Here is a 50,787-nt window from a genome sequence, read left to right as displayed (position 1 = left end):
TGTGGTGGTACAGCACGAAAGTGGGGGTGATCGACCTGAAGAAAAAGTCGATCACCATGGGTAAAGGATGTTAAAAAGTGTTCACCATGTCCCCGAACACCTGTCTACCATGTCCCCGGACTGTACATGGGGAGAGGGCTAGGGTGAGGGGCAAATTACGACTTCTTACCCACCGCCCTTCTGCGCTTATCCAAATCTTTAATCAGCCTGTTCACCCCGTCATCGGCAAACATCGTCTCAAGCGTTGTGGACAGCTTGCGGCGCCAGTTCTTGTACTGATAGCTGGTGCCCGGAACGTTCACCGGCTCCGCCATATCAATCCAGTCTTCCGGCTGCAGGCCGAGCAAAGCGCTGTTGCTGTCGGCAATATAGCGCTGCAGGCCACGGTTGAGCGTTGGGGTCATTGCCATCAGCGACGCCTTATGTCCGGCACGCTTCGGCAGACAGCCATGCTTGTGCAGCGCGTCCAGCAGCCCCTGCTTCGCCAGCTCGCGGTCCTGATACAGTCCGCGCAGAACCTCTTCATCTGGATAGAGGCCCAGCGTTTTGCCGAGGGTCAGATCGCCGCTTTCCCAGTAGCCTCTGAGCGTAGGAAGATCATGCGTCGTCGCGACTGCCATTGACTGTTCAGGGTACGCTTTCGGCGCGCGGAAGGTTTTCTCATGGTCGTTTTCAAAATAGAGCACTTTGTAGGAATAAACCCCGCTGTCGCGGAGCTTGCTGACAATTTCCACCGGTACGGTACCGAGATCTTCACCGATCACCATGCACTGATGACGTTTACTCTCCAGGGCCAGGATCGACAGCAGATCGTCCACCGGATACTGCACGTACGCCCCGTGATCGGCCGTTTCACCGTACGGGATCCACCACAGGCGCAGCACGGACATCACGTGGTCAATGCGCAGCGCCCCGCAGTTCTGCATGTTCGCGCGCAGCAGGTCGATAAACGGCTCGTAGGCACGCGCCGCCATCACGTGCGGATCCATCGGCGGCAGGCCCCAGTTCTGACCGAGCGGGCCGAGGATATCCGGCGGCGCGCCGACGGATGCTTTCAGGCAGTAAAGCTCACGGTCACACCAGGTTTCCGCGCCGCCTTCCGCCACGCCCACGGCCAGATCGCGATACAGGCCGATCGGCATCTTATAGCCCTGGCTCACCTGCCAGCAGGCGGCAAACTGGCTGTACGCCAGCCACTGCAGCCACAGGTAGAAGTCCACCTCGTCGGCATGATTTTTACAGAAGGCTTTGACTTCAGGGGTATCCACGGTCTGATACGCTTCCGGCCAGACCGGCCAGCCCCAGCGCATTTCGTCCTCTTTCACCTGATACGCGTGCAGCGCGTCAAATGCCGCCTGCCAGTAGAGGCTTTCACCTTCCTGCATCACGAACTGGCGGAAGGCCGCCATCTGCTCATCGTCGCGCTTCGCAAAGCCTTTCCACGCCAGGCGCAGAGCCGCCATTTTCAGCGCGGTCACGGAGGCATAATCTACCCAGTCCGCATCGCGGGCCTGCTTCAGCAACTGCTGGGTGGTCTCAAGCTTCCACCACGCCTGCGCCTCTTTGCTGTTTTTGAAATCGTCTAACGCGTTAACGTCGATGTAAATCACGTTCAGCCAGCGTCGGGAAGACGGGCTGTACGGGCTCGCGCTTTCCGGGTTGGCCGGATAGAGCGCGTGGATCGGGTTGAGGCCGATAAACGCGCCGCCGCGCTCGCCCACGGATGCCAGCATCTTTTTCAGATCGCCAAAATCGCCGATGCCCCAGTTGCTGTCGGAACGCAGCGTATAGAGCTGCACGCAGGCGCCCCACAGCTTTTTGCCTTCGAGCAGCGCCTGCGGCTCATAGCAGCGTTTTGGCGCGACGATCACCCGGCAGTGAAAACGCTGTTCGTCCTGGGTGAGCGTCAGGCTGTGGTAGCCCTCCGGCAGCTTTGCCGGAAGGTTTAACGTTTTGCCGCCGGTGGCGTGGCCTTTGTGCTGATGCCCCTCTTCGGTGGTGAGCAGCCAGCTAAACTCGCCACGTCCCTCCACCGCCAGCGGCATCTTTTTGCCTGCGGTAAAGACCTTCACGTTTGGCACCGGAGCAGCCGACGCGTTCGCGTCGGTTTTGTGCATGGCATCCAGCAAACGTCTTTTGGTGTCCGCACCAATAGACTGCGGTTTGCCGTGCGCATTGATGTAACTGAGGCTAATTCCCGCCGCCTGCGCGGCACTGTCCAGACGTTTACTCTCCATCGCGCTTCCTTAGCGTTTTGCCTGCCAGATACGGGCCTGATAATCACGGATTGAGCGGTCAGAGCTGAACATGCCGCAGCGCGCGGTGTTCAGAATGCACGCCCGGGTCCACGCCTCCTGGTCGAGGTACAGCACGTCGACCTGTTTCTGCGCTTCAACGTAGGCCGTGAAGTCCGCCATCACCAGGTACGGGTCGCCACCGTGTTTGTCCATGCTGTGCAGCATCTGGTCAAACGCGTGCTTGTCGCCATCGCTGTATTTGCCGCTTTCCAGCTCCTTCAGCACCGCATCCAGCACTTTGTCTTTTTTACGCCATTTCACCGGGTCGTAGCCTTTGGCCTTGATGGCTTTCACTTCTTCAACAGTATGGCCGAAGATAAAGATGTTCTCTTCACCGACCTTCTCGGCGATTTCGACGTTCGCACCGTCCAGCGTGCCGACGGTCAGCGCGCCGTTGAGCGCCAGCTTCATGTTGCCGGTACCGGACGCTTCTTTCCCTGCGGTCGAGATCTGCTCGGAGATATCCGCCGCCGGGATCAGCATTTCCGCCGCCGAGACGCAGTAATCCGGCAGGAACACGACCTTCAGCTTGTCGCCCACTTTCGGATCGCTGTTGATCGCCGCCGCCACTTTATTGATGGCGAGGATAATGTTTTTCGCCAGGTAGTAGCCCGGCGCCGCCTTCGCACCGAACAGGAACACGCGCGGCACGCGGTCGGCCTGCGGGTTCTCGCGGATCTCTTTGTACAGCGCCAGAATATGCAGCAGGTTCAGGTGCTGACGCTTGTACTCGTGCAGGCGTTTGATCTGAATATCGAAAATCGCGTTCGGGTTGATCTCAATCCCGGTACGCATTTTCACAAACTCCGCCAGGCGAACCTTGTTCTCCAGCTTGATCGCGCGGTACTGCTCGCGGAATTTCGCATCGTCGGCGTATTTTTCCAGGTTAATCAACTGGTCCAGATCGTTGGCCCACTCTTTCTTCAGGGTCTTATCCAGCAGGCCGGCCAGCAGCGGATTGCACTGCTTGATCCAGCGACGCGGCGTAATGCCGTTGGTCACGTTGTGGAACTTGGTCGGCCACAGCTGGTGATATTCCGGGAACAGATCTTTCACCACCAGATCGGAGTGCAGCGCCGCCACGCCGTTAACGGCAAAGCCGCTCACCACGCACATGTTCGCCATACGCACCTGTTTGTCGTGCACCACCGCCAGCTTCGCCCAGACGGCTTTGTCGCCCGGCCAGGTTTTCTCCACCAGCGCTTTAAACTGGTCGTTAATCTTGTTGATGATCTGCATGTGGCGCGGCAGCAGCGTTTTCACCAGCTTCTCATCCCAGCACTCCAGCGCTTCCGGCATCAGGGTGTGGTTGGTATAGGCGAAGGTGCGGCTGGTGATGGCCCAGGCGTCGTCCCAGCTCAGCTGATGCTCGTCAATCAGCACGCGCAGCAGTTCCGGGATGGCAATAGTCGGGTGCGTATCGTTAAGCTGAATGACTTCGAAGTCCGGCAGTTGCGCCAGCTTGCGGCCCGCCAGGTGATGGCGACGCAGAATGTCCGCCACGGAGCAGGCGCACTGGAAGTACTGCTGCATCAGGCGCAGCTTTTTACCCGCCAGGTGGTTATCGTTCGGATAGAGGACTTTGGTCAGCTTCTCGGCGTCGATGCCCTGCTGCTCGGCACGCAGGAAATCGCCGTCGTTGAATTTGGTCAGGTTGAACGGATGCGCGTGCTTCGCCTGCCACAGACGCAGCGGCTGCGCCACGCCGTTACGGTAGCCGAGCACCGGCAGGTCCCAGGCTTCGCCGGTAATAATGAACGCCGGTTCCCAGAGCCCCTGCTTCGTCACTTTCCCGCCGATGCCGACCTGCACGTCCAGCTGCGCGTTGTGGCGGAACCACGGGTAGGTATTGCGATGCCAGTCGTCCGGCGCTTCCATCTGGTGGCCGTCGGCAAACGACTGACGGAACAGGCCGTACTGGTAGTTCAGGCCATAGCCAATCGCCGACTGGCCGACCGTTGCCATAGAGTCAAGGAAACAGGCCGCCAGACGCCCCAGTCCGCCGTTGCCCAGCGCCGGGTCGATCTCTTCTTCCAGCAGGTCGGTCAGGTTAATGTCGTGCTCTTTCAGCACATCACCCACCTCCTGATACCAGCCAAGGTTCAGCAGGTTGTTGCCGGTCAGGCGGCCAATCAGGAACTCCATCGAGATATAGTTAACGTGACGCTGGCCTTTGACGGGCTTCGCCACGGGCTGAGCATCCAGCTGCTCTGCGAGCGCCCCGCTCACCGCCTGCCACCACTGGTGAGGCGTCATCTCGTTTGCAGCATGAAGGCCAAAACGCTGCCACTGACGCGTCAGGGCAGCCTGGAATTGAGCTTTGTTGAAGGTAGGCTGTGACATAGGGGATCGGCATCCTTTAGAAAGAAAACACAAGTTGGCGCTAGTGTGCCTGGCTCATTTCACCTCTTCCTCCTCCCGTGGGGGATTAGACAGGGAGGAGTAGCGGGGATGAGCGTAAAAGTGTGATCGAGGCCACTCTGAGAGCATAGCCGGAGTGTGCCCGGAAGATAAAAAAGTAACCGGGGAGAATGTCAAAGAAATGAAATGCGGTTTTGGATGAAATTAATCCACGCGGAAATGATTGCTTACGGAGAATAATATTTCAGCAATCGGGTCCTGCCTAAGGAGATTATTAATCTCACTCAACTTTACCCGAAGTTTATTAAATTCGACGTCATTATACCTTTCTGAAACCAGTTTCAGCCCAGCCTCGTGACATCCATACAAGCCAGCATTGACGCGGCATCAAAGCCTTTTCAAAAAAGTTCCAGTACTGGCCGGAATGTTTTGTGACAGAGTGCAAATTCAGAGCCACAAAAGCCAGACATAACTTGCAATAGTTCTCTTTCTGACCGACCTTATAGCTATTAATTACGAAGCGCAAAAAAAATAAATTCTCTCGTTCCCCACAGTGAAGTGAAACCTATGTTGATTCCGTCAAAATTAAGTCGCCCGGTTCGTCTTGACCATACAGTGGTCCGCGAGCGTCTGCTGGCTAAACTTTCCGGCGCGCATAATTTCCGACTGGCGCTGGTTACGAGTCCTGCAGGTTATGGAAAAACAACGCTCATTTCACAATGGGCCGCAGGTAAAAGCGATCTTGGCTGGTACTCTCTGGACGAGGGCGATAACCAGCAAGAGCGTTTTGCCAGCTATCTGATTGCCGCTATTCAACAGGCAACCAACGGACACTGCGTCGCCAGCGAGGCAATGGTGCAAAAGCGCCAGTACGCCAGCCTGTCCTCCCTTTTCTCTCAGCTGTTTATCGAACTGGCCGAATGGCATCGCCCGCTGTACGTGGTGATTGATGACTATCATCTGATCACGAACCCGGTTATCCATGAGTCGATGCGCTTCTTCCTGCGCCACCAGCCGGAAAACCTGACCCTGGTCGTGCTGTCACGCAACCTGCCGCAGCTCGGTATTGCCAACCTGCGCGTGCGCGATCAGCTTCTGGAAGTGGGCAGCCAGCAGCTGGCCTTTACCCACCAGGAAGCGAAACAGTTCTTTGACTGCCGCCTGACCTCACCCATTGAGGCCTCCGAAAGCAGCCGCCTGTGTGATGATGTCGCGGGCTGGGCCACGGCGCTACAGCTGATTGCCCTTTCTGCCCGGCAAAACAACAGCCCGACGCACCAGTCTGCGCGCCGTCTGGCCGGTATCAACGCCAGCCATCTTTCGGATTACCTGGTGGATGAGGTGCTGAACAGCGTCGATCCCTCCACCCGCAATTTCCTGCTGAAAAGCTCCCTGCTGCGCTCCATGAACGACGCGCTGATTGTGCGCGTAACAGGCTGTGAGAACGGTCAGCTGCAGCTGGAAGAGATTGAACGTCAGGGCCTGTTCCTGACGCGCATGGACGACCCCGGCGAGTGGTTCAGCTATCACCCGCTGTTTGGCAGCTTCCTGCGCCAGCGCTGCCAGTGGGAGCTGGCAACGGAATTGCCGGAAATCCACCGCGCCGCCGCTGAAAGCTGGATGGCGCAAGGCTTCCCGAGCGAGGCCATTCACCACGCGCTTGCCGCCGGTGACGCCAGCATGCTGCGCGATATCCTGCTTAACCACGCGTGGGGGCTGTTTAACCACAGCGAACTGACGCTGCTGGAAGAGTCGTTGAAAGCCTTGCCGTGGGAGAGCCTGCTGGAGAACCCGCGCCTGGTGCTGCTCCAGGCCTGGCTGATGCAGAGCCAGCATCGCTACAGCGAAGTGAATACCCTGCTGGCGCGCGCCGAGCAGGAGATGGAAAGCGAAATGGATATCACCCTGCACGGCGAATTTAACGCCCTGCGGGCGCAGGTCGCGATTAACGACGGCGATGCGGATGAAGCGGAACGGCTGGCGATGGTCGCGCTGGATGAACTGCCGCTGGCGAATTTCTACAGCCGGATTGTGGCTACCTCGGTGCACGGCGAAGTGCTGCACTGCAAGGGCGAACTGACGCGCTCCCTTTCGCTGATGCAGCAAACCGAGCAGATGGCGCGCCGCCATGATGTGTGGCACTACGCCCTGTGGAGCCTGATCCAGCAAAGCGAGATTTTATTCGCACAGGGGTTCCTGCAGGCCGCCTGGGAAAATCAGGAAAAAGCGTTCCAGCTGATTCGTGAACAGCACCTGGAACAGCTGCCGATGCACGAGTTCCTGTTGCGTATTCGCGCTCAACTGCTGTGGGCATGGTCGCGTCTGGATGAAGCAGAAAGCTGCGCCCGTCAGGGTGTGAACGTGCTCTCCGGCTTCCAGCCTCAGCAGCAATTGCAGTGTCTGGCCCTGCTGGTGCAGTGCTCGCTGGCGCGTGGCGATCTGGATAACGCCCGCAATCACCTTAACCGTCTGGAAAACCTGCTCGGCAACGGTCAGTACCACAGCGACTGGGTATCGAACGCCGACAAGGTTCGGGTGATTTACTGGCAGATGACGGGGGACAAAAAATCCGCCGCCAACTGGCTGCGCCAGACGCCTAAACCGGAATTTGCCAATAACCACTTCCTGCAAAGCCAGTGGCGCAACATCGCCCGCGTGCAGATCCTGCTGGGTGACTTTGAGCCTGCCGAAATTGTGCTGGAAGAGTTAAACGAAAATGCCCGCAACCTGCGTCTGATGAGCGACCTGAACCGCAACCTGCTGCTGCTCAACCAGCTTTACTGGCAGGCGGGCCGCAAAAATGATGCCCAGCGCGTGCTGCTGGAAGCCTTGCAGCTGGCGAACCGCACCGGGTTTATTAGCCACTTCGTGATTGAAGGTGAAGTGATGGCGCAGCAGCTGCGCCAGCTGATTCAGCTCAACACGCTGCCGGAGCTGGATCAGCATCGCGCCCAGCGAATCCTGCGCGAGATTAATCAGCACCATCGCCACAAGTTTGCGCATTTTGACGAGAACTTTGTTGAACGCCTGCTGAACCACCCGGAAGTGCCGGAGCTTATTCGCACCAGCCCGCTCACCCAGCGCGAATGGCAGGTGCTGGGACTGATCTATTCCGGATACAGTAACGAGCAGATTGCCGGTGAGCTGGCGGTGGCGGCAACCACCATCAAAACGCACATTCGCAATCTGTATCAGAAGCTGGGCGTGGCGCACCGTCAGGACGCGGTGCAGCATGCGCAGCAGCTGTTGAAGATGATGGGGTACGGAGTTTAGTTTTGTGCGGCCTGATGCCCTCACCCCGGCCCTCTCCCACAGGGAGAGGGAGAACGGCTTTTCAACACAACTCTAACTGCAAATTATTATCCTTAATCACCTGCATCACGCCCGCTGGCGGCATCACGTCGGTATAGACCGCATCCACCATGCTGATGCTGCCCATGTTCACCATCGCGTTTCGGCCAAACTTCGAATGGTCCACCACCAGCATCACGTGGCGCGAGTTCTCAATAATCGCGCGCTTGGTGCGCACCTCGTGATAATCAAACTCCAGCAGTGAGCCATCGGTGTCGATGCCGCTGATCCCCAGGATGCCGAAGTCGAGGCGGAACTGAGAGATAAAGTCGAGCGTCGCTTCGCCGATAATCCCGCCGTCGCGGCTGCGCAGTTCGCCGCCCGCGAGGATGATGCGGAAATCATCTTTCTGCATCAACGTGTTGGCGACGTTCAGGTTGTTGGTCACCACGCGCAGGTTCTCGTGATCCAGCAGCGCATGAGCAACCGCTTCTGGCGTGGTGCCGATGTCAATAAACAGCGTCGCACCGTTCGGGATCTGGCTCGCTACTTTACGCGCAATGCGCTCTTTCTCTGCCGTCTGCGTGGCTTTACGGTCGTGCCAGGAGGTATTGACCGAGCTGGACGGCAGCGCCGCGCCGCCGTGGTGGCGCAAAATACGGTTCTGATCGGCCAGATCGTTCAGGTCACGACGGATGGTTTGCGGGCTGACGGCAAACTGCTCGACCAGCTCTTCGGTGCTGACGTATCCCTGTTTTTTGACCAGTTCGATAATGGCGTCATGACGTTGTGTTTGTTTCATCAATTATCCCTGAGAATTATGTTCGTTTTCGCGCATGGAGCGTGTCGGCAAGCGCCATTGCAAGACCGACGGCGAGGCCGGTGACGTGCGCACCATTGGCGATAGACATACCAAACAGATCAAACCATCCGGCAATTAGCCATATTAACGCAAAGGCTATTAATCCGCGTTGTAAATAGATGCCGCTTTCCGGGTCGCGCTCCCCGCGAAGCCAGACGTAGCCCATCAAAGCGTAGACGACACCCGACAGCCCGCCGAACCACGGGCCGCTGAATTTATGCTGTACATAGCCGCTCAGCAGGGCGCTGATTACGGTGATGACAATCAGCTTGCCGCTGCCGAGCCGCTTCTCAACGATACCGCCGAGATACCACCACCACAGCAGGTTAAAGAGGATATGCATCACCGAGAAATGCATCAGCGCGTGGGTAAAGTAGCGCCAGACGTCAAAATCCAGCGACGGATCATACGGCCACGCCAGCGCGATCATCACGCTCTGGTCGCCCACCACGTTCATAATAATGAAGACAATAATGCAGGCCGCCATCAGCAGCAGCGTAAACGGGCCCGCGCGCTCGCGTATCGTGGCAAGGAAGGGAAAGCGGCTGTAATGCAGTCCGCTGCCGGTCTGCCCGGATTGCCAGCTGGCCGCCAGATAACGCGGGTCGCCGGGGTTCTCAAGGAAACGCGCCAGCTCCTCGTTGACCCGCCCTGCCTGGCTCTCATCGGCCAGCCAGACGTCGGTCTGAGTATGTTGCTGAATGGTCAGAATAACGCCCTGCGTCGCCATATAGTCGACAAACGCCTGGGCGACGCGCGGGTTGGTAAAAGAGGTGATCATCAACATGGGCAGCGGTCGCTTATTTCCACACAAAAGGGGACAGTATAGCGGGATTAGCGCTCAAACGCGTATTCCACTTCTGCCGGGAAATGACGATGCCAGGCATCAAAGCCGCCGTCGACGCTGTATACCGCGTCATAGCCTTGCTGAATCAGATACTGCGCCGCGCCTTTGCTGCTGTTGCCGTGGTAGCACATGACCATAACGGGCGTTTCGAAGTCGTTATCGCGCATAAACGCGCCCAGCGTGTCGTTGGTCAGATGAAACGCGCCCGGCGTGTGGCCCATCGCAAAACTCTGCGGGTCGCGGATATCCACCAGCACCGCTTTTCCCTGGTGCATCTTCTGGTGGGCTTCTTCTACGTTAATACATTCAAACTGATCCATGGTGTTCTCTTTACAGTGGTCAACGACAAGATTTTACCCCGTAGTGTACGTCCTGGCGGCGGGTAAACGCCATTATGTTATCCATATCACTCTAAATTGTTTTTTTGATGTTACCAAAAGCGCGTTCCTTTGCTATTATGAGCGATATCGAACATTTTTGAGCTTTAACGAAAGTGCATGAGGGTGTTATGGAAACCAAAGATCTGATTGTGATAGGCGGTGGCATCAACGGTGCCGGTATTGCGGTTGATGCCGCAGGACGCGGTTTATCCGTGCTGATGCTGGAAGCTAACGATCTCGCCTGCGCGACGTCGTCCGCCAGCTCCAAGCTGATCCACGGTGGCCTGCGCTACCTGGAACACTACGAATTCCGCCTGGTCAGTGAAGCGCTGGCCGAACGCGAAGTGCTGCTGAAAATGGCCCCGCATCTGGCGATCCCGATGCGCTTCCGCCTGCCGCACCGCCCACACCTGCGTCCGGCGTGGATGATCCGCATCGGCCTGTTTATGTACGATCATCTGGGCAAACGCACCAGCCTGCCGGGTTCGAACGGTTTGCGTTTTGGCTCAGAATCGGTCCTTAAGCCGGAAATCGTGCGCGGTTTCGAATATTCAGACTGCTGGGTGGACGATGCGCGTCTGGTTCTGGCGAATGCGCAGATGGTCGAGAAGAAAGGCGGCGAGGTGAAAACCCGCACCCGCGCGACCGCCGCCCGCCGTGAAAACGGCCTGTGGATTGTGGAAGCGGAAGACGTGGATACCGGCGAGAAGTTCAGCTGGAAAGCACGCGGCCTGGTGAACGCTACCGGCCCGTGGGTGAAGCAGTTCTTCGACGACGGCATGCACCTGCCTTCGCCGTACGGCATCCGCCTGATCAAGGGCAGCCACATTGTGGTGCCGCGCGTGCATACCCAGAAGCAGGCTTATATCCTGCAAAACGAAGATAAACGCATCGTGTTTGTGATCCCGTGGATGGACGAATTCTCCATCATCGGCACCACCGACGTGGAGTACAAGGGCGATCCGAAGAACGTCGAGATCGACGAGAGCGAAGTGAACTACCTGTTGAAAGTGTATAACGCGCACTTTAAGAAACAGCTGTCGCGCGACGACGTGGTCTGGACCTACTCTGGCGTGCGTCCGCTGTGCGATGACGAGTCTGACTCACCGCAGGCCATCACCCGCGACTACACGCTTGATATCCACGACGTAGACGGTCAGGCACCGCTGCTGTCGGTGTTTGGCGGCAAGCTGACTACCTACCGCAAGCTGGCCGAGCACGCGCTGGAAAAACTGGCGCCGTACTACAAAGGTATTGGCCCGGCGTGGACCAAAGAGGCAGTGCTGCCCGGCGGAGATATTGGCGGAAACCGCGACGATTACGCCGCGAAGCTGCGCCGTCGCTTCCCGTTCATTACCGAAGGGATGGCGCGCCACTACGCCCGCACCTACGGCAGCAATACCGAGCTGTTCCTGGGCGACGCGAAATCGCTTGCCGATCTGGGTGAACATTTCGGCCACGAGCTGTACGAGGCCGAGCTGCGCTACCTGGTTGAGCACGAGTGGGTTCGCCGCCTTGAAGATGCCATCTGGCGTCGTACCAAAGAAGGGATGTGGCTTAACGCCGAGCAGCAGTCTCGCGTGGCGCAGTGGCTGCAGCAGCATGCGGGGAAGCGTGAGCTGTCGCTGGCGTCGTGATGTAAAAAAGCCCGGTGGCGCCACCGGGCTTTGTTTTTACAACCGCACCGGATCAATATGCCAGATGTTCTCGGCATACTCCTTGATGGTCCTGTCAGACGAGAAATACCCCATGTTGGCGATGTTGTGCATCGCCGCGCTGGTCCACTTCTCCTGCTGACGGTACAGCTCATCCACTTTATCCTGGCAGTCCACGTAGCTGCGATAATCCGCCAGCACCTGATAGTGGTCGCCAAAGTTAATCAGCGAATCCACCAGATCGCGATAGCGGCCCGGCTCGTCGGGGCTGAACACACCGGTCGCAATCTGCGTCAGGACCTGACGTAGCTCTTCATCCCCTTCATAGAACTCACGCGGGGAGTAGCCTTTCCTGCGCAGCGCCTCCACTTCTTCGGTGGTATTGCCGAAGATAAAGATATTCTCTTCTCCTACGTGCTCCAGCATCTCGACGTTCGCCCCGTCCAGGGTGCCGATGGTCAGCGCGCCGTTGAGGGCAAACTTCATGTTGCTGGTGCCGGACGCTTCTGTTCCCGCCGTGGAGATCTGCTCGGAGAGATCTGCCGCCGGGATGATCAGCTGCGCCAGGCTGACGCTGTAGTTCGGGATGAATACCACCTTCAGCTTGTCACCAATCTCCGGATCCTGGTTCACCACCTTCGCCACGTCGTTGATCAGGTGAATAATGTGCTTCGCCATATAGTAAGCGGAAGCCGCCTTACCGGCGAAGATCTTCACGCGCGGCACCCACTCTGCGGTTGGATCGGCCTTAATGCGGTTGTAGTGGGTGATCACGTGCAGCACGTTCATCAGCTGACGCTTGTACTCGTGGATGCGCTTGATCTGCACGTCAAACAGCGCTTTCGGGTTTGCGACCACGTTGAGGTGCATCGCCAGCCAGACCGCCAGACGTTTCTTGTTCAGCAGCTTGGCTTCCCGCACGGCCTTGTTCACCGTCGGGAAATCAATATGCTGCTTAAGCTCGCTCAGCTGGCTCAAATCGGTGCGCCAGGTGCGGCCGATATTCTCATCCAGCACGTCAGAGAGCGGCTGGTTGGCCAGCGCCAGCCAGCGGCGCGGCGTAACGCCGTTGGTGACGTTGCAGAAGCGCGTCGGGAAGATCTTTGCGAAGTCCGCAAACAGGGACTGCACCATCAGGTTCGAGTGCAGCTCGGACACGCCGTTGACCTTGTGGCTGATGACAACCGCCAGCCAGGCCATGCGCACGCGACGACCGTTGGATTCATCAATGATCGAGGCACGGCTCAGCAGCCCGGTATCGTTCGGGTACTGCTCCTGCAGCGTCTTGAGGAAGTAGTCATTGATCTCGAAGATGATTTGCAGGTGGCGCGGCAGAATTTTGCCGAGCATGTCCACCGGCCAGGTCTCCAGCGCTTCGCTCATCAGGGTGTGGTTGGTGTAGGAGAATACCTGGCACGTCACCTCAAACGCGTCGTCCCAGCTGAACTTGTGCTCGTCGATCAGCAGGCGCATCAGCTCGGGAATGGAGAGCACCGGATGGGTGTCGTTAAGGTGAATCGCGGTTTTCTCCGCCAGGTTGGCGTAGGTTTTGTGCAGCTGATGGTGGCGGCTGAGGATGTCCTGAATCGTCGCGGAGACGAGGAAATACTCCTGACGCAGGCGCAGCTCGCGCCCGGAGTAGGTTGAGTCATCCGGGTACAGCACGCGGGAGACGTTCTCGGAGTGGTTTTTATCTTCCACCGCGGCAAAGTAGTCGCCCTGGTTAAATTTACCGAGGTTGATTTCGCTACTCGCCTGGGCGTTCCACAGGCGCAGCGTATTGGTCGCATCGGTGTCATAGCCGGGGATGATCTGATCATAGGCCACGGCGAGGATCTCTTCGGTTTCCACCCAGCGGGACTTTTTCCCTTCCTGCTGAATGCGTCCGCCAAAGCGCACCTTGTAGCGCGTGTTGTGGCGCTTGAACTCCCACGGGTTGCCGTATTCCAGCCAGTAGTCCGGGGACTCTTTCTGCCGGCCATCAACGATGTTCTGCTTGAACATGCCGTAGTCGTAGCGAATACCGTAGCCGCGCCCCGGCAGCGCCAGCGTTGCCAGCGAGTCAAGGAAGCAGGCGGCAAGACGCCCGAGACCACCGTTACCCAGCCCCGGGTCGTTCTCTTCGTCAATCAGCTCTTCTAAATCCAGCCCCATCTCTTCCAGTGCAGTTTTGACGTCGTCGTAGATACCGAGCGATAGCAGCGCGTTGGAGAGGGTGCGGCCAATCAAAAATTCCATCGACAGGTAGTAAACCTGCCGCGTCTCCTGCGAAAGCTGGGCGCGGTTAGAGCGCAGCCAGCGTTCGACCATGCGGTCACGCACCGCAAACAGGGTGGCGTTCAGCCACTCGTGCTTGTTGGCGATGACCGGATCTTTCCCGATGGTAAACATCAGCTTGTAGGCGATGGAGTGCTTTAACGCCTCAACACTGAGCGTGGGGGAAGAGTAGCTAAATGGAGCGTTCATATCAGTAACTTCGCCTCGTTACATCAAGCGTTGATAAAGGTCGCGGTACGACTGCGCCGCAACGTGCCAGCTAAAGTCCATGGACATCGCCTGACGCTGAACGTAACGCCACAGGGATGGACGGGACCACAAGACGAACGCACGCCGAATCGCCCGAAGCAGCGACCAGGCATTACTGTCTTCAAAGACAAACCCGCTGGCGATACCGTCCGCCAGGTTTTCCAGAGAGCTATCCGACACCGTATCCGCCAGCCCGCCCGTGCGGCGCACCAGCGGCAGCGTGCCGTATTTCAGGCCGTAGAGCTGCGTCAGGCCGCAGGGTTCGAAACGGCTCGGCACCAGAATCACGTCTGCGCCGCCCATAATGCGGTGCGAGAATGCTTCGTGATAGCCAATCTGCACGCCCACCTGCCCCGGATGTTCCGCGGCGGCGGCGAGGAAACCTTCCTGCAGCACCGGGTCGCCCGCGCCGAGCAGCGCCAGCTGTCCGCCCTGCTCCAGTAAACCGGGCAGCGCCTCCAGCACCAGATCCAGCCCTTTCTGGCTGGTCAGGCGGCTGACCACCGCAAACAGCGGCACCTTGTCGTTGACCTTCAGCCCCATCGCAATTTGCAGCTGGCGTTTGTTTTCGGCTTTATCTTCCACCGAGTCGCGGCCATAGCGCGCGGCCAGCAGGAGATCGGTTTCAGGGCTCCAGATCTGCTCATCCACGCCGTTCAGAATGCCCGACAGGCGGCCTTCACGATGGCGCTGCTGCAGCAGCCCTTCCAGACCGTAGCCAAACTCCGGCTGGGTAATTTCACGCGCGTAGGTGGGGCTCACCGCCGTGATGTGGTCGGCGTAGTACAGCCCGGCCTTCAGGAACGAAATTTGCCCGTTGAACTCCAGCCCGTGCATGTTATAGAACGACCATGGCAGATCGATGTCATTCATATGATGCGCATAGTACATGCCCTGATACGCCAGGTTGTGCACCGTAAACACCGATTTTGCCGGATGCCCTTTTGCCGCCAGATACGCTGGCGTCAGCCCGGCGTGCCAGTCGTGCGCGTGGACCACATCCGGACGCCAGAATGGATCCAGCCCGACGGCCATCTCCGCCCCCACCCAGCCGAGCAGCGCAAAGCGCAGCACGTTGTCGGTATAGGCGAACAGGTTGGTATCGTGATACGGGCTGCCCGGACGGTCGTACAGATGCGGCGCGTCGATCAGGTAGATCCCTACGCCGTTGTAGTGCCCAAACAGCAGGGTGATGCGTCCGGCAAACGTTTCACGGCGGGTCACCACCTTTGCATCAGGTATGCCGCGCCGGATATCCGGGAAGGCGGGCAGCAGGACGCGGGTATCGACTCCACCGGCGATTTGCGCCGCCGGTAATGCACCAAGAACATCCGCCAGGCCGCCCGTTTTTAACAACGGGAACATCTCAGAACATACGTGTAAAACCTGCATCATCGCTCCTGTTTGATCTGCAGCTTCCGCAACATTTCCCGTGTGACTAACACGATCCCCTCTTCAGAACGGTAGAAGCGACGCGCATCTTCTTCCGCGTTTTCACCAATCACCATTCCCTCAGGAATGACGCAGGCGCGGTCGATCACGCAGCGACGCAGACGACACGAACGCCCTACCCAGACATCCGGCAGCAGAACCGCCGAATCGATATTACAGAATGAGTTTATACGCACGCGCGGGAACAGCACGGACTGCACCACCACCGAACCGGAGATGATGCACCCGCCGGAGACCAGCGAGTTCAGGGTCATGCCGTGGCTGCCGGAGCGGTCCTGCACGAACTTCGCCGGCGGCAGGGATTCCATGTGGGTACGAATCGGCCAGTTCTGGTCGTACATATCCAGCTCAGGCGTCACGGACGCCAGATCGAGGTTGGCTTTCCAGTACGCTTCCAGGGTTCCCACATCACGCCAGTATGGCTCCGCATTCGGATCGGACTGCACGCAGGACAATGGGAAGGGATGTGCATAGGCCATGCCAGCTTTGGTAATTTTCGGGATGATGTCTTTACCGAAGTCGTGGCTGGAGCTTTCGTCTTTGTCGTCTTCTTCGAGCAGCTCATAAAGATAATCTGCATCAAAGACATAGATCCCCATGCTGGCGAGCGATTTGGTGTCATCGCCCGGCATGGTTGGCGGGTTCGCCGGTTTTTCAACGAAGTCGATAATCTTGTCGTCCGCATCCACGTGCATCACGCCAAACGCCGTCGCCTCGGCAACGGGCACCGGCAGACACGCCACGGTGCAGCGCGCCCCTTTTTCGACATGGTCGATCAGCATGTGCGAGTAATCCTGCTTGTAGATGTGGTCACCCGCGAGGATCACGATGTATTCCGCGCTGTAGCGGCGAATAATGTCGAGGTTCTGGGTCACCGCATCCGCCGTGCCGCGGTACCAGTTTTCCCCGTGTACGCGCTGCTGCGCCGGGAGCAGATCGACAAACTCGTTCATCTCTTCGCTGAAGAATGACCAGCCGCGCTGAATGTGCTGCACCAGGGTGTGCGACTGATACTGAGTAATGACGCCAATGCGGCGAATGCCCGAGTTCAGGCAGTTTGAGAGCGCAAAGTCGATAATGCGGAACTTACCACCAAAGTGAACGGCCGGCTTGGCGCGCTTGATGGTCAAATCTTTCAGACGGGTACCACGCCCGCCCGCAAGTATCAGGGCAACAGTTTTTAATGGTAGCTGGCGCGCCAACATTAACGGATCGTTCTTCTCTAATCTAACCATGACTAACTCCTTTTTTATCATCTTTGGAATACGCACACTCCGTGCGCAGGCCCGTGCCAGACAGCCATTACTACCGGATTATCCGCTCCGGCAAAGGGGGGAACAGCTCGCCACTCCCCGTCAGGTAAAACAATCTCTGCGACGTCGTCCGTCGCGTTCAGCGTCACCAGCCACTTATCCGAAAGCAGGATTTGCAGGCAGGTGATGCCGTGTTGCCACTCTTGCGCGCTCAACGGCTGCGCGTCTTTATTCAGCCAGCTAACGTTGCCGTCGCCCTCTTCCCACCAGCTGTCGGCGGTAAGGGCGGGGATCTGCTGGCGAAGGTGGATCAGCGCCGCGGTGAAATGGGTCAACCCGCTGTTCGCCTCCCCCCAGTCGAGCCAGGTTAAGGTATTGTCCTGGCAATAGGCGTTGTTATTGCCGTGCTGGCTGTGGCCGTGCTCGTCGCCCGCCAGCAGCATCGGCGTGCCCTGAGACAGTAAAAGCGTCGTCAGCAGCGCATGAACGCTGGCGCGTCGCCGCTCGATCACATCCAGACTTCCGCCTAATCCTTCTATACCATGATTGAAGCTATGGTTATTGTTAGTGCCATCGCGATTCTCTTCGCCGTTGGCCTCATTGTGTTTCTGATTGAAACAAACGCAGTCGCGCAGCGTAAAACCGTCATGCGCCGTCACCAGGTTGATGGTGGCCGACGGACGTTTTCCGTCGCGCTTAAAGAGATCGCTGGAGCCGGCAAAGCGTCCGGCGAACTCGCCCAGCGACAAATCGCGCGCCAGCCAGAAGCGGCGGATGGCATCGCGGTAGTGGTCGTTCCACTCGGCAAACAGCGGCGGGAAGTTCCCCACCTGATAACCGCCTTCACCAATGTCCCAGGGTTCCGCAATCAGCTTCACCGTTGAGAGCACCGGGCAGTTTTTTATCGCCTCAAACAGCGGTGCCTGCTGGCTGAATGCCGGGGTGCGCCCCATCACAGGCGCCAGGTCGAAGCGAAAACCGTCCACGTGGAACGTCTCAACCCAGTATTTCAGGCACTCGTACGCGTAATGCGTAACGGCCGGATGGCTGAGGTTGAGGGTGTTACCGCACCCGGTCCAGTTCTCGTAATCACCGTCGTCCCTGATCCAATAATAGCTACGGTTATCGATTCCGCGCTGTGAGAGCGTCGGGCCGTCAAGGTCGCTTTCCGCACTGTGGTTCAGCACCACGTCCAGAATGACCTCAATGCCCGCGGCGTGGAGTGCCTTCACCGCGTCGCGAAACTCGTCCCGCGCTTTCTCCGGATGCACCGCGTAGCGCGGGTCGAGAGCGAACATCGCCAGCGGGTTGTAGCCCCAGTAGTTGCTTAACCCAAGACGCTGAAGACGCGGCTCGCTGGCGAAATGCGCCACCGGAAGTAGCTCCAGCGCGGTGATGCCCAAATGCTTCAGGTAAGCGACCATAGTCGGATGCCCCAGCGCTTTGTAGGTGCCGCGCATCTCTTTGGGGATCGACGGGTGCAGGTAGGTCAGCCCTTTGACGTGCGCTTCATAGATGACGGTGTTACCCCACGGCGTGCGCGGCGGGGCATCGTCTTCCCAGTCGTAGAGATCGTGCACCACCGCGCTTTTCGGCGCGACGGGCGCGCTGTCGCGGTGGTCCGGTTCGCCGTAGCCGACGTGGAACAGCGGGTCGTCTTTAAACTCGCCGTCCACGCGGCGCGCGCACGGGTCAATCAGCAGCTTCGCCGGGTTAAACCAGTGCCCCTGAGAAGGCTCCCACGGGCCGTGTACGCGAAAACCGTAGTGCATTCCCGGACGCCCGCCGGACAGGTAACCGTGCCAGATGTCTCCCGTGCGGGACGGTAAATCGTAACGGCGCTCGTTACCCTCCCCGTCAAACACGCAGAGCTCCACCCGCTCCGCGTGAGCAGAAAAGAGCGTGAAGTTCACCCCCTTTCCGTCAAAACTCGCGCCGAGCGGTTCGGGTTTACCTGCCGTAAGCTGCGTCATTCTCCCTCCCGCATCAGCCAGATGGTGCCAAGCGGCGGCAGCGTCAGGCTCAGGGAGTTTGGACGCCCGTGGCTTTCAATCGCATCGCTCTGCACCAGCCCGCCGTTACCGGCGTTACTGCCGTGGTAATGCATGGAGTCGGTATTCAGGATCTCGCGCCATTTGCCCGGCTGGTTAATGCCGAAGCGGTAGTGTTCGCGCGGCACCGGCGTGAAGTTGCTGGCGACGATAATCTCGTTGCCCGCTTTATCGCGACGTACAAAGACAAACACCGAGCGCTCGTGGTCGTCCACCACCAGCCACTCAAAGCCGTACGGGTCGAAGTCCAGCTCGTGTAGCGCTTTGTGGTGGCGGTAGGTCAGGTTCAGGTCGCGCACCAGACGCTGTACGCCGTGGTGCCAGTTGTCGCCGCCCTCCAGCAGATGCCAGTCGAGGCTGGTGTCGTGGTTCCACTCGCGACCCTGGGCGAACTCATTGCCCATAAACAGCAGCTTTTTGCCCGGGAAGGCAAACATCCAGCCGTAGTAGGCGCGCAGGTTGGCAAACTTCTGCCACGCGTCGCCCGGCATGCGGTCGAGAATGGATTTTTTGCCGTGCACCACTTCATCGTGCGACAGCGGCAGCATGAAGTTTTCGGTGTAGTTGTAGAGCAGCCCGAAGGTGAGCTTATCGTGGTGATACTGACGATAAACCGGGTCGAGCTTCATGTAGTCGAGCGTATCGTGCATCCAGCCCAGGTTCCACTTGTACCAGAACCCCAGGCCGCCTGATGACGGAGGGCGGGAGACGCCCGCAAAGTCCGTCGACTCTTCCGCCATGGTCACGGCGCCTTCCACCTGCTCGCCAATGATGCGGTTGGTGTTGCGCAGAAATTCAATCGCTTCGAGGTTTTCACGGCCGCCATACTCGTTCGGGATCCACTCCCCCTCTTTGCGGCTGTAGTCGCGGTAGATCATCGAGGCCACCGCATCCACGCGCAGGGCATCAATGCCGAAGCGTTCGATCCAGTACAGCGCATTCCCCACCAGGTAGTTCGACACTTCACGGCGACCGTAGTTGTAGATCAGCGTGTTCCAGTCCTGGTGATAGCCTTCGCGCGGGTCGCTGTGCTCGTACAGCTTCGTGCCGTCGAACTCTGCCAGCGCAAAATCGTCCGACGGGAAATGGCCCGGCACCCAGTCGAGGATCACGTTCAGCCCGGCGGCGTGCGCGGCATCAATGAAATAGCGGAAATCATCGCGCGTGCCGAAGCGCCGCGTGGGCGCATACAGCCCGGTGGGCTGATAGCCCCAGCTGCCGTCGAACGGGTGCTCGTTAACCGGCAGCAGTTCGAGGTGGGTAAAGCCCATCCATTTGGCGTACGGCACCAGCTGGTCGGCGAGCTCCCGGTAGCTGAGCCAGAAGTTGTTGTCCGTGTGGCGGCGCCAGGAGCCGAGATGCACTTCGTAAACGGAGATCGGCGCATCAAAGCGGTTGGCCTGCTTGCGCTCCTCGGTCTGGACGACCTTCTCCGGCAGGCCGCATATCAGCGAGGCGGTATTCGGGCGCAGTTCGGCCTCAAAGGCGTACGGGTCGGATTTAATACGCAGCTTGCCGTTGGCATCGATCATCTCGAATTTGTAGAGCTGACCGTTGTGCGCGCCGGGGATAAACAGCTCCCAGATGCCGGTTTCCCGGCGCAGGCGCATGGGGTGACGACGACCGTCCCAGTAGTTGAACTGCCCGACGACGGAGACGCGCTGGGCGTTTGGCGCCCATACGGCAAAGCGCGTGCCGGTGATACCATCCATGGTATCCGCATGGGCACCCAGCGTTTCGTAAGGGCGTAAATGGGTCCCTTCGGACAGCAGCCAGGCGTCCATCTCTTTTAAGAGCGGCCCAAAGCTGTAGGGATCGTCAATCAGGTTTTGCTGGCCGTGCCAGATAACGGCGAGCTGATAGCGAAAGGGGTTTTTACGGCGGGGCATGACGCCCGAGAAGAAGCCGCGCGAGTCGAGGCATTCCAGATTACCCACCTTGCGGCCGGTTTTGGGTTCGATAACCCACACTTCTGTCGCATCCGGCAACAGCGCCCGAACTTCCAGTCCGGCCTCTGTACGGTGCATCCCTAGCACAGAAAAGGGGTCGGCAAAATGACCCGCAATAAGCGCATTAATCACGTCTCTCGAAATACGATCGGACATGGTATTCATCCTGTTTTTTTATGTCGCCCTTTTTACGCGCTCCGGGACGACTTTTAATGTGACCTAAACGGTGCAGTTGATCCTCTCTGCTCCGCCCTACCCTCAGGTGAGAAATAAATCTTCCTTAAAGCATAGCCAACGTCGTGGTTCCTCCTGATAAAAAATAAGACATCTGCGTTTTACTCCATGTAGTACGCAAAAAAAGGGGGTGACAATCACCCCCCGTGTTTAACAAATTATTACGCCAGCTGGCGCAGCATGCGGCGCAGCGGCTCGGCGGCCCCCCACAACAGCTGGTCGCCGACGGTGAACGCGGAGAGATACTCCGGCCCCATGTTCAGCTTGCGCAGGCGGCCAACCGGCGTGGTCAGCGTGCCGGTAACGGCAGCCGGGGTCAGTTCACGCATGGTGATATCGCGATCGTTTGGTACCACTTTCGCCCACGGGTTGTGCGCGGCCAGCAACTCTTCCACGGTCGGAATAGACACATCTTTTTTCAGTTTAATGGTGAAGGCCTGGCTGTGGCAGCGCAGCGCGCCGATACGCACGCACAGACCGTCAACCGGAATGGTATTCGCGGTGGCGAGAATTTTGTTGGTCTCCGCCTGGCCCTTCCACTCTTCGCGGGTCTGGCCGTTACCCAGCTGTTTGTCGATCCACGGGATCAGGCCACCGGCCAGCGGTACGCCAAAGTTATCCACCGGCAGCTCGCCGCTGCGGGTCAGCTGAGTGACTTTGCGCTCGATGTCGAGGATGGCGGACGCCGGGTTTGCCAGCTCGGTCGCGACGCTTTGGTGCAGCTGGCCCATCTGGGTCAGCAGCTCGCGCATGTGGCGCGCGCCGCCGCCGGACGCGGCCTGGTAGGTCGCCACCGAGACCCACTCCACCAGGTCCTGCGCGAACAGGCCGCCGAGGGACATCAGCATCAGGCTGACGGTGCAGTTGCCGCCAACAAAGGTTTTCACGCCGTTGTTCAGGCCGTCGGTGATGACGTCCTGGTTAACCGGGTCGAGAATAATGATGGCATCGTCTTTCATGCGCAGTGAAGAGGCTGCGTCAATCCAGTAGCCCTGCCAGCCGCTTTCACGCAGCTTTGGATAAATTTCGTTGGTATAATCGCCGCCCTGGCAGGTCACAATAATGTCGAGTGCCTTCAGCGCTTCCAGATCGTAAGCGTCCTGCAACGTGCCTGTGGTACCACCAAAGGACGGAGCAGCCTGGCCGAGCTGGGAAGTGGAGAAGAAGACCGGGCGGATAGCGTCGAAATCGCGCTCTTCAACCATGCGTTGCATGAGTACAGAGCCGACCATACCGCGCCAGCCGATGAAACCAACGTTTTTCATAGCATTTTTTTCCTGCTGAGGGTGTGTGCTGATTGTGCAAGCCAGTATTGAACTGGGATATGCTTCACATTACAAAATGCTGCCAAAGTCGCAAGCGAAATTAATCGATGATTGCCCGGCAATCAGAAATACAGCTAATTATCATAATAACCATAGAGAGTTTCAGGGATAATTTACATGAGTGAAATCATTTCAGCAGCGGTTTTATTGATCCTGATAATGGATCCACTGGGCAACCTGCCCATCTTCATGTCGGTGCTGAAGCACACCGAGCCGAAGCGCCGCCGGGCGATCATGATCCGCGAGCTGCTTATTGCCCTGCTGGTGATGTTTATCTTCCTGTTTGCCGGTGAAAAAATCCTCGCGTTCCTGAACCTGCGCGCCGAAACGGTCTCCATTTCCGGCGGGATTATTCTCTTCCTGATTGCCATTAAGATGATCTTCCCGAGCGCCGAAGGCAGCAGCAGCGGCCTGCCCGCAGGCGAAGAGCCGTTTATCGTGCCGCTGGCGATTCCCCTCGTCGCGGGGCCAACCATTCTGGCGACGCTGATGCTGCTGTCGCATCAGTATCCGAATCAAATGAGCCATCTGGTCATTGCCCTGCTGATTGCCTGGGGCGGAACGTTTATTATCCTGCTGCAGTCGTCGCTGTTCCTGCGCCTGCTGGGTGAGAAAGGGGTGAACGCGCTGGAGCGTCTGATGGGGCTGATTCTGGTAATGATGGCGACGCAGATGTTCCTGGACGGGATCAGGGCGTGGATGAAAGGATGACTTTCTCCCTCTCCCCGTGGGAGAGGGCCGGGGTGAGGGCATCAGGCCGCAGAGGCCGACCACCTACCCCTTACGAATCAAATACCGGTACGGCAGCGTTTCCGTCTGCTGCGCCACCAGCTCATGCTCCATAAAGGTACAAAAACCGGGAATATCGCGCGTGGTGGCCGGATCGTCGGCAATAATCAGCAGCGTTTCACCGGTCTGCATGTTACGCACGGTCTTACGTACCATCATTACCGGCTCCGGGCAGCGAAGGCCCTGGGCATCAAGGGTGTGGTCTGGGCTGGAAAACAGGTCGGTCATGATCTTCTCGGTCAGATAAAAACGGCAGTAGTTTACGCCCCGGCGCGGGCAATGCAAACCAGGTTAACGATTGCGCAAAAAATAACCATTGCAATGTCCAGCCAAAGCAGTATCATGCTGCGGTTTTTATTGGGTTCCCTCACCCCAACGTATAAAAAGGTCACAATATGACGCAGTTCTCTGAATCACAGCGCGTAAAAGCGTTGTTCTGGCTTTCGCTTTTCCATTTGCTGGTGATCACCTCCAGCAACTACCTGGTGCAGCTCCCGATCTCCATTTTTGGTTTTCATACCACCTGGGGCGCGTTCAGCTTTCCGTTTATTTTCCTCGCCACCGATCTGACCGTGCGTATCTTCGGCGCACCGCTGGCACGCCGCATTATCTTTGCGGTCATGCTTCCGGCACTGTTCATCTCGTACGTGATCTCCTCCCTGTTTTACATGGGAAGCTGGCAGGGCTTTGAGGCGCTGACACACTTCAACCTGTTTGTCGCCCGTATCGCCGCGGCAAGCTTTATGGCCTACGCGCTGGGGCAGATCCTCGACGTGCACGTGTTTAACCGCCTGCGTCAGAATCACCGCTGGTGGATGGCGCCGACCGCGTCCACGCTGTTCGGCAACGTGAGCGATACGCTGGCCTTCTTCTTCATCGCCTTCTGGCGCAGCCCGGATGCCTTTATGGCCGAGCACTGGATGGAGATCGCGCTGGTGGACTACTGCTTCAAGGTGCTCATCAGCATTGTTTTCTTCCTGCCGATGTACGGCGTGCTGCTGAATATGCTGCTGAAAAGGCTGGCAGATAAATCTGAAATCACGGCATTGCAGGCTGGTTAAGGGTTCGCTTTATCAGTTGTGATAAGATGGGTGAATGAGCCGCTATGGCCGTTTATCGAAAGGAAGAAGTCAATGCGCAATCTGGTTAAATATGTCGGGATTGGCCTGCTGGTTGTGGGTCTTGCAGCCTGTGATAACAGCGACACGAAAACGCCTGCTCAGGGCGCATCCGCAGAAAGCAACGCGACCGGTCAGCCGGTGAATCTGATGGATGGCAAACTCAGTTTCTCTCTGCCAGCCGATATGACTGACCAGAGCGGCAAGCTGGGCACCCAGGCGAATAACATGCATGTTTACTCCGACGCAACCGGCCAGAAAGCGGTCATTGTGATTGTGGGCGACGACACCAGCGAAGACCTGGCCGTCCTGTCCAAACGTCTGGAAGATCAGCAGCGCGGCCGCGACCCGCAGCTGCAGGTGGTAACCAATAAATCCATCGAGCTGAAAGGCCATAAGCTGCAGCAGCTGGACAGCATCATCTCCGCAAAAGGCCAGACCGCCTGGTCTTCTGTGGTGCTGGGCAAGGTTGATAACAAACTGCTGACCCTGCAGATCACCCTGCCAGCGGAAGATCAGCAGAAAGCGCAGACGGCTGCTGAAAACATCATTAACACCATCGTGATCCAGTAACCCTTCACGACGATGACGTGGCCTCCGGTGCCTGCACCGGGGGCCATTTTTTTAGCCGCCACGTCAGCAGCAGGGCAATTATCACCAGACCCGCCGCGGCAAGATAGATCACCGGTACCCCCGCCCAGGCCATCACCAGCCCCGCCAGCGGCCCGGTTATGCCTAAAGACAAATCCATAAATACCGTATAGGTCGCCAGCGCCGCCCCCTGGTTCTGCTGCGGCACCGCTTTCACCGCCACCACGCCCAGCGCCGGGAAGACCAGCGAGAAACCGGCTCCCGCCAGTAAGACGCCAATTTTCGCCATCCAGGGCGCGCTGGCGATGCCGGTTAACAGCAGCCCGACAATCTCTACCGCAAAGCAGAACATCGCTACGTTCAGCCCGCCCAGACGGTTGATACCGTTCGGGAAAAGCAGGCGTGCGCCAACAAACGCAACGCTGAAGAGGGTTAACGCAAAGGCCGCGCCCTCCCAGCCTTTGGCGTCATAAAACAGGGTAATGAAGGTCGCAATGACGCCGAAGCCGGTGGTCGCCAGGGCCAGCGCCATGCCGTACGGCCAGACGCGCCCCAGCACGGCCCGAAACGGCAGCGGCTTGCCCTTGCTGGCCTTCACCTTCGGGCGCGGCAGCGCAAACAGTATCGCCACAAGCGCGACCGCTATAATGGTCAGCGACAGTCCATACAGACCGCCAAAGGCGTAACAGGCCACGCCAAGCGGCGCGCCGAGCGCCATCGCCCCGTAGGTGACGATCCCGTTCCACGAGATAACCCGGCCAATGTGTGGTGCACCGACAACCCCCACACCCCATAGCGTCGAGCCGGTTCCTGCCAGGCTTTGCCCAATCCCGAGAATGACGCGGCCCAGGCAAAGCAGCGCCAGGCTGACCAGCGGCCAGTGGCTGGTAGCGGCAGCCAGCAGGTTGCTCAGACCACTGAGGAAACAGCCGCACAATCCCACTACCACAATGCTTTTGGGACCGAACAGGTCGGCGTAGCGCCCGGCGTGCGGGCGGCTAAGGAGCGTGGCGAAATACTGCAGGCTGATGACCAGCCCCGCCCAGAACGCGCTAAAACCCATCACGTCATGGACGTAGCCCGGCAGAACCGCCAGCGGCAGGCCGATCGTTAAATAGCTGGCAAAGTTGAAGATAACGACGGAAACAATGCGCAGATTGAGGCGCAATCCGCTCAGCGCCGGTTCGGCGGCAGGTTCTGGCATGGGGTTCTACCTGAATTTTTTGCAACAGTGTTTCACTATTACCACGGAGCAATAAGAAAATCAGCCCCGACTTTCAGATTATCGGTGCCAGACGAAGCGGCCCTAAGGCACTACACTTATCGGGTCATCTTACTAAGGAACACGCATGTTAGCTCCCCAGCCTGATAAAGCAGGACTCCACATCTTATTAAAACTCGCCTGTCTGGTGGTTATACTTGCGGGTATACATGCTGCCGCTGACATTATCGTCCAGCTCCTGCTGGCGCTCTTTTTTGCTATTGTCCTCAATCCGCTGGTGACCTGGTTTTTACGCCGGGGCGTGAGCCGCCCGGTGGCCATCACCATCGTGGTTATCGTGATGCTGATTGGCCTGACGGCGCTCTTCGGCGTACTGGCGGCATCGCTGAGCGAATTCTCCACCATGTTGCCGCAGTACAATAAAGAGCTGACGCGTAAAATCGTCGCGCTGCAGGAGATGATGCCCTTTCTTAACCTGCATATTTCGCCAGAACGGATGCTGCGCAGAATGGATTCCGAGAAGGTCATGACTTACGCTACCACGCTGATGACCGGCCTTTCCGGCGCGATGGCCAGCATTTTGCTGCTGGTCATGACGGTGGTGTTTATGCTGTTCGAAGTGCGCCATGTTCCGTATAAGCTGCGCTTTGCTTTAAATAACCCGCAAATACACATTGCCGGCCTACACCGCGCCTTAAAGGGCGTCTCCAAATATCTGGCGCTGAAAACGCTGCTGAGCGTCTGGACCGGGATTATTGTCTGGCTGGGGCTGATGCTGATGGACGTCCAGTTCGCGCTGATGTGGGGGGTGCTGGCGTTTCTGCTGAACTACGTGCCGAATATTGGCGCGGTGCTTTCCGCCGTGCCGCCGATGATTCAGGCGTTTCTGTTTAACGGTTTCTACGAATGTATGCTGGTCGGAGCGCTGTTCCTCGTCGTGCATATGGTGCTGGGTAACATTCTTGAACCGCGCATGATGGGGCACCGGCTGGGCATGTCGACGCTGGTGGTGTTTTTATCCTTGCTGATTTGGGGATGGCTGCTGGGCCCTGTCGGCATGCTGCTGTCGGTCCCGCTGACCAGCGTATGTAAAATCTGGATGGAAACCACCAAAGGGGGCAGCAAGCTGGCGATCCTGCTTGGGCCGGGGCGGCCGAAAAGCCGGTTGCCGGGGTAACGTATCTGTCTGTGTAAACGGGTTTATACCGTCAAATACCGCGACGCTCACCGTCGCGGTATTTTTATTTGCGTTAAGGCTTATTCCTTCCGTTTTTTATCAACTCATCCAGATTTCGCTTAAATGCAACATCCCTTAAATCAAATTAAAAAAAACGGAATGATTAATTATTTTGCGTGATATTATACCCCGCCTTAGCGACGACGTAATGTAAACATTAATATTGATTAAAAACACATCTGACTTAATCCCTAAGCCTGGTGATGCTTATTTGTAAAAAACACTACCTTTAATTGTTATTATTGATATGGAGTTGTTGATGAAAAAGCTCGTTAAATGGTGCACTGCCGCCGTATTCGTTGGCGCACTGGCTGGCTGTGCGCGTACCGCCCCTATCGCTCAGGTTCACTCTGTCGTGAGCGCCGGTCATACTGCCGATCAGGTGAAAACAGCCATTTTGAAAGCAGGCCAGAAGCGTGACTGGATCATGACGGAAGCGGGCCCGGGCGTGATTAAGGGCCGTCTGCAGGCACGCGATCACTCGGTCCAGGTGCGTATTCCCTACTCTGCGACAAGTTATTCAATTAATTACGAAAGCAGCCTGAACCTGAAAGCGGCAGACGGTAAAATTCACAAAAATTATAACCGCTGGGTGAACAACCTCGACCACGATATTCAGCTGAACCTTTCTGCGGGTGCCGCGCTGTAATATTATTCTAAAGTCGGGCCGGACATGGCCCGATAACCTCATTTCTTACCCTGAAAGGTTACGCAACAATGTACGAAAAGGACACGCTCAGCGCGCTGGATGCCATTACCGAAGCGCAACGCATCGCTTTTGCGCCGATGTTATTTCAGACCGCGCTTTGTCTGCGTAACTCGGGCGTTCTCGCCTGGCTCGATAAACAGGGTAATAAGGGGGCAAGCCTCGACGAAATAACCGAAAACAGTACCCTGAGCAGTTATGCCGTCAGCGTATTGTTAGACATGGGATTAAGCGGGCGGATAATTACTTATAAAGAAGGTCGTTATTTCCTGGCGAAAGTGGGCCATTTCTTACTCCACGATACCATGACCCGCGTTAATATGGATTTCACGCAGGACGTCTGTTACCAGGGGTTATTTCATCTGGCCGATGCCCTGCAGAAAGAAAAACCGGCTGGATTATCCGTGTTTGGCGACTGGCCAACCATCTATCCGGCTTTATCCCAGCTTCCTGCCCCGGCAAAAGAGAGCTGGTTTGCCTTCGATCATTACTATTCCGACGCCGCTTTTGACGCTGCGTTGCCATATATATTCGCAAGCTCGCCGACAAAATTGTACGATGTGGGCGGAAATACAGGTAAATGGTCGTTACGCTGCTGCCGCTATGACGACAATGTTGCCGTGACGATCCTCGATCTCCCGCAGCAGATAGCGCTGGCGCAGGAAAACATCGAAAAAGCAGGTTTTTCTCATCGTATTGGATTCCATGCTGTCGATATGCTTAGTCCGTCGGCATTGCCGGGAGATGCCGACGTCTGGTGGATGAGCCAGTTCCTCGACTGTTTCTCTCCGGATCAGATTGTCGCCATGCTTACGCGCGTCGCAGAGGTCATGAAGCCTGGCGCACGGTTGTGCATCATGGAGCTTTTCTGGGATGCCCAGAAATATGAAGCGGCGGCTTTCAGCCTGAATGCCACCTCGCTCTATTTCACCTGTATGGCGAATGGCAATAGCCGGTTTTACAGCGTAGAGAAGTTTTATCACTACCTGGAAAGGGCGGGCTTCAGCATAGCACAGCGGCTGGATAACCTTGGGGTAGGTCATACCCTGTTAATTTGCACCAAACGTGAACAATAGCGCAGCCTGGCTGCCCTTTGAATACGGTATTCCGCGGACGCGCGTAGATGAAATTTTCACTGAACATTATTGACTGGCAGGCAAGAGCGCCAGGACTAAGCGATGCCGCAGAGTGGCAGGCGTGGTCGTGCCTGCAGTCGACCATCGACCCGACGGCTCCTCTACCCCGCCTGACCGCGTTACCCATGATGACCGCGCGCCGCCTTAACTCAGGCAGTAAGCTGGCGGTGGATATTGGTCTTGCCATGCTGCAAAGCCACGCCATAGACGCCGTCGTCTATTCCAGCCGCCACGGCGAGCTGGAGCGCAATTACCGTATTCTGCATACGCTGGCGACCGGGCAGGCCGTCTCGCCTACCGACTTCGCCATGTCCGTGCACAATTCCGCGGTGGGCAATCTCACGATCGCCGCTCGCCAGCCTGTTGTCTCGTCATCCATTTCCGCCGGGCTGGACACCTTCCAGCAGGCCCTGTGTGAAGTGCTGAGCCTGCTGCATGCGGGCTACTCCCGCGTCCTGCTGGTGGATTTTGACGGCGCGCTGCCGGAATTTTACCATCCGGCGTTACCGCCGCAGATGCCTACCTGGCCGTACGCGGTGGCGCTGGTGATTGAAGCCGGCAGCGAATGGCAGTGCGAAACCCGCAGCGGCAGCACGGGCGAGGAAGCCGCCCTGCCGCAAAGCCTGATGTTCCTGCAACGCTATCTCCGTGAGGAACGGAAGTTTGTGGTGCCCGGCGAACGTTTGCTGTGGCAGTGGGCGCGCCAATGAACCGCCTGACCGCCCGGATCAACTGGCTATGGCGTCTGGTCATGACCGGATTCTGCTTCGTGCTGTTTGGCGCGGGCGGGCTTCTGCTGTCGCTGGTCTGGTTCAACCTGCTGCTGATTGCCCAGCGCGATCGCGCCAAACGCCGTCGCCTGGCGCGCCGCAGCATCGCGGCCAGCTTCCGCTTCTTCTTAACCGTTGCCCGCGGCACCGGGGTGCTGGACTATCGCATCCACAATCTTGATGCTCTGCGCGGCGATCGGGGCTGCCTGGTGGTGGCTAACCACCCTACGTTAATTGACTACGTGATTCTGGCGTCGGTAATGCCCGAAACCGACTGTCTGGTGAAAAGCGCGCTGCTGCGCAATCCGTTTGTCAGCGGCGTTATCCGCGCGGCGGATTATCTGATTAACAGCGAGGCCGAGCCTCTGCTCGCCGCCAGCCAGCAGCGTCTGGCCCAGGGCGACACGCTGTTAATCTTCCCGGAAGGGACGCGTACCCGCCCAGGTGAGGCAATGTCCCTCCAGCGCGGCGCGGCAAATATCGCCGTGCGCTGCCGCAGCGATCTGCGGATCGTACTCATCCACTGCAGCGAGCACCTGCTGGATAAAAAATGCCGCTGGTATGATGTACCGCCCGCAAAACCTGTCTTTACCGTCGATGTGCGCGATCGCGTGAACATCGACGAATTTTACGATGCAAGGCAACAAGAACCGGCACTGGCGGCAAGGCAGTTAAACCGGCACCTGCAGCATCGATTAACATCAGGCCTTCAATCTTTGTCAGGAATTAATGATGCAAGCGCTTTATCTTGAAATTAAGAATCTCATTATCACCACGCTGAATCTGGACGAGCTTACCGCAGAGGATATTGATACCGATGCCGCGCTGTTTGGCGACGGGCTGGGTCTCGACTCTATCGACGCGCTGGAGCTGGGTCTGGCGGTGAAAAACCAGTATGGCGTGGTGCTTTCTGCCGAAAGCGAAGAGATGCGCCAGCACTTCTTTTCCGTCGCCACCCTGGCGTCCTTTATCCACGCCCAACGCGCCTGAGATGTGAACTATGACCGAACAAGAAACCATTTATCAGGAAGTCTGCGGCCTTCTGACCAAACTCTTTGAAATCGACCCGCAGGACATTACGCCCGAAGCCCGTCTTTACGAAGACCTGGAGCTGGACAGCATTGACGCGGTGGACATGATTGTCCATCTGCAGAAGAAAACCGGTAAGAAAATCAAGCCGGAAACCTTCAAATCGGTTCGTACCGTTCAGGATGTGGTAGACGCCGTCGAACAGCTGCTGCGCGAAGAGTAAGACACCGTGCGTGGTGGACGGACGCTCCCGGTCATCCCACTTCTGACGGGGCTGATGCTGCTGGCGTGGCCCTTCCTGATTGGATTTGGGCTGACGCATAACAGCCTGCCGTGGCTGCTGCCGGTGATGGCGCTGCTGTTGCTGCTGCGGCTGCGTCAGGCGCGGCGTAACACCGGCCCGATGCGGTATGTGGTGCAGTGCGTGGCGCTGGCGGGGATCGCGCTCTGCGCGGCAAGCTACCTGCTGAAAACCCACCAGTGGCTGCTGTTCTACCCTGTGGTCGTTAATCTTGTAATGCTCGCCGTGTTCGGCGGTTCGCTCTGGACAGCGATGCCGCTGGTCGAACGCCTGGCGCGCCTGCGAGAGCCAAATTTGCCGCCGGAGGGCGTGCGCTATACCCGCAGGGTGACCCTCGTCTGGTGCGGATTTTTCATCGGCAACGGGGCGATGGCGATGTATACCGTCCTGCACGGCGACATGCACCTGTGGACGCTGTGGAACGGTATGGTGGCTTACATCCTGATGGGGACGCTGATGGCGGCAGAGTGGCTGGTGCGCCAGCGGGTGATAAAAAAAGAGATGCACAATGAATAACCCCCTTCCGCTGGGCCAGTGGTTAAACGCGCCCCGCCCTGACGACACGCCCGTCGCCTGGCTCGACGATCGTACCTGGACGCTGGGCCAGCTGCGCCACGACGTGACGTTACTGGTCGACACCCTGCGTCAGCAGGAAGGCGAGCGCTGGGCGCTGTGCTTTGAAAACAGCTACCTGTTTATCGTTGCGCTGCTGGCCTCGCTGCATGCCGGTAAAACGCCGGTCATTCCCGGCCATAGCCGCGTTTCGCTGCTTGAGGAGCAGCAGCCGCTGTTTAGCGGCGTCCTGAGCGATCGGTCCCTCGATATTGACGGGCAGCTGATTGTGGTAGCCTCCCGCCACCAGACGATCGCCCGCTGGGTACCCCTGCCGGAGATTAACGAAAACCGCTTCGTCGAGCTGTTCACCTCCGGCTCCACGGGAACGCCGCGCCGGGTGGTTAAGCACATCGTCAGCCTGGATCGCGAAGCCCGCCTGCTGGCTGACCGCTTCGGCGAACGTCTGGCTGGCTGTAGCGTTGTGGCCTCCGTCGTCCCGCAACATCTCTATGGCCTGACATTTCGCATCGTACTGCCGATGGCGATGGGCCTGCCGCTGCATGCCGCGATGCTCTACTACGCAGAGCAGCTGGCCGCCCTTCCTCATGACCGGCATTACCTGTTCATCAGCAGCCCGGCGTTCCTGAAACGCCTGGATACCGAACTGGCCGCGCCGCCCGTCAGGATGCTGATTTCCGCGGGCGGAATGCTGCCCTGGCGTGACGTCTCCACCACGGCTGGCTGGCTTAACATCTGGCCGGACGAAATTTATGGCAGCACCGAAACCGGGATCCTCGCCTGGCGCCATCGCGTGGAAGATAACCTGCCGTGGCTACCCTTCCCCGGCGTAAACTTCCATCAGGAAGATGACGCCTGCCGCGTCACTTCGCCACTTATCCATGAGGCTGAAGGACTCCAGCTGGACGATATCCTCCACTTCGACAGTGCGGGGCTGTTTAGCATCGCCGGTCGTCGCGGGCGGGTGGTCAAAATTGAAGAAAAGCGCATCTCGCTTAACGAGATCGAGCATCGCCTGCTGGAGCTCGACGGCGTTTGCGAGGCGGCTGCGCTGCCGGTTACGCGCGGGGGCCGTCAGGGGATTGGCGTCCTGCTGGTGCTGGATGAGGCGGTTCGTCAGCGCTGGCATCTGCAGGATAAAAAAGCGCAGGAGTTCGCCTGGCGACGCGCCCTGCTGCCGTGGCTTGAGCCGGTCGCCGTTCCACGCTACTGGCGCATTGTCGATGAGATGCCGGTAAACAGTATGAACAAGCGTGTCTATGCGCAGTTAGAGGAGTTATTTCATGAAAATTCATGAAATCGAGCGCCATCAGGCACAGCCGGAGAAGCTGGAGATCGTTTTGCATCTCGACGCCTCTCTGTTCTGGTTTCAGGGCCATTTTGCCGTACAGCCGCTGCTGCCCGGCGTTGCGCAGCTCGACTGGGTGATGCACTACGCAACGACCTTACTGGCACCGGGCTACCGCTTTCACAGCATTCAAAACGTGAAGTTCCAGGCGCCTCTGCTGCCGGAAACCACGGTGACGCTGGTGCTTGAGTGGCATGCCGGGCGCAAACTGCTGACCTTCAGCTACCTGCGTCATGACGGGGCTGAACGCCATACCGCCAGCAGCGGGAAAATTCGTCTATGTCAGTAACCTTCCGCCCCTGCGTGCTGATCCCGTGCTACAACCACGGCGCCACGATGGCCAGCGTGCTGTCGCGCCTCTCGCCGTTTGGCCTGCCGTGCCTGGTGGTGGATGACGGCAGCGAAGCCGCCACCCGCCAGGAGCTTGAGCGGCTGGCGGCGGAGCAGCCGCAGATGACGCTGGTCCGTCTGGCGCAAAACGCCGGCAAAGGTGCCGCGGTCATCAGGGGGCTGGAGGAGTGCGCGCGTGCGGGCTATACCCACGCCCTGCAGGTGGACGCGGACGGCCAGCACGCCATCGAAGATATTCCCAAAATGCTGGCGCTGGCGGAGCGCCACCCGGACGCGCTGATTTCCGGCCAGCCCGTTTACGATGATTCCATCCCGCGCTCGCGGCTCTACGGGCGCTGGGTCACCCACGTCTGGGTATGGATTGAGACCTTATCCCTGCAGCTTAAAGACAGTATGTGCGGCTTTCGGGTCTACCCGGTCTCGCCCACGCTGCGGCTCGCCGCGCGTGAAACGCTCGGTAAACGGATGGACTTTGACACCGAAGTGATGGTCCGTCTCTACTGGCAGGGCAACACCAGCGTCTTTCTGCCCACCCGCGTGACCTATCCGCAGGACGGGTTGTCCCACTTCGACGCGTTGAAAGATAACGTGCGGATCTCCCTGATGCATACCCGGCTGTTCTTCGGCATGCTTCCGCGCATTCCCGGCCTGCTCTTCCGTCGACGCGGCCAGCACTGGGCGCAGCAGGACGAGGTTAAAGGCCTGTGGGGCATGCGCCTGATGCTCCGCGTCTGGCAGCTGCTGGGGCGGCGGGCGTTTACCGTGCTGCTGTGGCCGGTGATCGGCGTCTACTGGCTGATCGCGCGTCCGGCGCGGCAGGCTTCGCGGCAGTGGATTGCACGCGTGAAGCAGGTGCTGATGCAGCGGAACATGCCTGTGCCAGCACGTCTCAACAGCTTTTTCCATTTCATGCGCTTCGGCAACGCGATGCTGGACAAAGTCGCCAGCTGGCGCGGCGAGCTGAAGTTTAAGCGCGACGTGGTCTTTGCTCCCGGCGCGAGCGAAACGCTTAATATCGCGGCGCCGCAGGGCAAGCTGCTGCTGGCCTCGCATCTTGGCGACGTAGAAGCCTGCCGGGCGCTGGCCCAGCTGGACGGCAGCAAAACCATCAACGCCCTGGTCTTCAGCGAGAACGCCCGGCGTTTTAAGCAAATTATGAGCGAAATGGCGCCCCAGGCCGGCGTGAATTTGATGTCGGTCACCGACATCGGCCCGGACACCGCCATTGCCATCAAAGAGAAGCTTGAGCGCGGAGAATGGGTCGCGATCGTGGGCGACCGCATCGCCGTCAACCCGCAGCGTGGCGGCGAGTGGCGGGTGATCTGGAGCCAGTTTATGGGCCAGCCCGCACCGTTCCCTCAGGGGCCGTTTATCCTGGCCTCCATTCTGCGCTGTCCGGTGGTGTTGATTTTCGCCCTGCGCCAGCAGGGGAAGCTCGTCCTGCACAGCGAGCCGTTTGCCGACCCGCTGATCCTGCCGCGCGTGGAACGCCAGCAGGCGCTGCAGGCTACCGTCGATCGCTACGCGCAGCGGCTGGAGCATTACGCCCTGATGTCGCCGCTCGACTGGTTTAATTTTTTCGATTTCTGGCATCTGCCAGAGTCCAGAGAGAAGGAGTAAAGGGTGCTGACCGATCCCCGCTTTACGACTGAAGTTGAGATCACCGTTCCGTTCCACGACGTCGATATGATGGGCGTGGTCTGGCACGGCAACTATTTCCGCTACTTTGAGATCGCCCGCGAGGCGCTGCTCAATCAGTTTGACTATGGCTATCGCCAGATGAAAGCCTCCGGCTACGTCTGGCCCGTTGTCGACACGCGGGTGAAATACCGCGATGCGGTGACCTTTGAGCAGCGCATTCGCGTTCGCGCGCAGATTGAAGAGTATGAAAACCGCCTGCGCATTGCCTATCAAATTTTCGATGCGCAAACCGGCAAACGCACCACCACCGGCTACACCATCCAGGTGGCGGTGGAAGAAGCCACCCGCGAAATGTGCTTTGTCAGTCCGGCAGTACTGTTTGAACGTATGGGAGTCACGCCATGAAATGGTTGCCTTTGCTGACGCTGCTCGTCAGCCCGCTGGTCAGCGCCGTGACGCTGGATGAACTGCAGCAGCGCTTCACCGAGCAGCCCGTGGTGCGCGCGCACTTCGAACAGGTCCGCACGATAAAAGATATGCCGCAGCCGCTGCGCTCGCAGGGCGAGATGCTGATCGCCCGCGACAGCGGCCTGCTGTGGGATCAAAAAGCGCCGTTTCCGATGACGCTGCTGCTGGACGACAAGCGGATGGTTCAGGCGATCAACGGCCAGCCGCCGCAGACCATCACCGCCGACAATAATCCGCAGATGTTCCAGTTCAACCACCTGCTGCGGGCCCTGTTCCAGGCCGACCGCAAGGTGCTGGAAGAGAACTTCCGCATCGATTTTAAAGACCTGGGCGCGGGCCGCTGGTCGCTGGTGCTTACCCCAAAAACGACGCCGCTGGACAAGATTTTCGCCACCCTCGATCTGGGCGGCGCGACCTATCTTGAGACGATCCGCCTGAACGACAGGCAGGGCGACCGTACCGATATCGCCCTTTCAAACCACCAATTGACGCCCGCCAGCCTGACCGATGACGAACGCCAACGCTTTGCCGCACCGTAAATCCCTGCGCCCGGCGCTGCTGTGGGCCACGGTATGTCTGGTTATGCTGGGCGTGCTGCTGTCGCTGCTGCCCGGCGCGCGGCTGAACAGCAGCGTGCTGGCCATGCTGCCGAAGCAGACGCTGGGGGCGATCCCTCCGGCGCTCAACGACGGGTTTATGCAGCGTCTCGACCGCCAGCTGGTCTGGCTGGTCAGCCCCGGCAAAGAACCCGATCCGCGCGTGGCGCAGCAGTGGCTTGAACTGCTGCACAGCCGCGACGCGCTCCGCGAGGTCAAAGGCCCGATGGACGCCGCCGGGCAAAAGGCCTGGGGAGAGTTCTTCTGGCAGCACCGCAACGGGCTGATTGATCCGGCCACCCGTGCCCGCCTGCAAAACGGCGGAGAAGCGCAGGCGCAGTGGATTTTATCCCAGCTCTACTCCGCCTTCTCCGGCGTCAGCGGTAAAGAGCTGCAAAACGATCCGCTGATGCTGATGCGCGGCTCGCAGCTCGCCCTGGCGCAAAACGGCCAGAAGCTGCGGCTGATGGACGGCTGGCTGGTCACGCAAGATGAAGCGGGAAACTACTGGTATCTGCTGCACGGCGAACTGGCGGGCTCATCATTTGATTTGCAGCAGACCCACCGGCTCGTGACGACGCTTAACGCACTGCAACAGACGCTGAAAGCGCGTTACCCGCAGGCGCAGCTGCTTTCGCGCGGGACGGTGTTCTACAGCGATTATGCCAGCCAGCAGGCTAAACGCGACGTCTCAACGCTGGGCATCGCCACCCTGCTTGGGGTGTTCCTGCTGATCGTGGCGGTGTTCCGCTCTCTGCGCCCGCTGCTGCTGAGCGTGCTCTCCATTGCCATCGGCGCGCTGGCGGGGACGGTGGTGACGCTGCTGCTCTTTGGCGAGCTGCACCTGATGACGCTGGTGATGAGCATGAGCATCATCGGAATTTCGGCAGACTACACGCTTTACTACCTGACCGAACGGATGGTGCACGGCGCTGAGCTCTCTCCCTGGCAAAGCCTGGCCAAAGTGCGCAATGCGCTGCTGCTGGCGCTGCTGACGACCGTCGCTGCCTACCTGATTATGATGCTGGCCCCCTTCCCCGGGATCCGCCAGATGGCGGTATTTGCCGCGACGGGGCTGAGCGCCTCCTGCCTGACGGTGATTTTCTGGCATCCGTGGCTGTGCCGGGGTTTGCCGGTGCGCCCGGTTCCCTTTATGGTCCTGATGTTGCGCTGGCTGGCCGCCTGGCGACGCAGTAAAAAACTGTCCGTTGGTCTGCCCGTCGCGCTGGCGCTGCTCTCCGCCGTGGGAATGAGCACCCTGAAGGTGGACGACGACATCGCCCAGCTGCAGGCGCTGCCGAAAGATATTCTGGCGCAGGAGAAAACCATTACCGCCCTGACCGGCCAAAGCGTCGATCAGAAATGGTTTGTGGTGCACGGCGCTTCTCCCCAGCAAACGCTGGAGCGGCTGGAAGCCTTTACTCCCGCGCTGGCCGAGGCGCAAAAGGCGGGGGATCTCACCCGCTGGCGCACCCTGCCGCTGAACTCGCTGGCCCGCCAGAAAAGCGACCTTGCGCTACTGCGGAACGCCGCGCCTGCGGTGACGAACGTGCTGAAAAGCGCAAGGCTCAACGCCGTTTCCCCCAATCTGGACGCCATGCCGGTCAGCGTGGACGCGTGGCTTGAAAGTCCGGCCAGCGAGGGCTGGCGCCTGCTCTGGCTGACCCTGCCCGATGGGGAAAGCGGCGTGCTCGTGCCGGTGGACGGCGCAAAAAACAGCGCGGCGCTCGGTGAGCTGGCCGCGCGCCATGACGGCGTCGTCTGGGTGGACCGCAAGGCCAGCTTTGACAGCCTGTTTGCCCTCTACCGCACGCTGCTGACGGGGCTACTGTTTGCGGCGCTGGCGGTGATTGCCTGCGGGGCGATACTGCGCCTCGGCTGGCGCAAAGGGCTGATAAGCCTGGTGCCGTCCGCACTGTCGCTGAGCTGCGGGCTGGCCGCGCTGGCCGCAACGGGCCACCCGGTAAATCTGTTTTCACTGCTGGCGCTGGTACTGGTGCTCGGCATTGGCATTAACTACACGCTGTTCTTCAGCAACCCACGCGGTACGCCGCTGACTTCGATGCTGGCGATTACCCTGGCCATGATGACCACCCTGCTGACGCTGGGCATGCTCGTCTTCAGCGCCACCCAGGCTATCAGCAGCTTTGGTATTGTGCTGGTGAGCGGTATTTTCACCGCCTTCCTGCTGGCACCGCTGGCGATGCCGGATAAGAAAGAGAGAAAACGTAAATGAACGCTGTTTATCGCGCTGTCGCGCTGGCCGCGGCGCTGCTGCTGGCAGGCTGCAGCCATTCGACCGATACCAAAGAGACGCGGCCTCAGGCCTGGCTTCAGCCTGGCACCAAAGTCACTCTGCCGCCGCCCGGCATCAGCCCGGCGGTAAGCTCCCAGCAGCTGCTGACCGGCAGCTTTAACGGGCAAACGCAGTCCCTGCTGGTGATGCTCAACGCGGATGCGCATAAGGTCACGCTGGCCGGCCTCTCTTCCGTGGGCATTCGCCTGTTCCTGGCAACGTACGACGAGAGCGGTATTCATACCGAGCAGTCGATCGTCGTGCCGCAGCTGCCGCCCGCCAGCCAGGTGCTGGCCGACGTGATGCTCAGCCACTGGCCGATTAGCGCCTGGCAGCCGCAGTTGCCGAAGGGCTGGACGTTAACGGACAATGGCGATCGGCGCGAGCTGCGCAACGCCAGCGGCAAGCTGGTGACGGAGATTGTCTACCTCCAGCGCAAAGGCAAGCGCGAGCCGATTAGCATCGAGCAACACGTATTCAAATACCACATCACCATTCAATATCTGGGTGACTGAGATGATTTATATATCCGCTGTTGGCATGGTCAACGCGCTGGGCAACTCACCTGATGAAATTGCCGCCAACCTGGCTGCGGGCGTGGCGCCGGGCATGCACGCCCGGACCGGCTGGCTGCAGGGAATGTCCGAAGCGGTACTGGGCGGGGTGGAAGGCGAACTGCCGCTCATCCCGGATACCTTCTCTGCACACCGCACCCGCAACAACCAGCTGCTGCTGGCCGCGCTGGCGCAGATTCAGCCCGCCGTTGACGAGGCCATCGCCCGCGTTGGTCGTGACCGGGTGGCCGTGGTGCTGGGAACCAGCACCTCCGGGCTGGATGAAGGCGATGAGCACGTGCGTCTCATGACCGACGGCGAGACCAGCACGCGCTGGCAGTATCCGCAGCAGGAGCTGGGCGATCCGTCCCGCTTTCTCGCCAACTGGCTGCAGCTTGAAGGCCCGGCTTATACGATCTCCACCGCCTGCTCCTCCAGCGCGCGGGCGATGATCGGCGGCAAACGCCTGATCGAAGCCGGGCTGGTAGATATCGCCATTGTCGGCGGAGCAGACACCCTGAGCCGGATGCCCGTGAACGGCTTTAACAGTCTTGAATCCTTCTCCCCCACGCTCTGCGAGCCGTTTGGCCGGGACCGCCGGGGGATCACCATCGGTGAAGCGGCGGCGCTGATGGTATTAAGCCGGGAACCCGCGGACGTGGCGCTGCTTGGCACGGGCGAATCCAGCGATGCGTACCATATTTCCGCCCCGCATCCGCAGGGCGACGGGGCGATAAGGGCTATCACTCAGGCGCTCAGCGAAGCGGGCATGCAGCCGGACGACATCGGCTACATCAACCTGCACGGTACGGCCACGCCGCTCAACGATCAGATTGAATCACAGGTGGTTCACGATCTCTTCGGAGAAAGCGTGCCGTGCAGTTCAACCAAACACCTTACCGGCCACACGCTGGGCGCTGCCGGCATTACCGAAGCGGCTTTGAGCTGGCTTATCCTGACGCGCGATCTGCCCTTGCCGCCGCAGGATTTTTCCCGCTACGCTCCGGACGAGACGCTGGCGCCGTGCGGCCTGCTGCACCAGAGCACCGCCCTGAAAAAGCCGGTGATTTTGTCTAACTCGTTCGCGTTTGGCGGCAATAACGCCAGCATTCTGCTGGGGAGAGCGTCATGAGCTATCTATCACCCGAAGCCTATTTGCCGCACGATGCGCCCATGATGCTGCTGGGGTCCGTTGAAAATGTGACGGATGACATGGCGGTCTGCCGCGTGGCGGTTGACAGGCAAAGCGTGCTGGCGCCGTTTCTCAATGCCGATGGCGACCTGCCGGGCTGGTACGCGCTCGAGCTAATGGCGCAGACCGTTGGCGTCTGGTCGGGCTGGCATCGTCAGCAGCAGGGGCAGGAACATATCGCGCTGGGCATGGTGCTCGGCGCGCGCGAGCTGGTCTGCGCCAGCGGGCGTTTCGCCAAAGGCTTAACGCTGGACATTACCGTTAAGCTGCTGATGCAGGACGAACGCTTCGGCAGTTTTGAATGCACGATTTGCGCAGGTGAAGAGACGCTGGCCACGGGCCGGGTCAATACCTTCCAGCCGACTGCAGAAGAATTAACATCGCTTTTTAATCAGGGATCCCAAGCATGAGTCGTTCCGTACTGGTCACAGGGGCCAGCAAAGGCATTGGTCGCGCCATCGCCCGCCAGCTTGCCGCTGACGGGTTCACCGTCGGCGTGCATTACCATCGTGATGCCGCAGGCGCGCAGGAGACGCTGGACGCCATCACGCAGGCGGGCGGCAGCGGCCGTTTACTCTCGTTTGACGTAGGCAACCGCGAGCAGTGCCGTGAAGTGCTTGAGCAGGAAATTGATGCCCATGGCGCATGGTATGGCGTGGTCAGCAACGCCGGAATTACCCGCGATGGCGCTTTTCCGGCACTGAGTGAAGACGACTGGGACAGCGTGATCCACACCAATCTCGACAGTTTTTATAACGTCATACACCCCTGCATTATGCCCATGATCGGCACCCGTCAGGGCGGGCGCATTATTACCTTATCCTCCGTCTCCGGCGTGATGGGCAACCGCGGCCAGGTGAACTACAGTGCGGCCAAAGCGGGCATTATCGGCGCCACCAAAGCGCTGGCGATCGAACTGGCAAAACGAAAAATCACCGTGAACTGCATTGCGCCAGGGCTGATTGATACCGGCATGATTGAAATGGAGGAGGCCGCGCTGAAGGAAGCGATGTCCATCATCCCAATGAAACGTATGGGCCAGGCTGAGGAGGTCGCCGGGCTGGCAAGCTATCTGATGTCGGATATCGCGGGCTACGTCACCCGCCAGGTCATTTCGATTAACGGAGGAATGCTATGACGCGTCGCGTGGTGATTACGGGCATGGGCGGCGTCACCGCCTTTGGCGAGAACTGGCAGTCCGTTTCCAGCCGACTGCTGGCGTATGAAAACGCCGTGCGTAAAATGCCGGAATGGCAGGTTTATGATGGCCTGCACACCCTGCTGGGCGCGCCGATCGACGATTTCGCGCTGCCGGAACACTATACCCGCAAGCGTATTCGCGCCATGGGTCGCGTGTCGCTGATGTCTACCCGCGCCACAGAGCTGGCGCTGGAGCAGGCGGGGCTGATTGGCGAAGCGGTGCTCACCAACGGGCAAACCGGCATCGCCTACGGTTCTTCGACAGGCAGCACCGGCCCGGTCAGCGAATTCGCGACCATGCTTACCGAAAAGCACACCAATAACATCACCGGGACAACCTACGTCCAGATGATGCCGCACACCACCGCGGTGAATACCGGCCTGTTCTTTGGACTACGTGGCCGCGTGATCCCAACGTCGAGCGCCTGTACCTCCGGCAGCCAGGCGATTGGCTACGCCTGGGAGGCAATTCGCCACGGGTATCAGACCGTGATGGTCGCGGGGGGGGCGGAAGAGCTTTGTCCGTCTGAAGCGGCGGTGTTTGACACGCTGTTTGCCACCAGCCAGCGCAACGACGAACCCAAAACCACCCCCTCGCCGTTCGATACGCAGCGCGATGGTCTGGTGATTGGGGAAGGCGCAGGCACCCTGATTCTGGAGGAGCTTGAGCACGCCAGAGCGCGCGGGGCCACCATCTACGGTGAGATCGTGGGCTTTGCCACCAACTGTGACGCGGCCCATATCACCCAGCCGCAGCGTGACACCATGCAGATATGCATGGAGCAGTCGCTGGCGATGGCGGGGTTAAGCGCCCGGGATATGGGGTATATCTCCGCGCACGGTACCGCCACCGACCGCGGCGATATCGCCGAAAGCCAGGCCACGGCCGCCATCTACGGTGACAGCGTGCCGGTTTCCTCGCTGAAGAGCTATTTTGGCCACACGCTGGGGGCCTGCGGCGCCCTGGAAGCGTGGATGAGCCTGCAGATGATGCGCGAAGGCTGGTTTGCCCCGACGCTCAATTTAACGCAGCCGGATGAGCAATGCGGGGCTTTAGATTATATTATGGGAGAAGCCCGTCAGATTGACTGCGAGTATCTGCAGAGCAATAACTTCGCGTTTGGCGGCATCAATACCTCGATTATCATTAAACGCTGGGCGTAACTATGTACCGGTTTGTACTGGGAAAAATTTCCACCCTTTGCGCGGACCCGCTGGCGTCAACGCTTGCAGATAAGGCACCTCAGGGTGCACGACAGGCCTCCTGGCTGGCTGGCCGGACGCTGCTCGCCAGAACATTATCCCCTCACCCGCTCCCCGACATCATTTACGGCGAGCAGGGGAAGCCGGCTTTTGCGAAGGGGGACCCGCTGTGGTTCAACCTGAGCCATAGCGGTGATGATATCGCCCTGCTGATGAGCGATGAAGGCGAAGTGGGCTGCGATATCGAAGTGATTCGCCCCCGCAAGAACTGGCAGGCGCTGGCCAACGCCGTTTTCAGCCTGACAGAGCATGACGAGCTGGAGCGTGAAGCGCCCGAGGAACAGCTTTCTGCCTTCTGGCGTATCTGGACGCGCAAAGAAGCGATTGTGAAACAGCGCGGCGGCAGCGCCTGGCAGATTGTCAGCATCGACAGCACGGCGCAGTCGCACTCGGTCAGCCAGCTGCAGCTCGGTTCTCTGAGCCTTGCCGTCTGTACCTCGACCCCTTACACCCTGACCACCGAGTCGATTATTCACGTCGGGGCAGGAAAATCACCAGTACACCCAGCATAATCAACGCGACGCCCAGCAGCCCATGCCAGGAGAAGTGCTCCCCCCAGCCGGGCAGCAGGATTGCCGCGCCCCACACCAGGATATAGCTGAGGCTCAGCAAGGCATACGCTTTGCTGAGCGCCATGCGATGCAGCGCCAGATACCAGCAGCCCATGGAGGCAACGTATCCCGTTAACCCCAGCAGCAGCGCGCCCGTGCCGGACGAAACGTGCCACAGCGCGGAGATAAACGTCAGAAAATCGCTGACCGGCGGCAGAGCCTGCATGGCATCGCGCAGCAACAGCTGTGCGGCGCTGACTAACAGTACGCTGCATAACGCCCAGAACGCGCCTTTCACAGGCTTCCTCCCAGCACGATAATCCCCATGATAATGAACCCGACCCCCAGCCAGTGGTGCACAGCAACGTGCTCGCGCCAGAAGACCTTCGCCGCCAGCGTCACCCAGACAAAATTGAGGCTCAGCATAGGGTAAGCTACGCCGACTGGCAGGCGCTGCAGCACCACCAGCCAGACCAGCATTCCGCAGCCCAGCGCCAGCATCGCCAGGCCAAGCCACCGCATGATGTGCGCGCCACGCCGTCCGCCTTTCGCCGGACGGGTAGCCTGTTTCTGGCACAGCTGTCCCGCGCAGCTCAGCAGGCTTGCCAGTATGAGCCAGGTCCAGGTCATCACTTCGGCAGATACTCCAGCAGGGCCAGACGCCCCTGGATATAGAGATTGTCCGGCTGCGGTAAATTCGCCTCTGCAATATCGTCACGTTTAGACATCAGCATCACCAGCGACACGCTTCCCTGCTTACGATGCGTTGCCAGCCACTGCGCGAAGTCGTCTTCACTGACAAAGCGATCTTTCGCATCGGGATAATCCAGCCCGTAGCGCAGTTCGCCGCTCTGAGCAAACAGCGTAATGTCACTGCGCTTCAGCTCCCACGCCAGGCCCGCGGCCACGCCCACGTTATTGGTCAGCACAAAGCGGCTGCCCTGAAGCGGCTCGCGTACGGTGTCTACCAGCGACTGCGGCTGTTTGGAATCCACCACCAGGTTAGGGATGGCAAAACCAATCAGCAGCGCCAGCCCCGCAGGACACAGCGCCGCCAGCCACCAGCGCCGCTGGCTCTGCCGCAGCGTAAACCAGCCTACCGCGCCCCAGATGAGGAACGCCACCACCGCGCAGAAGACTTTATACAGTTCGACCGATGTCCAGACCGGATGCTTAGCCAGCCCCCACGGCGAGACCGCCAGCGCCGCCACCACGCCGATAGCGCCAAACGCCAGGTTAATGCCGCCGTTAATGCGCAACGCTCTGGCCCCTTTTTCCGCCGCGAGGCAGGCATAGCGCGCCATCAGGATAGCCAGCGGGGCAAAACAGGGCAGGATATAGGTCGGCAGCTTGCCTTTAGCGATGCTGAAAAACAGCAGCGGCATCACCACCCACCCCAGCAGGTAGAACCCGCCGCCCACGTTTTGTCTGTCATTCCAGCCAAGACGCAGCGCGCCTGGCAGCAGCGCCAGCCACGGCAGGCTGCCCGCGAGCAGGAACGGCAGGTAATACCAGAACGGAGCTTTATGCTGCGCGTCGCTCTGGGCAAAACGCTGAATATGCTCAACCCAGAAGAAGTAGCGCCAGAAATCAGGCTCGCGGTGCGCAATGGCCAGCCCCCACGGCAGAACAATCAGCACGCAGCTCAGGACCGCGAGCCAGCCAAAAATCAGCACCTCTTTCCAGCGCTTTTGGGCAATCACCCACGGCAGCACGCCGATCACCGGTACCGCCAGCGCCAGGAAGCCTTTGGTCATCACCCCCATCCCGCAGGCCAGCCCAAGCAGCACATAGCCGCCCGCTTTTCCGGCCACGGTGCGCGCCTGTGAGGCGAGCCAGAAGCTGCACATCGCCGCCACCAGCCACAGGGTGACGATGGGGTCCAGCACCGCATAGGTGCCTATACCATACACCAGGAACAGGGTCAGGAAGATCAGGCCGGAGAAAATGGCCGTACGCTTATCCCGCCAGAGACGCCAGGCCATCCAGATCACCAACAGCGCCGCGAGCCCGGTGGAGAAGATCGACCCGGCGCGTACGGCAAAGTTCGTGTGCCCGAACAGCCATTGTCCGATAGTGTTGATCCAGTAGCCGGCAATCGGCTTTTCAAAGTAGCGCAGCCCGAGGAAATGCGGGACAACCCAGTCACCCGATGCCAGCATTTCGCGGCTGATTTCCGCATAGCGCGTTTCATCAGGCTGCCACAGCAGGCGAATATCGACCGGAATGAAGTAATAAACGATAAACAGTGCGAAAAGCGCTACGCCATAACGGGCTGTTTTCATGGGACCGGACTCACGGTTTGTTGATAGCCAAGCCAGCCTTCCCGGCCAGCCAGTTCATTACGGACGACTTTACCCACGGGCAGGGTGCTGAGGTCGTCCGGCAGCAGCTCGCTCATCGGACAGAATTCAATGCCCTCCTGAGCGGCCATCGTCAGCAGCGCATCGAAATCATGCTGATACGCAATCCCTTCCACTTCGGCATGGATGGTATACACCGGCGTACCGGCGTCTCGATGGATGCGGTCCAGAATATAGCGATTAAATTCTTCCGCTTTGACCTCGCGCCCCACCACCTCATCCCACGTAGGAAGCGTGACCGGAATTTGCACCGTACCGTAGCGATTTTCGCCCAACAGCGGCAAAAACGGCCCGGTTCCACGACAGTCGCTATTGTAGCGAAACGCGAAATGCTCTTTGGCTTTGACCACCCGCTGGTCGGCACGCCATCCCGCCACGGCGGAACAGCGCACGGGCTGACCGATGATGGCCTCAAGCTCCAGCATTCCACGCTCGACCTCACGGGACAGGCGCGGGATATCCCAGACGCCCGCCCACGCCTGCCAGGCGTGATGATCCCAGGCATGCAGGCCGACCTCGTGTTGCTGCGCCGCCGCGCGGATAACCGCTTCATTACCCGCGCCGATGCGTCTGCCGGGCCAGGCGGTGCCGGCCAGCAAAATATCCCAGCCGTAGAGCGATGCCGCGCGCGAGCGCAGCATTTTGAACAGAAATGCCGGTTTAACCAGACGCCATAAATGGCGTCCCATGTTGTCAGGCCCCACGCTGAAGAAAATGCTGGCACGCACGCCGTGCCTGCTCAGCAGTTCCAGCAGTCTGGGCACGCCGTCACGCGTTCCCCTGAAGGTGTCGACATCAATGCGTAAACCGACTTTTTTCATGAGGCCTGTTCCGACAGCTCCACGGTGCGCAGGAAGAAGTCGAGCGTTTCATCAATGGTCTGCTCCATCTTCACCGTCGGCGTCCAGTTCAGGCAGCGCTTCGCGTTGCGGATGCTTGGCTTACGGTGCTCGACGTCCTGGTAGCCCTTACCGTAGTAGCTGCTGCTTTCCACTTCGCGGAAACCGGCAAACGGCGGGAAGCGATCGCGCAGTGGGTGGCGCTCAAAGCTGGCCAGCAGCATCTCTGCCAGCTCGCGAATGCTCGCCTCGTTTTCCGGGTTACCGATGTTAATGATCTCACCGTTGCAGCGGTTATCTTTGTTCTCAATGATGCGGAACAGGGCTTCGATACCGTCGCTGATGTCCGTAAAGCAGCGTTTCTGACTCCCACCTTCAATCAGCTTGATAGGCGAGCCTTCGACCAGGTTCAGGATCAGCTGAGTGATCGCGCGGGAGCTGCCGATTCGCGCCGCGTTCAGGTTATCCAGACGCGGGCCCATCCAGTTAAACGGACGGAACAGGGTAAAGCGCAGACCCTCTTTCTCGCCGTAGGCCCAAATTACGCGGTCCAGTAGCTGCTTGGAGACAGAGTAGATCCAGCGCTGCTTGTTGATTGGCCCGACCACCAGGCTGGAGGCATCCTCATCGAAGTTTTTGTCGGTACACATGCCGTACACTTCAGAGGTGGACGGGAAGATGATGCGCTTGTCGTATTTCACGCAGTCGCGGATGATCTTCAGGTTCTCTTCGAAGTCCAGCTCGAACACGCGCAGCGGGTTACGGGTGTACTCGATTGGCGTGGCGATAGCGACCAGCGGCAGCACCACGTCGCATTTTTTAATGTGATATTCGATCCACTCGGAGTGAATGCTGATATCCCCTTCCACAAAGTGGAAGCGCGGGTTGTTGAGGAAACGGCTGATGGCGTCAGAGCCGATATCCAGACCGTAAATCTCGTAGTTATCGTCTTTGAGCAGACGTTCGGTCAGGTGGTTCCCGATAAAGCCGTTCACGCCGAGGATCAGCACGCGCGTGCGGCGCTTGATGGCAACCACCGGCGCGCTGGTGATCAGCGCCCCGGCCACCAGACCCAGAGACTGCGCCAGCTGCGTGCCCTGAACGTACAGGCCGTTGTCGGTCTGCCCGGTGACGATCTCCAGCGCCTGCTCGCCGCAGCTCACAATCAGCGGGGAGACGGAGACGACGGTTCCTGGCTTAGCGGCCGGGATATCGTCACGCACGCGGGATTTCCAGACGATAAATTTGCTTACGCCCGCAAAGCTGTACGCGCCCGGCCACGGGTCGGTCACGGCGCGCACCAGGTTGTGCAGCTGGCGGGCGGGTTTATTCCAGTCCAGGCGACCATCTTCCGGCGCGCGGCGGCCAAAGCAGCTGGCCTTGCTTTCGTCCTGCTCGGTCTCGCTGAAGGTGCCGTTGAGGATGGCTGGCAGCGCGTCACGCAGCAGGCTTTGCGCCGCGGTGCAGAGTTTATGATGCAGCTCAAGCGCGGTTTCATCCGCGTCGATTGACACGCGCTGCTGGGCGACGATGGCCCCGGCATCCGCGCGGCGCACCATGCGGTGCAGCGTCACGCCCGTTTCCGTTTCGCCGTTGACCAGCACCCAGTTCAGCGGCGCGCGGCCACGGTAGGCGGGCAGCAGAGAGCCGTGAAGGTTAAAGGCCCCTTTGGCGGCTAAACCTAAGATCTCGTCGCAGATCAGGTTGCGATAGTAGAACGAGAAGATGACATCAGGTGCGAGCGCGCGGATGCGATCCACCCACAGCGGGTGGTTGACGTCGTCCGGGGCATAAACCGGAATACCGCGCTCGGCGGCGATACGCGCCACGGAGCCGAAGAAGTGATTCTCTCCCGCCGCGTCCGGATGGGTAAAGATTGCAGCAATGTCATAGCACGCTTCCAGCAGGGCCAGCGTGCCCGCGCACCCCATATCGTGATAGGCAAATACAACGGCTTTCATGGGTGGTTTTCCTCTTGAGATGCTTTGTGTTCCTGACGGACAACACGTTGAATAAAGTAGCGCGGACGTGCGCGAACATCGTTATAGATACGGCCTATGTATTCACCGAGCAGGCCCATTCCGACGAACTGGGCGCCGATGAACATAAACAGCACGGCAAAAAGCATGAAGACCCCTTCCGCCGCCCACTGCGGGCCAAAGACCAGCCTCAGCACCACCAGCAGGACGGACAGCGTAAAGCCGGCCAGGGCGATGATGCTGCCGAACACGCTCAGCAGGCGCAGCGGCGTGGTAGTCAGGCAGGTGACGAGGTCGTACATCAGATTGATGAGACGCATAAAGCTGTACTTCGATTCCCCGTGCTCGCGCTCGGCGTGCAGGACCGGAATTTCCGTTGCCTTGCGGGCAAAGGTGTTGGCGAGGATCGGAATAAAGGTGCTGCGCTCATGGCAGTGCAGCATGGCGTCGACAATATGGCGGCGGTAGGCGCGCAGCATGCAGCCGTAATCGCCCATTGCTTTACCGGTGGTGCGCTGAATAAGACGATTGATGGTGCGTGAGGCCAGCTTGCGGAACAGGCTGTCCTGACGGTTCTGACGCACCGTGCCGACCACGTCATAGCCTTCATCGGCTTTCGCCACCAGGCGCGGGATCTCCTCCGGCGGGTTTTGCAGATCCGCGTCCAGGGTGATAATCAGATCGCCCGTAACGTGGCTGAACCCGGCCATAATGGCGGAGTGCTGGCCATAGTTACGGTTGAGCAGCACGGCGACAATATGGCTGCCTTCGGCCTGGGCGGCTTCGGTCAGCATCAGCGCGGAATCATCGCTGCTGCCGTCGTCCACCAGCAGAATTTCATAGGCTTTGCCCATCGTGTCGCAGGCTGCCGTGGTGCGGCGGATCAGCTCGGGCAGGCTCTCCTGCTCGTTATAAACTGGGATGACCACAGAAACTTTTTGTACAGGCGGTGCGCTGAACATATCAATGTCCTGCAAGCTGATGGAGCGCGGTAATGACGCGGGTTGTGTCGTCATGAGTCATGTCCGGGAAAAGAGGGAGAGAACAAATACGCGCGCTGTTCCATTCCGAATTCGGAAGCGATACATCAGGAAAACGCTCGCGGTAGTATTTTTGGGTGTGCGCCGCGCGGAAATGAAGGCCGGTGCCGATGCCTTGCTCCTTCAGCGCCGCCATCAGGTTGTCGCGTGAGATCCCGCAGCGCGCTTCATCAACGCGAATAATAAACAGGTGCCAGGCGTGAACGTGTGGCCATGACGGAATGCTCAGCGGCTGGAACGGCGTATCGGCAAGCTCGCGCAGGTAGCGTTGCGCGATTGCCTCGCGGCGTAGGTTGGCCTCTTTCAGCTTGCCCAGCTGTACCAGCGCCAGCGCGGCATTGATATCTGCGAGGTTGTACTTAAAGCCCGGGGAGATCACTTCGGCCTGCGGCGCGCGGCCGTGCGTCTGGCGGTCATAGGCATCCACGCCCAGGCCGTGGAATTTCAGGCTGCGGATCCGCGCGGCAAGCCGGGCGTTATCCGTGACGACTAAACCACCTTCCGCGCAGGTCATGTTTTTGATGGCGTGGAAGGAAAAAATCGCCGTGCCTTTCCAGCCCACGTGACGGTTCTTGTAGTACGTTCCGGCGGCATGGGCCGCGTCTTCAATCACCGTAATACCGTGACGCTCACCGACGGCATGAATGGCGTCGATATCACACGGCGCGCCGGCGTAATGCACGGGAATAATCGCTTTGGTACGCGGGGTAATGGCGGCTTCAACCGCTTCCGGTGTCACCATCAATGTCTCGTTGTCCACATCGATCATGACCGGCGTAGCGCCCAGCAGCACGATCATATTCAGCGTGGAGACCCAGGTTTGGGAGGGGGTAATGACCTCATCGCCCGGACCAATATCCAGCGCCATCAGCGTAACGTGCATGCCCGCCGTCGCCGAGCAGACGGCAATCGCGTGCTGGTTCCCCGTCAGCTGACAAAATGCCGCTTCAAGTTCCTGATTTTTAGGCCCTGTGGTGATCCAGCCGGAGGTTAAAACCTCCTGCAACGCCGCTAATTCCTCACTACCCATCGACGGGCGGGAAAAAGGCAAAAAATCACTCATCATTAATTTCCTTGCAATAAGAATGGCACGCGCTTGATATTAACCAATTACTTTTTCGTTTATTTCAACGAACCATAAACTCATATCA

The 50,787-nt window shown here is 59.1% G+C and carries 45 protein-coding genes; 25 read left to right on the top strand and 20 right to left on the bottom strand.

Annotated elements, in window-relative coordinates:
- Window positions 1–155 precede the first annotated feature (155 nt).
- Together malQ and malP are read right to left on the bottom strand one after the other, a co-directional pair.
- Entirely contained in the window at window positions 156–2,237 is a 2,082-nt protein-coding gene (gene malQ, locus APT89_RS00525; RefSeq protein WP_060571580.1) for a 4-alpha-glucanotransferase, read from the bottom strand.
- 9 nt (window positions 2,238–2,246) lie between these two features.
- Window positions 2,247–4,640 (bottom strand): maltodextrin phosphorylase, encoded by a 2,394-nt coding sequence (malP, locus tag APT89_RS00520; RefSeq protein ID WP_060571579.1) that lies wholly within the window; start codon window positions 4,638–4,640, stop codon window positions 2,247–2,249.
- Window positions 4,641–5,225: 585 nt separating this feature from the next.
- Between malP and malT the strand changes: the two genes are divergently transcribed.
- A complete protein-coding gene (gene malT, locus APT89_RS00515) occupies window positions 5,226–7,931 on the top strand; it encodes an HTH-type transcriptional regulator MalT (RefSeq protein ID WP_045259369.1) in 2,706 nt (901 codons plus the stop codon).
- A gap of 61 nt (window positions 7,932–7,992) precedes the next feature.
- On the opposite strand, the gene APT89_RS00510 is transcribed toward malT, so the two are convergent.
- Genes APT89_RS00510 through glpE form a run of 3 tightly spaced genes read right to left on the bottom strand, consistent with a single transcriptional unit; the run spans window position 7,993 to window position 9,978 of the window.
- The gene (locus tag APT89_RS00510; protein WP_028014684.1) at window positions 7,993–8,751 is read right to left on the bottom strand and encodes a DeoR/GlpR family transcriptional regulator; all 759 of its coding nucleotides are present in this window, start codon (window positions 8,749–8,751) and stop codon (window positions 7,993–7,995) included.
- 16 nt (window positions 8,752–8,767) lie between these two features.
- Window positions 8,768–9,598: a rhomboid family intramembrane serine protease GlpG gene (gene glpG / locus APT89_RS00505; protein WP_045259371.1), complete on the bottom strand. Its 831-nt coding sequence runs from the start codon at window positions 9,596–9,598 to the stop codon at window positions 8,768–8,770.
- 47 nt (window positions 9,599–9,645) lie between these two features.
- Window positions 9,646–9,978: a thiosulfate sulfurtransferase GlpE gene (gene glpE, locus APT89_RS00500; RefSeq protein ID WP_028014686.1), complete on the bottom strand. Its 333-nt coding sequence runs from the start codon at window positions 9,976–9,978 to the stop codon at window positions 9,646–9,648.
- A gap of 188 nt (window positions 9,979–10,166) precedes the next feature.
- Here glpE and glpD point away from each other — a divergent pair, with 188 nt between their 5' ends.
- A complete protein-coding gene (gene glpD / locus APT89_RS00490; RefSeq protein WP_041911900.1) occupies window positions 10,167–11,675 on the top strand; it encodes a glycerol-3-phosphate dehydrogenase in 1,509 nt (502 codons plus the stop codon).
- A gap of 36 nt (window positions 11,676–11,711) precedes the next feature.
- Here glpD and glgP read toward each other — a convergent pair whose 3' ends face one another.
- The 6 genes from glgP to asd form a co-directional block, all read right to left on the bottom strand.
- On the bottom strand, window positions 11,712–14,159 hold the full coding sequence (gene glgP, locus APT89_RS00485; protein WP_041911899.1) for a glycogen phosphorylase: 2,448 nt from the start codon (window positions 14,157–14,159) through the stop codon (window positions 11,712–11,714).
- An 18-nt stretch (window positions 14,160–14,177) separates the two neighbouring features.
- Entirely contained in the window at window positions 14,178–15,611 is a 1,434-nt protein-coding gene (glgA, locus tag APT89_RS00480) for a glycogen synthase GlgA (protein WP_041911898.1), read from the bottom strand.
- Window positions 15,611–16,906: a glucose-1-phosphate adenylyltransferase gene (gene glgC, locus APT89_RS00475; RefSeq protein ID WP_028014690.1), complete on the bottom strand. Its 1,296-nt coding sequence runs from the start codon at window positions 16,904–16,906 to the stop codon at window positions 15,611–15,613. Before glgC ends, glgA begins: the two co-directional genes overlap by 1 nt.
- A gap of 17 nt (window positions 16,907–16,923) precedes the next feature.
- Window positions 16,924–18,897: a glycogen debranching protein GlgX gene (gene glgX, locus APT89_RS00470; protein ID WP_041911897.1), complete on the bottom strand. Its 1,974-nt coding sequence runs from the start codon at window positions 18,895–18,897 to the stop codon at window positions 16,924–16,926.
- Window positions 18,894–21,080: a 1,4-alpha-glucan branching enzyme gene (glgB, locus tag APT89_RS00465; RefSeq protein ID WP_060571578.1), complete on the bottom strand. Its 2,187-nt coding sequence runs from the start codon at window positions 21,078–21,080 to the stop codon at window positions 18,894–18,896. Before glgB ends, glgX begins: the two co-directional genes overlap by 4 nt.
- 239 nt (window positions 21,081–21,319) lie before the next feature.
- Complete coding sequence (gene asd / locus APT89_RS00460) at window positions 21,320–22,423, bottom strand: aspartate-semialdehyde dehydrogenase (RefSeq protein ID WP_060571577.1); 1,104 nt, start codon at window positions 22,421–22,423, stop codon at window positions 21,320–21,322.
- A gap of 177 nt (window positions 22,424–22,600) precedes the next feature.
- On the opposite strand from asd, the gene yhgN reads away from it, so the two are divergent.
- Window positions 22,601–23,194 (top strand): NAAT family transporter YhgN, encoded by a 594-nt coding sequence (gene yhgN / locus APT89_RS00450; protein WP_003861574.1) that lies wholly within the window; start codon window positions 22,601–22,603, stop codon window positions 23,192–23,194.
- 63 nt (window positions 23,195–23,257) lie between these two features.
- Here the strand turns inward: yhgN and tusA are convergent, their stop codons facing one another.
- Window positions 23,258–23,500: a sulfurtransferase TusA gene (gene tusA / locus APT89_RS00445; protein WP_032653764.1), complete on the bottom strand. Its 243-nt coding sequence runs from the start codon at window positions 23,498–23,500 to the stop codon at window positions 23,258–23,260.
- Window positions 23,501–23,667: 167 nt separating this feature from the next.
- Between tusA and APT89_RS00440 the strand changes: the two genes are divergently transcribed.
- A complete protein-coding gene (locus APT89_RS00440) occupies window positions 23,668–24,333 on the top strand; it encodes a 7-cyano-7-deazaguanine/7-aminomethyl-7-deazaguanine transporter (protein WP_028014693.1) in 666 nt (221 codons plus the stop codon).
- A gap of 72 nt (window positions 24,334–24,405) precedes the next feature.
- Window positions 24,406–24,963, top strand: coding sequence for a DcrB family lipoprotein (locus APT89_RS00435; protein ID WP_028014694.1), 558 nt, complete (start codon window positions 24,406–24,408; stop codon window positions 24,961–24,963).
- Between the two features lie 4 nt (window positions 24,964–24,967).
- Here the strand turns inward: APT89_RS00435 and APT89_RS00430 are convergent, their stop codons facing one another.
- A complete protein-coding gene (locus APT89_RS00430) occupies window positions 24,968–26,185 on the bottom strand; it encodes an MFS transporter (RefSeq protein ID WP_060571576.1) in 1,218 nt (405 codons plus the stop codon).
- A 145-nt stretch (window positions 26,186–26,330) separates the two neighbouring features.
- Between APT89_RS00430 and APT89_RS00425 the strand changes: the two genes are divergently transcribed.
- The 20 genes from APT89_RS00425 (at window position 26,331) to acpT (ending at window position 43,376) form a co-directional block, all read left to right on the top strand.
- Window positions 26,331–27,380 (top strand): AI-2E family transporter, encoded by a 1,050-nt coding sequence (locus APT89_RS00425; RefSeq protein ID WP_041911893.1) that lies wholly within the window; start codon window positions 26,331–26,333, stop codon window positions 27,378–27,380.
- Window positions 27,381–27,699: 319 nt separating this feature from the next.
- Window positions 27,700–28,089 (top strand): hypothetical protein, encoded by a 390-nt coding sequence (locus tag APT89_RS00420; protein ID WP_028014697.1) that lies wholly within the window; start codon window positions 27,700–27,702, stop codon window positions 28,087–28,089.
- A 68-nt stretch (window positions 28,090–28,157) separates the two neighbouring features.
- On the top strand, window positions 28,158–29,222 hold the full coding sequence (locus APT89_RS00415; protein ID WP_041911892.1) for a class I SAM-dependent methyltransferase: 1,065 nt from the start codon (window positions 28,158–28,160) through the stop codon (window positions 29,220–29,222).
- A gap of 47 nt (window positions 29,223–29,269) precedes the next feature.
- Window positions 29,270–29,992, top strand: coding sequence for a beta-ketoacyl synthase chain length factor (locus APT89_RS00410; protein ID WP_060571575.1), 723 nt, complete (start codon window positions 29,270–29,272; stop codon window positions 29,990–29,992).
- On the top strand, window positions 29,989–30,804 hold the full coding sequence (locus APT89_RS00405; RefSeq protein ID WP_041911890.1) for a lysophospholipid acyltransferase family protein: 816 nt from the start codon (window positions 29,989–29,991) through the stop codon (window positions 30,802–30,804). Before APT89_RS00410 ends, APT89_RS00405 begins: the two co-directional genes overlap by 4 nt.
- A complete protein-coding gene (locus APT89_RS00400) occupies window positions 30,785–31,042 on the top strand; it encodes a phosphopantetheine-binding protein (protein WP_028014701.1) in 258 nt (85 codons plus the stop codon). Before APT89_RS00405 ends, APT89_RS00400 begins: the two co-directional genes overlap by 20 nt.
- A 10-nt stretch (window positions 31,043–31,052) precedes the next feature.
- Complete coding sequence (locus APT89_RS00395; protein WP_024908875.1) at window positions 31,053–31,304, top strand: acyl carrier protein; 252 nt, start codon at window positions 31,053–31,055, stop codon at window positions 31,302–31,304.
- 6 nt (window positions 31,305–31,310) lie between these two features.
- Complete coding sequence (locus APT89_RS00390) at window positions 31,311–31,898, top strand: COG4648 family protein (RefSeq protein WP_060571574.1); 588 nt, start codon at window positions 31,311–31,313, stop codon at window positions 31,896–31,898.
- Entirely contained in the window at window positions 31,891–33,252 is a 1,362-nt protein-coding gene (locus tag APT89_RS00385; protein ID WP_060571573.1) for an acyl-CoA synthetase, read from the top strand. The genes APT89_RS00390 and APT89_RS00385 overlap by 8 nt, the downstream gene beginning before the upstream one ends.
- Window positions 33,239–33,592 (top strand): ApeI family dehydratase, encoded by a 354-nt coding sequence (locus APT89_RS00380; RefSeq protein ID WP_028014704.1) that lies wholly within the window; start codon window positions 33,239–33,241, stop codon window positions 33,590–33,592. Before APT89_RS00385 ends, APT89_RS00380 begins: the two co-directional genes overlap by 14 nt.
- A complete protein-coding gene (locus APT89_RS00375) occupies window positions 33,583–35,274 on the top strand; it encodes a glycosyltransferase family 2 protein (RefSeq protein ID WP_060571572.1) in 1,692 nt (563 codons plus the stop codon). Before APT89_RS00380 ends, APT89_RS00375 begins: the two co-directional genes overlap by 10 nt.
- A gap of 3 nt (window positions 35,275–35,277) precedes the next feature.
- On the top strand, window positions 35,278–35,700 hold the full coding sequence (locus tag APT89_RS00370; protein WP_028014706.1) for an acyl-CoA thioesterase: 423 nt from the start codon (window positions 35,278–35,280) through the stop codon (window positions 35,698–35,700).
- Entirely contained in the window at window positions 35,697–36,302 is a 606-nt protein-coding gene (locus APT89_RS00365) for an outer membrane lipoprotein carrier protein LolA (RefSeq protein WP_028014707.1), read from the top strand. Before APT89_RS00370 ends, APT89_RS00365 begins: the two co-directional genes overlap by 4 nt.
- Window positions 36,271–38,595 carry an MMPL family transporter gene (locus APT89_RS00360; RefSeq protein WP_060571571.1) on the top strand — a complete coding sequence of 775 codons (2,325 nt, stop codon included), beginning with the start codon at window positions 36,271–36,273 and terminating at the stop codon, window positions 38,593–38,595. Before APT89_RS00365 ends, APT89_RS00360 begins: the two co-directional genes overlap by 32 nt.
- Window positions 38,592–39,170, top strand: a complete 579-nt coding sequence (locus APT89_RS00355) for a DUF3261 domain-containing protein (protein ID WP_028014709.1) — start codon at window positions 38,592–38,594, stop codon at window positions 39,168–39,170. Before APT89_RS00360 ends, APT89_RS00355 begins: the two co-directional genes overlap by 4 nt.
- A gap of 1 nt (window position 39,171) precedes the next feature.
- Complete coding sequence (locus tag APT89_RS00350) at window positions 39,172–40,341, top strand: beta-ketoacyl-[acyl-carrier-protein] synthase family protein (protein WP_060571570.1); 1,170 nt, start codon at window positions 39,172–39,174, stop codon at window positions 40,339–40,341.
- Window positions 40,338–40,811, top strand: coding sequence for an ApeP family dehydratase (locus APT89_RS00345; protein WP_028014711.1), 474 nt, complete (start codon window positions 40,338–40,340; stop codon window positions 40,809–40,811). The genes APT89_RS00350 and APT89_RS00345 overlap by 4 nt, the downstream gene beginning before the upstream one ends.
- Window positions 40,808–41,539 (top strand): 3-ketoacyl-ACP reductase FabG2, encoded by a 732-nt coding sequence (locus APT89_RS00340; RefSeq protein WP_028014712.1) that lies wholly within the window; start codon window positions 40,808–40,810, stop codon window positions 41,537–41,539. The genes APT89_RS00345 and APT89_RS00340 overlap by 4 nt, the downstream gene beginning before the upstream one ends.
- Window positions 41,536–42,765, top strand: coding sequence for a beta-ketoacyl-ACP synthase (locus APT89_RS00335; protein WP_028014713.1), 1,230 nt, complete (start codon window positions 41,536–41,538; stop codon window positions 42,763–42,765). Before APT89_RS00340 ends, APT89_RS00335 begins: the two co-directional genes overlap by 4 nt.
- Window positions 42,766–42,767: 2 nt before the next feature.
- A complete protein-coding gene (acpT, locus tag APT89_RS00330; RefSeq protein ID WP_028014714.1) occupies window positions 42,768–43,376 on the top strand; it encodes a 4'-phosphopantetheinyl transferase AcpT in 609 nt (202 codons plus the stop codon).
- Here acpT and arnF read toward each other — a convergent pair.
- From arnF to arnB, 7 genes are read right to left on the bottom strand one after another with little or no spacing between them, the layout of a single operon-like run.
- A complete protein-coding gene (gene arnF, locus APT89_RS00325; protein ID WP_028014715.1) occupies window positions 43,333–43,713 on the bottom strand; it encodes a 4-amino-4-deoxy-L-arabinose-phosphoundecaprenol flippase subunit ArnF in 381 nt (126 codons plus the stop codon). The two genes, acpT and arnF, sit on opposite strands and share 44 nt — an antisense overlap.
- Window positions 43,710–44,045, bottom strand: coding sequence for a 4-amino-4-deoxy-L-arabinose-phosphoundecaprenol flippase subunit ArnE (gene arnE, locus APT89_RS00320; protein ID WP_041911880.1), 336 nt, complete (start codon window positions 44,043–44,045; stop codon window positions 43,710–43,712). The genes arnF and arnE overlap by 4 nt, the downstream gene beginning before the upstream one ends.
- Window positions 44,045–45,700, bottom strand: coding sequence for a lipid IV(A) 4-amino-4-deoxy-L-arabinosyltransferase (arnT, locus tag APT89_RS00315; RefSeq protein ID WP_060571569.1), 1,656 nt, complete (start codon window positions 45,698–45,700; stop codon window positions 44,045–44,047). Before arnT ends, arnE begins: the two co-directional genes overlap by 1 nt.
- Entirely contained in the window at window positions 45,697–46,599 is a 903-nt protein-coding gene (gene arnD, locus APT89_RS00310) for a 4-deoxy-4-formamido-L-arabinose-phosphoundecaprenol deformylase (protein ID WP_060571568.1), read from the bottom strand. The genes arnT and arnD overlap by 4 nt, the downstream gene beginning before the upstream one ends.
- Window positions 46,596–48,578 (bottom strand): bifunctional UDP-4-amino-4-deoxy-L-arabinose formyltransferase/UDP-glucuronic acid oxidase ArnA, encoded by a 1,983-nt coding sequence (arnA, locus tag APT89_RS00305; RefSeq protein ID WP_060571567.1) that lies wholly within the window; start codon window positions 48,576–48,578, stop codon window positions 46,596–46,598. The genes arnD and arnA overlap by 4 nt, the downstream gene beginning before the upstream one ends.
- A complete protein-coding gene (gene arnC / locus APT89_RS00300) occupies window positions 48,575–49,558 on the bottom strand; it encodes an undecaprenyl-phosphate 4-deoxy-4-formamido-L-arabinose transferase (protein ID WP_045631456.1) in 984 nt (327 codons plus the stop codon). Before arnC ends, arnA begins: the two co-directional genes overlap by 4 nt.
- 1 nt (window position 49,559) lies before the next feature.
- Window positions 49,560–50,699, bottom strand: a complete 1,140-nt coding sequence (gene arnB / locus APT89_RS00295) for a UDP-4-amino-4-deoxy-L-arabinose aminotransferase (protein ID WP_045259393.1) — start codon at window positions 50,697–50,699, stop codon at window positions 49,560–49,562.
- Window positions 50,700–50,787: the final 88 nt, after the last annotated feature.

It is taken from the genome of Enterobacter sp. 50588862, assembly GCF_001462935.1.
Lineage (GTDB): Bacteria > Pseudomonadota > Gammaproteobacteria > Enterobacterales > Enterobacteriaceae > Enterobacter > Enterobacter bugandensis.
The sequence above is the reverse complement of the archived record's forward strand: the minus strand, read 5'-3'. Positions and strand labels throughout refer to the sequence as shown.

What these genes read in the sequence shown, in the direction of transcription:
- malP (WP_060571579.1), bottom strand. Translation starts at nt 4,640, where the DNA reads ATGTCACAGCCTACCTTCAACAAAGCTCAATTCCAGGCTGCCCTGACG.
- APT89_RS00375 (WP_060571572.1), top strand. Translation starts at nt 33,583, where the DNA reads ATGTCAGTAACCTTCCGCCCCTGCGTGCTGATCCCGTGCTACAACCAC.
- APT89_RS00405 (WP_041911890.1), top strand. Translation starts at nt 29,989, where the DNA reads ATGAACCGCCTGACCGCCCGGATCAACTGGCTATGGCGTCTGGTCATG.
- APT89_RS00400 (WP_028014701.1), top strand. Translation starts at nt 30,785, where the DNA reads ATGCAAGCGCTTTATCTTGAAATTAAGAATCTCATTATCACCACGCTG.
- arnB (WP_045259393.1), bottom strand. Translation starts at nt 50,699, where the DNA reads ATGAGTGATTTTTTGCCTTTTTCCCGCCCGTCGATGGGTAGTGAGGAA.
- APT89_RS00365 (WP_028014707.1), top strand. Translation starts at nt 35,697, where the DNA reads ATGAAATGGTTGCCTTTGCTGACGCTGCTCGTCAGCCCGCTGGTCAGC.
- APT89_RS00395 (WP_024908875.1), top strand. Translation starts at nt 31,053, where the DNA reads ATGACCGAACAAGAAACCATTTATCAGGAAGTCTGCGGCCTTCTGACC.
- glgB (WP_060571578.1), bottom strand. Translation starts at nt 21,080, where the DNA reads ATGTCCGATCGTATTTCGAGAGACGTGATTAATGCGCTTATTGCGGGT.
- APT89_RS00380 (WP_028014704.1), top strand. Translation starts at nt 33,239, where the DNA reads ATGAAAATTCATGAAATCGAGCGCCATCAGGCACAGCCGGAGAAGCTG.
- glpD (WP_041911900.1), top strand. Translation starts at nt 10,167, where the DNA reads ATGGAAACCAAAGATCTGATTGTGATAGGCGGTGGCATCAACGGTGCC.
- APT89_RS00410 (WP_060571575.1), top strand. Translation starts at nt 29,270, where the DNA reads ATGAAATTTTCACTGAACATTATTGACTGGCAGGCAAGAGCGCCAGGA.
- APT89_RS00385 (WP_060571573.1), top strand. Translation starts at nt 31,891, where the DNA reads ATGAATAACCCCCTTCCGCTGGGCCAGTGGTTAAACGCGCCCCGCCCT.
- malT (WP_045259369.1), top strand. Translation starts at nt 5,226, where the DNA reads ATGTTGATTCCGTCAAAATTAAGTCGCCCGGTTCGTCTTGACCATACA.
- arnE (WP_041911880.1), bottom strand. Translation starts at nt 44,045, where the DNA reads ATGACCTGGACCTGGCTCATACTGGCAAGCCTGCTGAGCTGCGCGGGA.
- glgC (WP_028014690.1), bottom strand. Translation starts at nt 16,906, where the DNA reads ATGGTTAGATTAGAGAAGAACGATCCGTTAATGTTGGCGCGCCAGCTA.
- APT89_RS00415 (WP_041911892.1), top strand. Translation starts at nt 28,158, where the DNA reads ATGTACGAAAAGGACACGCTCAGCGCGCTGGATGCCATTACCGAAGCG.
- acpT (WP_028014714.1), top strand. Translation starts at nt 42,768, where the DNA reads ATGTACCGGTTTGTACTGGGAAAAATTTCCACCCTTTGCGCGGACCCG.
- yhgN (WP_003861574.1), top strand. Translation starts at nt 22,601, where the DNA reads ATGAGTGAAATCATTTCAGCAGCGGTTTTATTGATCCTGATAATGGAT.
- glgX (WP_041911897.1), bottom strand. Translation starts at nt 18,897, where the DNA reads ATGACGCAGCTTACGGCAGGTAAACCCGAACCGCTCGGCGCGAGTTTT.
- arnD (WP_060571568.1), bottom strand. Translation starts at nt 46,599, where the DNA reads ATGAAAAAAGTCGGTTTACGCATTGATGTCGACACCTTCAGGGGAACG.
- arnC (WP_045631456.1), bottom strand. Translation starts at nt 49,558, where the DNA reads ATGTTCAGCGCACCGCCTGTACAAAAAGTTTCTGTGGTCATCCCAGTT.
- APT89_RS00510 (WP_028014684.1), bottom strand. Translation starts at nt 8,751, where the DNA reads ATGAAACAAACACAACGTCATGACGCCATTATCGAACTGGTCAAAAAA.
- glgP (WP_041911899.1), bottom strand. Translation starts at nt 14,159, where the DNA reads ATGAACGCTCCATTTAGCTACTCTTCCCCCACGCTCAGTGTTGAGGCG.
- APT89_RS00425 (WP_041911893.1), top strand. Translation starts at nt 26,331, where the DNA reads ATGTTAGCTCCCCAGCCTGATAAAGCAGGACTCCACATCTTATTAAAA.
- glpE (WP_028014686.1), bottom strand. Translation starts at nt 9,978, where the DNA reads ATGGATCAGTTTGAATGTATTAACGTAGAAGAAGCCCACCAGAAGATG.
- glgA (WP_041911898.1), bottom strand. Translation starts at nt 15,611, where the DNA reads ATGCAGGTTTTACACGTATGTTCTGAGATGTTCCCGTTGTTAAAAACG.
- tusA (WP_032653764.1), bottom strand. Translation starts at nt 23,500, where the DNA reads ATGACCGACCTGTTTTCCAGCCCAGACCACACCCTTGATGCCCAGGGC.
- APT89_RS00430 (WP_060571576.1), bottom strand. Translation starts at nt 26,185, where the DNA reads ATGCCAGAACCTGCCGCCGAACCGGCGCTGAGCGGATTGCGCCTCAAT.
- glpG (WP_045259371.1), bottom strand. Translation starts at nt 9,598, where the DNA reads ATGTTGATGATCACCTCTTTTACCAACCCGCGCGTCGCCCAGGCGTTT.
- APT89_RS00360 (WP_060571571.1), top strand. Translation starts at nt 36,271, where the DNA reads ATGACGAACGCCAACGCTTTGCCGCACCGTAAATCCCTGCGCCCGGCG.
- APT89_RS00345 (WP_028014711.1), top strand. Translation starts at nt 40,338, where the DNA reads ATGAGCTATCTATCACCCGAAGCCTATTTGCCGCACGATGCGCCCATG.
- arnT (WP_060571569.1), bottom strand. Translation starts at nt 45,700, where the DNA reads ATGAAAACAGCCCGTTATGGCGTAGCGCTTTTCGCACTGTTTATCGTT.
- APT89_RS00440 (WP_028014693.1), top strand. Translation starts at nt 23,668, where the DNA reads ATGACGCAGTTCTCTGAATCACAGCGCGTAAAAGCGTTGTTCTGGCTT.
- arnA (WP_060571567.1), bottom strand. Translation starts at nt 48,578, where the DNA reads ATGAAAGCCGTTGTATTTGCCTATCACGATATGGGGTGCGCGGGCACG.
- APT89_RS00355 (WP_028014709.1), top strand. Translation starts at nt 38,592, where the DNA reads ATGAACGCTGTTTATCGCGCTGTCGCGCTGGCCGCGGCGCTGCTGCTG.
- APT89_RS00340 (WP_028014712.1), top strand. Translation starts at nt 40,808, where the DNA reads ATGAGTCGTTCCGTACTGGTCACAGGGGCCAGCAAAGGCATTGGTCGC.
- APT89_RS00350 (WP_060571570.1), top strand. Translation starts at nt 39,172, where the DNA reads ATGATTTATATATCCGCTGTTGGCATGGTCAACGCGCTGGGCAACTCA.
- malQ (WP_060571580.1), bottom strand. Translation starts at nt 2,237, where the DNA reads ATGGAGAGTAAACGTCTGGACAGTGCCGCGCAGGCGGCGGGAATTAGC.
- asd (WP_060571577.1), bottom strand. Translation starts at nt 22,423, where the DNA reads ATGAAAAACGTTGGTTTCATCGGCTGGCGCGGTATGGTCGGCTCTGTA.
- APT89_RS00420 (WP_028014697.1), top strand. Translation starts at nt 27,700, where the DNA reads ATGAAAAAGCTCGTTAAATGGTGCACTGCCGCCGTATTCGTTGGCGCA.
- APT89_RS00335 (WP_028014713.1), top strand. Translation starts at nt 41,536, where the DNA reads ATGACGCGTCGCGTGGTGATTACGGGCATGGGCGGCGTCACCGCCTTT.
- APT89_RS00435 (WP_028014694.1), top strand. Translation starts at nt 24,406, where the DNA reads ATGCGCAATCTGGTTAAATATGTCGGGATTGGCCTGCTGGTTGTGGGT.